Source organism: Streptomyces sp. NPDC054770 (genome assembly GCF_053611985.1).
In genome coordinates, this window is sequence record NZ_JBSHBL010000039.1 from 1 (window position 1) to 55,859 (window position 55,859).

The 55,859-nt window shown below is 71.8% G+C and carries 47 protein-coding genes, 2 pseudogenes and 2 riboswitches (1 of these 51 running past the window's edge); of the genes and pseudogenes, 23 read left to right on the forward strand and 26 right to left on the reverse strand.

Going from position 1 to position 55,859, the window contains the following annotated elements; all coding sequences use genetic code 11:
* Both ACWGKQ_RS29475 and ACWGKQ_RS29480 read right to left on the reverse strand, forming a co-directional pair.
* On the reverse strand, positions 1–848 hold an 848-nt coding region (locus ACWGKQ_RS29475; protein WP_453295022.1), incomplete at its 3' end, for a BadF/BadG/BcrA/BcrD ATPase family protein.
* 136 nt (positions 849–984) lie between these two features.
* Positions 985–2,028, reverse strand: a complete 1,044-nt coding sequence (locus ACWGKQ_RS29480; RefSeq protein WP_453295023.1) for an alpha/beta fold hydrolase — start codon at positions 2,026–2,028, stop codon at positions 985–987.
* A 276-nt stretch (positions 2,029–2,304) separates the two neighbouring features.
* Here ACWGKQ_RS29480 and ACWGKQ_RS29485 point away from each other — a divergent pair, with 276 nt between their 5' ends.
* Positions 2,305–2,967: an aggregation-promoting factor C-terminal-like domain-containing protein gene (locus ACWGKQ_RS29485; protein ID WP_453295024.1), complete on the forward strand. Its 663-nt coding sequence runs from the start codon at positions 2,305–2,307 to the stop codon at positions 2,965–2,967.
* 44 nt (positions 2,968–3,011) lie between these two features.
* On the opposite strand, the gene ACWGKQ_RS29490 is transcribed toward ACWGKQ_RS29485, so the two are convergent.
* A complete protein-coding gene (locus ACWGKQ_RS29490; RefSeq protein ID WP_453295025.1) occupies positions 3,012–3,968 on the reverse strand; it encodes a redoxin family protein in 957 nt (318 codons plus the stop codon).
* A gap of 159 nt (positions 3,969–4,127) precedes the next feature.
* Here ACWGKQ_RS29490 and ACWGKQ_RS29495 point away from each other — a divergent pair, with 159 nt between their 5' ends.
* Positions 4,128–4,706, forward strand: coding sequence for an O-methyltransferase (locus ACWGKQ_RS29495; RefSeq protein WP_453295026.1), 579 nt, complete (start codon positions 4,128–4,130; stop codon positions 4,704–4,706).
* Positions 4,707–4,716: 10 nt separating this feature from the next.
* Here ACWGKQ_RS29495 and ACWGKQ_RS29500 read toward each other — a convergent pair whose 3' ends face one another.
* Together ACWGKQ_RS29500 and ACWGKQ_RS29505 are read right to left on the reverse strand one after the other, a co-directional pair.
* On the reverse strand, positions 4,717–5,421 hold the full coding sequence (locus ACWGKQ_RS29500) for a DUF4097 family beta strand repeat-containing protein (protein WP_453295027.1): 705 nt from the start codon (positions 5,419–5,421) through the stop codon (positions 4,717–4,719).
* A gap of 239 nt (positions 5,422–5,660) precedes the next feature.
* Positions 5,661–9,836 carry a beta-galactosidase gene (locus ACWGKQ_RS29505; protein WP_453295028.1) on the reverse strand — a complete coding sequence of 1,392 codons (4,176 nt, stop codon included), beginning with the start codon at positions 9,834–9,836 and terminating at the stop codon, positions 5,661–5,663.
* 221 nt (positions 9,837–10,057) lie between these two features.
* Positions 10,058–10,167: riboswitch (SAM riboswitch) on the forward strand.
* Positions 10,168–10,426: 259 nt separating this feature from the next.
* Here ACWGKQ_RS29505 and ACWGKQ_RS29510 point away from each other — a divergent pair.
* The 7 genes from ACWGKQ_RS29510 to ACWGKQ_RS29540 all read left to right on the forward strand — a co-directional run bounded on the left by ACWGKQ_RS29510 (position 10,427) and on the right by ACWGKQ_RS29540 (position 19,960).
* Entirely contained in the window at positions 10,427–12,076 is a 1,650-nt protein-coding gene (locus tag ACWGKQ_RS29510) for an ABC transporter substrate-binding protein (RefSeq protein WP_453295029.1), read from the forward strand.
* Complete coding sequence (locus ACWGKQ_RS29515; protein ID WP_453295030.1) at positions 12,073–13,155, forward strand: ABC transporter permease; 1,083 nt, start codon at positions 12,073–12,075, stop codon at positions 13,153–13,155. Before ACWGKQ_RS29510 ends, ACWGKQ_RS29515 begins: the two co-directional genes overlap by 4 nt.
* Positions 13,156–13,158: 3 nt before the next feature.
* The gene (locus ACWGKQ_RS29520) at positions 13,159–14,106 is read left to right on the forward strand and encodes an ABC transporter permease (RefSeq protein WP_453295031.1); all 948 of its coding nucleotides are present in this window, start codon (positions 13,159–13,161) and stop codon (positions 14,104–14,106) included.
* Positions 14,099–15,766: a dipeptide ABC transporter ATP-binding protein gene (locus ACWGKQ_RS29525; protein WP_453295032.1), complete on the forward strand. Its 1,668-nt coding sequence runs from the start codon at positions 14,099–14,101 to the stop codon at positions 15,764–15,766. The genes ACWGKQ_RS29520 and ACWGKQ_RS29525 overlap by 8 nt, the downstream gene beginning before the upstream one ends.
* Positions 15,763–16,983 carry a dipeptidase gene (locus tag ACWGKQ_RS29530; protein WP_453295033.1) on the forward strand — a complete coding sequence of 407 codons (1,221 nt, stop codon included), beginning with the start codon at positions 15,763–15,765 and terminating at the stop codon, positions 16,981–16,983. The genes ACWGKQ_RS29525 and ACWGKQ_RS29530 overlap by 4 nt, the downstream gene beginning before the upstream one ends.
* Before the next feature lie 479 nt (positions 16,984–17,462).
* A complete protein-coding gene (locus ACWGKQ_RS29535; RefSeq protein WP_453295034.1) occupies positions 17,463–18,563 on the forward strand; it encodes an LLM class flavin-dependent oxidoreductase in 1,101 nt (366 codons plus the stop codon).
* Positions 18,560–19,960, forward strand: coding sequence for an NtaA/DmoA family FMN-dependent monooxygenase (locus ACWGKQ_RS29540; RefSeq protein WP_453295035.1), 1,401 nt, complete (start codon positions 18,560–18,562; stop codon positions 19,958–19,960). Before ACWGKQ_RS29535 ends, ACWGKQ_RS29540 begins: the two co-directional genes overlap by 4 nt.
* Positions 19,961–20,012: 52 nt before the next feature.
* Here the strand turns inward: ACWGKQ_RS29540 and egtA are convergent, their stop codons facing one another.
* Complete coding sequence (egtA, locus tag ACWGKQ_RS29545) at positions 20,013–21,305, reverse strand: ergothioneine biosynthesis glutamate--cysteine ligase EgtA (protein WP_453295036.1); 1,293 nt, start codon at positions 21,303–21,305, stop codon at positions 20,013–20,015.
* Positions 21,306–21,735: 430 nt separating this feature from the next.
* Between egtA and ACWGKQ_RS29550 the strand changes: the two genes are divergently transcribed.
* Together ACWGKQ_RS29550 and ACWGKQ_RS29555 are read left to right on the forward strand one after the other, a co-directional pair.
* Entirely contained in the window at positions 21,736–22,770 is a 1,035-nt protein-coding gene (locus ACWGKQ_RS29550; RefSeq protein WP_453295037.1) for an MDR family NADP-dependent oxidoreductase, read from the forward strand.
* A gap of 49 nt (positions 22,771–22,819) precedes the next feature.
* On the forward strand, positions 22,820–23,191 hold the full coding sequence (locus ACWGKQ_RS29555) for a MerR family transcriptional regulator (protein WP_453295038.1): 372 nt from the start codon (positions 22,820–22,822) through the stop codon (positions 23,189–23,191).
* A gap of 35 nt (positions 23,192–23,226) precedes the next feature.
* On the opposite strand, the gene ACWGKQ_RS29560 is transcribed toward ACWGKQ_RS29555, so the two are convergent.
* From ACWGKQ_RS29560 to ACWGKQ_RS29610, 11 genes are all read right to left on the reverse strand, one after another.
* A complete protein-coding gene (locus ACWGKQ_RS29560; RefSeq protein ID WP_453295039.1) occupies positions 23,227–23,559 on the reverse strand; it encodes a 4Fe-4S binding protein in 333 nt (110 codons plus the stop codon).
* Positions 23,556–25,160, reverse strand: a complete 1,605-nt coding sequence (locus tag ACWGKQ_RS29565; RefSeq protein WP_453295040.1) for an FAD-dependent oxidoreductase — start codon at positions 25,158–25,160, stop codon at positions 23,556–23,558. Before ACWGKQ_RS29565 ends, ACWGKQ_RS29560 begins: the two co-directional genes overlap by 4 nt.
* Positions 25,161–25,195: 35 nt before the next feature.
* Positions 25,196–26,014: an ABC transporter permease gene (locus ACWGKQ_RS29570; protein WP_453295041.1), complete on the reverse strand. Its 819-nt coding sequence runs from the start codon at positions 26,012–26,014 to the stop codon at positions 25,196–25,198.
* Positions 26,011–26,757, reverse strand: coding sequence for an ABC transporter ATP-binding protein (locus ACWGKQ_RS29575; protein ID WP_453295042.1), 747 nt, complete (start codon positions 26,755–26,757; stop codon positions 26,011–26,013). The genes ACWGKQ_RS29570 and ACWGKQ_RS29575 overlap by 4 nt, the downstream gene beginning before the upstream one ends.
* Complete coding sequence (locus ACWGKQ_RS29580; RefSeq protein WP_453295043.1) at positions 26,750–28,105, reverse strand: LLM class flavin-dependent oxidoreductase; 1,356 nt, start codon at positions 28,103–28,105, stop codon at positions 26,750–26,752. The genes ACWGKQ_RS29575 and ACWGKQ_RS29580 overlap by 8 nt, the downstream gene beginning before the upstream one ends.
* The gene (locus ACWGKQ_RS29585) at positions 28,102–29,157 is read right to left on the reverse strand and encodes an ABC transporter substrate-binding protein (protein WP_453295044.1); all 1,056 of its coding nucleotides are present in this window, start codon (positions 29,155–29,157) and stop codon (positions 28,102–28,104) included. Before ACWGKQ_RS29585 ends, ACWGKQ_RS29580 begins: the two co-directional genes overlap by 4 nt.
* 101 nt (positions 29,158–29,258) lie before the next feature.
* Positions 29,259–29,990, reverse strand: coding sequence for an ABC transporter ATP-binding protein (locus tag ACWGKQ_RS29590; RefSeq protein WP_453295045.1), 732 nt, complete (start codon positions 29,988–29,990; stop codon positions 29,259–29,261).
* Positions 29,987–30,877 (reverse strand): ABC transporter permease, encoded by an 891-nt coding sequence (locus ACWGKQ_RS29595; RefSeq protein ID WP_453295046.1) that lies wholly within the window; start codon positions 30,875–30,877, stop codon positions 29,987–29,989. Before ACWGKQ_RS29595 ends, ACWGKQ_RS29590 begins: the two co-directional genes overlap by 4 nt.
* Positions 30,874–31,770 (reverse strand): TauD/TfdA dioxygenase family protein, encoded by an 897-nt coding sequence (locus ACWGKQ_RS29600; protein WP_453295047.1) that lies wholly within the window; start codon positions 31,768–31,770, stop codon positions 30,874–30,876. Before ACWGKQ_RS29600 ends, ACWGKQ_RS29595 begins: the two co-directional genes overlap by 4 nt.
* 600 nt (positions 31,771–32,370) lie before the next feature.
* Complete coding sequence (locus ACWGKQ_RS29605) at positions 32,371–33,180, reverse strand: DUF427 domain-containing protein (protein ID WP_453295112.1); 810 nt, start codon at positions 33,178–33,180, stop codon at positions 32,371–32,373.
* 564 nt (positions 33,181–33,744) lie between these two features.
* Entirely contained in the window at positions 33,745–35,223 is a 1,479-nt protein-coding gene (locus tag ACWGKQ_RS29610) for an MFS transporter (protein ID WP_453295048.1), read from the reverse strand.
* A gap of 284 nt (positions 35,224–35,507) precedes the next feature.
* Positions 35,508–35,621, forward strand: a riboswitch (SAM riboswitch).
* 33 nt (positions 35,622–35,654) lie between these two features.
* Here ACWGKQ_RS29610 and ACWGKQ_RS29615 point away from each other — a divergent pair.
* From ACWGKQ_RS29615 to ACWGKQ_RS29640, 6 genes and pseudogenes are all read left to right on the forward strand, one after another.
* Positions 35,655–35,771 carry a putative leader peptide gene (locus ACWGKQ_RS29615; RefSeq protein ID WP_453295049.1) on the forward strand — a complete coding sequence of 39 codons (117 nt, stop codon included), beginning with the start codon at positions 35,655–35,657 and terminating at the stop codon, positions 35,769–35,771.
* 233 nt (positions 35,772–36,004) lie between these two features.
* Complete coding sequence (locus ACWGKQ_RS29620; RefSeq protein ID WP_453295050.1) at positions 36,005–37,624, forward strand: ABC transporter substrate-binding protein; 1,620 nt, start codon at positions 36,005–36,007, stop codon at positions 37,622–37,624.
* Between the two features lie 3 nt (positions 37,625–37,627).
* Positions 37,628–38,587: an ABC transporter permease gene (locus ACWGKQ_RS29625; protein WP_453295051.1), complete on the forward strand. Its 960-nt coding sequence runs from the start codon at positions 37,628–37,630 to the stop codon at positions 38,585–38,587.
* Complete coding sequence (locus tag ACWGKQ_RS29630; RefSeq protein WP_453295052.1) at positions 38,584–39,507, forward strand: ABC transporter permease; 924 nt, start codon at positions 38,584–38,586, stop codon at positions 39,505–39,507. Before ACWGKQ_RS29625 ends, ACWGKQ_RS29630 begins: the two co-directional genes overlap by 4 nt.
* Positions 39,504–41,237, forward strand: coding sequence for a dipeptide ABC transporter ATP-binding protein (locus ACWGKQ_RS29635; protein WP_453295053.1), 1,734 nt, complete (start codon positions 39,504–39,506; stop codon positions 41,235–41,237). Before ACWGKQ_RS29630 ends, ACWGKQ_RS29635 begins: the two co-directional genes overlap by 4 nt.
* Positions 41,238–41,250: 13 nt before the next feature.
* A pseudogene (locus ACWGKQ_RS29640) lies at positions 41,251–42,114 on the forward strand (LLM class flavin-dependent oxidoreductase); the annotation flags it as partial.
* Between the two features lie 183 nt (positions 42,115–42,297).
* On the opposite strand, the gene ACWGKQ_RS29645 reads toward ACWGKQ_RS29640, so the two are convergent.
* Together ACWGKQ_RS29645 and ACWGKQ_RS29650 are read right to left on the reverse strand one after the other, a co-directional pair.
* Complete coding sequence (locus tag ACWGKQ_RS29645; protein ID WP_453295054.1) at positions 42,298–42,762, reverse strand: hypothetical protein; 465 nt, start codon at positions 42,760–42,762, stop codon at positions 42,298–42,300.
* A gap of 75 nt (positions 42,763–42,837) precedes the next feature.
* On the reverse strand, positions 42,838–43,344 hold the full coding sequence (locus ACWGKQ_RS29650; RefSeq protein ID WP_453295055.1) for a cupin domain-containing protein: 507 nt from the start codon (positions 43,342–43,344) through the stop codon (positions 42,838–42,840).
* Between the two features lie 139 nt (positions 43,345–43,483).
* Here ACWGKQ_RS29650 and ACWGKQ_RS29655 point away from each other — a divergent pair, with 139 nt between their 5' ends.
* The 3 genes and pseudogenes from ACWGKQ_RS29655 to ACWGKQ_RS29665 all read left to right on the forward strand — a co-directional run bounded on the left by ACWGKQ_RS29655 (position 43,484) and on the right by ACWGKQ_RS29665 (position 45,818).
* Positions 43,484–43,918, forward strand: a complete 435-nt coding sequence (locus ACWGKQ_RS29655) for an RrF2 family transcriptional regulator (protein ID WP_453295056.1) — start codon at positions 43,484–43,486, stop codon at positions 43,916–43,918.
* 111 nt (positions 43,919–44,029) lie between these two features.
* Positions 44,030–45,042 (forward strand): annotated as a pseudogene (locus ACWGKQ_RS29660) (ABC transporter ATP-binding protein); the annotation flags it as partial.
* The gene (locus ACWGKQ_RS29665; RefSeq protein WP_453295057.1) at positions 45,039–45,818 is read left to right on the forward strand and encodes a thioesterase II family protein; all 780 of its coding nucleotides are present in this window, start codon (positions 45,039–45,041) and stop codon (positions 45,816–45,818) included. The pseudogene ACWGKQ_RS29660 and the gene ACWGKQ_RS29665, both read left to right, overlap by 4 nt.
* Positions 45,819–46,374: 556 nt before the next feature.
* Here the strand turns inward: ACWGKQ_RS29665 and ACWGKQ_RS29670 are convergent.
* The gene (locus ACWGKQ_RS29670) at positions 46,375–46,593 is read right to left on the reverse strand and encodes a hypothetical protein (RefSeq protein ID WP_453295058.1); all 219 of its coding nucleotides are present in this window, start codon (positions 46,591–46,593) and stop codon (positions 46,375–46,377) included.
* Positions 46,594–47,084: 491 nt separating this feature from the next.
* On the opposite strand from ACWGKQ_RS29670, the gene ACWGKQ_RS29675 reads away from it, so the two are divergent.
* From ACWGKQ_RS29675 to ACWGKQ_RS29685, 3 genes are all read left to right on the forward strand, one after another.
* The gene (locus ACWGKQ_RS29675; RefSeq protein WP_453295059.1) at positions 47,085–48,197 is read left to right on the forward strand and encodes a hypothetical protein; all 1,113 of its coding nucleotides are present in this window, start codon (positions 47,085–47,087) and stop codon (positions 48,195–48,197) included.
* A complete protein-coding gene (locus ACWGKQ_RS29680) occupies positions 48,194–49,237 on the forward strand; it encodes a beta-ketoacyl-ACP synthase 3 (protein WP_453295060.1) in 1,044 nt (347 codons plus the stop codon). The genes ACWGKQ_RS29675 and ACWGKQ_RS29680 overlap by 4 nt, the downstream gene beginning before the upstream one ends.
* Before the next feature lie 117 nt (positions 49,238–49,354).
* Positions 49,355–49,819: a transposase gene (locus ACWGKQ_RS29685; RefSeq protein ID WP_453295061.1), complete on the forward strand. Its 465-nt coding sequence runs from the start codon at positions 49,355–49,357 to the stop codon at positions 49,817–49,819.
* Positions 49,820–49,939: 120 nt separating this feature from the next.
* On the opposite strand, the gene ACWGKQ_RS29690 is transcribed toward ACWGKQ_RS29685, so the two are convergent.
* The 6 genes from ACWGKQ_RS29690 to ACWGKQ_RS29715 form a co-directional block, all read right to left on the reverse strand.
* Positions 49,940–50,194 carry a hypothetical protein gene (locus ACWGKQ_RS29690; protein ID WP_453295062.1) on the reverse strand — a complete coding sequence of 85 codons (255 nt, stop codon included), beginning with the start codon at positions 50,192–50,194 and terminating at the stop codon, positions 49,940–49,942.
* A gap of 87 nt (positions 50,195–50,281) precedes the next feature.
* A complete protein-coding gene (locus ACWGKQ_RS29695) occupies positions 50,282–51,118 on the reverse strand; it encodes an SGNH/GDSL hydrolase family protein (protein WP_453295113.1) in 837 nt (278 codons plus the stop codon).
* Between the two features lie 209 nt (positions 51,119–51,327).
* Positions 51,328–51,903, reverse strand: a complete 576-nt coding sequence (locus tag ACWGKQ_RS29700; protein ID WP_453295063.1) for a sigma-70 family RNA polymerase sigma factor — start codon at positions 51,901–51,903, stop codon at positions 51,328–51,330.
* Positions 51,904–52,232: 329 nt separating this feature from the next.
* A complete protein-coding gene (locus tag ACWGKQ_RS29705; RefSeq protein ID WP_453295064.1) occupies positions 52,233–53,081 on the reverse strand; it encodes a hypothetical protein in 849 nt (282 codons plus the stop codon).
* Positions 53,075–55,369 (reverse strand): BTAD domain-containing putative transcriptional regulator, encoded by a 2,295-nt coding sequence (locus ACWGKQ_RS29710; RefSeq protein WP_453295065.1) that lies wholly within the window; start codon positions 55,367–55,369, stop codon positions 53,075–53,077. The genes ACWGKQ_RS29705 and ACWGKQ_RS29710 overlap by 7 nt, the downstream gene beginning before the upstream one ends.
* A gap of 147 nt (positions 55,370–55,516) precedes the next feature.
* Positions 55,517–55,859 carry the end of a zinc-binding alcohol dehydrogenase family protein gene (locus ACWGKQ_RS29715; RefSeq protein WP_453295066.1) on the reverse strand. The gene runs 698 nt beyond the window's last position, so only the last 343 of its 1,041 coding nucleotides appear in the window; its start codon lies beyond the right edge, outside the window — the gene reads right to left on this strand; the stop codon is at positions 55,517–55,519.

Below are 55,859 nucleotides of genomic sequence, written 5' to 3' on the forward strand. Positions count from 1 at the left end.
GCACCCGGGTGCGGCTCCAACGCGGCCAGGGTCGCGGTGAGATGGGCGGCGGCCTCCTGGAGGACGGCCGCGGCGACCGCGTCCTGCTCGGCCGCCGCCCGCGGCACCAGGGGCGCGAGATCGGCCAGCCGCACCGGCGGGCGGTCCATCACGGCCGGCAGGAGACACGCCCGGTAGGCGGCCCGGAGCTCCGGCGCCCAGAGCTCGCCTTCGGCCGGGGGAAGCACGCCTGCCGGGATTCCCAGGGCCTGCCCGACCGCCGCCGTCAGTGCCGTCGGTCCGCCCCTCCCGTCAGCTGCCCGCAGGGCCGCCCGGGCCGCCTCACGTCCGATCCAGAATCCGCCGCCGTCGTCCCCCAGCAACCAGCCGTCCCCGCCGGACGTGGCGACCAGTGCGCGCCCCTCGATCCGGGCGGCGACCGCGCCGGTGCCGGCCACCAGGGCGAGTCCGTCGGCCGGCTGCCCGGGCGCGCCTGCGAAGGCCGCCTCGATGTCGCTGTAGACCTCGACCGCCTCGGTGCCGATGCCCAGCCGGGTCAACGCGGTGGTGAGAGCGGCCCGCGCCCGCACCCGCCCCGGCTCCTCCTCGGGAGCGCGGGCGGCCCCCGCGAAGCCGCCGACCACCGCGGCGACCCGCGCGCGCCCCGCCTCCGGCACGGCCGACGCGACCGCCTCGGCCAGGTGGTCGGCGAGATCCGGCGCCGACACGGCCAGCGCGTTGCCCGGCCCGGCCAAGCCCTCCCCGAGAACGCGCCCATCGGCGGCGTCCGCGAGGACGGCACGGGTCCGGGTGCCGCCTGCGTCGATCCCGACGACCCACCGGGATTCCGGATTCAGATCGCTACTCATTGTCACCCATGGTGGTCGGTACATCCGCGTCGGACATTCCCACGACGTGGACCGGAGCCTCGCCGACTTCCCCGAACTCGGTTACGCCTTGGGCCTGTTCGACTCGGCTTGCCGCCCCAACCCGTCACGTCACCCATCAGGAGGGTGACGACTTCGCGAGGTGATCCGCGTCCACGACCGCCTGCGCGAACGCCTCGGGTGCCTCCTGGGGGAGGTTGTGGCCGATGTCCGCCAGCGTGCGGTGCCGGTACGCGCCCGTGAACCTGTCCCGGTACGTGCTGCCGTCGCCCGGTGCCGTGAACGGGTCGCGTTCCGGGTCGAGGGCGATGGTGGGCACGGTGATGAACGGCCGTGCGGCGAGCCGCTTCTCGAGGTCGTCGTAGCGGCGCTCACCGTCGGCGAGGCTGAGCCGCCAGCGGTAGTTGTGGATGACGATGGCCGCGTAGTCGGGGTTGTCGAAGGCCGCGGCCGTACGGTCGAAGGTGGCGTCGTCGAAGTGCCAGGTCGGGGAGACCTCCTCCCAGACGAGCCGGGTCAGGTCACGGCGCTTGTCCCGGTCCTCCATCGCCTTTCGGCCGCGCTCGGTGGCGAAGTAGAACTGGTACCACCAGGTGTGCTCGGCCTTCGCCGCCAGCGGCTCCAGGTTGGCCTTGAGGTTGGTGATGAGGTACCCGCTCACCGACACCAGCGCCCGGCACCGCTCCGGCCAGAGCGCGGCGATGATGTCGGCGGTGCGCGATCCCCAGTCGAAGCCGGCCAGCACGGCCTTCTCGATCTTGAGGGCGTCCATCAGGGCGACGATGTCCAGGGCGACGGCCGACTGCTGGGCGTTGCGGAAGGTGCGGTCGGAGAGGAAGCGGGTCGTGCCGTGACCGCGCAGGTAGGGGACGATCACCCGGTAGCCCTGCTCGGCGAGCAGCGGGGCGACGTCGACGAAGCTGTGGATGTCGTACGGCCAGCCGTGCAGGCAGACGACCACGGGACCGTGGGCCGGACCGGCCTCCGCGTAGCCGACGTCGAGCAGTCCGGCTCTGATCCGCCTCAGCCGCGCGAAGGACGTGGCGCCCCCGGACTCCGGTGACGTGCCGCCGAAGGCGGACGGGAGCATGTGCGGACCACCCAGCGAGACAGTCGCCGCACCGGTTCCCAGAGCCGTGCCGAAGGTACGCCTGTTGATCACGTGAAGCCCTCCTCGATCCAGCGTTCACCGCCACTACCCGTCACCGGTCCAACCGGTGACGCATCGAGCATCCTGTCACAACACCCGTGGCACGCAGAGGCGTTCGGTCGACGACGCGCCGACGTCGTCGCGCGGAGGTGTGAGGATCCGCACTCCCCACGGCATTGCGCCGGCCGGGCCGGCACGCAAGAGTGTTCCAACCGCCGTACCCAGTCGAGCGAGATGCTTCCGTCGACCGCCGCACACGGTGGCCCGGGCGAAGAGGAAGAGAAGCGCGTGAGCCGCATATCGGTCCGGGGAATCGCGGTGGCGTCGGCCACCGCGGTCACCGCTGTCGGAAGTGTCGTCGGTGTCGCCTCGGGCAGCAGCGCGCAGAACAACGACGCGGAAGCGACGGCGACCGATGCCACCCTGCTCGCGGATCTGCCCGCGGGCCAGCAGGCGCAGGTGCAGACCGCGTCGCTGACGCAGCAGGCCGACGCCATGGCCGTGCAGGCGGACGTGAGCGCCACGAAGGACGCCGAGCGGGCCGCGCGCGCGGCGGCGGCCAAGGCCGCGAAGGCCAAGAAGGCCGCGGCCCAGGAGCGCGCCCAGGCCAAGGCCGCGGCCGGCGATCCCGCCGCCAGCTTCACCGTGCAGAGCTCCTACACGGTGGCGCAGATCAAGGCGATGGCCGCGGAGATCGTGGGCAGCAGCCAGTTCCAGTGCTTCAGCAACATCGTGGATCACGAGTCCACCTGGAACTACCTCGCGGTCAACCCGTCCTCCGGCGCCTACGGTCTCGTCCAGGCCCTGCCCGGCAACAAGATGGCCTCCGTCGCCTCCGACTGGCAGACCAACCCGGCCACGCAGATCAAGTGGGGCCTCAACTACATGAACACCACCTATGGCAGTCCCTGCCAGGCCTGGGCGTTCTGGCAGGTCCACCACGCGTACTGAGGACGCGGCAGGCGGCCTCGGACCACCGTTGCCCGGCGAGACGGCTAGGGGCGGTTGTCCCGAAGCCAGGCCAGGACCTGACCGGCGTGCTCGTTCGGGGGGAAGACCGGATAGAAGGCGTGCTCGATCACGCCGTCCCGGACGATCACGGTCAACCGCTTGTAGAGCGTCAGCCCGCTGGTCTCGAACGTGGGCAGGGCGAGTTCCCGTGCCAGGCTCCGTGCAGGGTCGGAGAGCATCTGGAACGGCAGATGCAGCCGCTCGACCACCTCACGCTGGTAGTCGGTCTCCTGGCTGGAGAGGCCGAACACACCGTCGGCACCCGCGGCGAGGAGTTCCTGGTAGTGATCGCGGAAACCGCATGTCTCGGGGGTGCACCCGCGCGCGCCGGGGATCGAGTCCCAGCCGTCGGGCAGGTCGACGTCCGGGCGGCCGGTGAGCGGGTAGACGTAGATCACGGTGCGTCCCGCGCCGAGCGCGTCGAGGCGGACGGCCGCGCCGTCGGTACCCGAAAGTTCCAGGCGGGGCATCTTCGTGCCGGGCAGGTGGTCGGCTGCGCCGTCGTCCTCGGGGACGGGCAGGTCTGCGGGCAGGCTGGTGTAGTCCGTCATCAGGTCCTCTCCTTCGTCGACCGGTGAGAGCCGGCTGCCCCGGTGGGCGGCCAGTTGCAGGTGCGAGACCAGTACCGCCCGACGGGCGGTGAGCCCCTCGATCCGCTGGGTGAGCTCGTCGATGGCGTCCCGGTAGGTGGCCAGCGAGGCCGGACACTCGTCGGCATGCCGGTGGCCGGCCGTGAGGCACTCCAGGAACGGGCGGGTGCGCTCGACAGGAATTCCGAGCCTGCCGAGCGCCCGGATCTCCTGCGTGAGCCGTACGTCGTGCTCGTCGTAGTCCCGGTAGCCGTTGGCCAACCGCTCGGGCGCGATCAGGCCCAGCGACTCGTAGTAGCGCACCGCCTTCGTCGTCACACCCGCCCGGCGGGCCAGCTCACTGATCTGCATGCCTCTCACCTCGAAGAACGCTAAACCTTGCCCCCAAGGGTAAGGTCAAGCCGAGCCGGAGGGACTGTTCCGGCGAGGGCCGCACAGGGCGCCGGCGCCCGCCGCCGAGGTGCGACAAACGCTGTTGCGTGGGGAGAGGGGCGCTTGCATCATCCCTTGATGGACGACACACCAAGCACATTCCCCACCGCTCTGCCCGCGCTGCGCGAAGCAGCCCACAAGGCAGGCTTCACCAGGTCGTGTGAGGAGCGAACCGGCAGCTTGCTGGCCGTACTCGCGGCTGCCCGGCCGGGTGGCCGCATTCTCGAACTCGGCACCGGCGTGGGCGAAGGCACCGCTTGGCTCCTGAGCGGGATGGACGGAGCCTGTCGTCTGGTCACGGTCGAACTCGACACTGCTGTCCAGGCGCTTGCCCGCGAGCAGTTGGGGGCTGACCCGAGGGTGACCTTTGTGGCCGGAGACGGCGGGGAATGGCTGGAGGACTATGACGGGGAGCCCTTCGACCTGGTGTTCGCGGATACCTGGCCCGGCAAATTCACCCATCTTGAACGGGCGTTGGAACTCGTGGCCCCTGGTGGCACCTACCTGATCGACGACCTGCTCCCACAGCCTGGGTGGCCGGAGGCCCATGCGGCCTCCGTGAAACGTCTCCTGGCCGAACTGGAAGGACGGCACGATTTCCGATCCGTCCGACTGGCATGGGCAAGCGGACTTGTCATGGCTGTGCGGGGGGCGTAGGAGCCACGGACTAGGCCGCCGACTTCACGGTCAGGTCGCCGCTCGTTGTGGACAGGTCCAGGCGGTACGTGCCTGACGGGTCGTTCTTGAACGCCACGTTCTTGTCGCCCTGGGAGTCGTCCGCCGAGATCCGGTACTTGGCAGGTGGTGCGGTGACTGTGAGGTTGCCGCTGGTCGTGCGAACTCTGATGTTCTGGGGTGTGGCGGCCCGGATCGTCACCTCGCCGTTCGATGTCTGTGTGTCGATGCCGCCGCCCCTGACGTCCTTGACGTCGACGTCCCCGTTGGACGTGCGTAGCTTCACGGGGCCCGTGGCGTTGGTCACCGCGATCTCACCGTTGCTTGTGTGTACATCGACGGTGCCGACACCGGTCAGTGCGAGGCCGCCGTTGGACGTGCCTCCCGTCACCGCAAGCCCGGCAGGCACCTTGACGGTGTAGTCGACGCCGCAGTGCTCGCCGCAGCCGGACAGCACCAGGACGCCGTCCCTGACGTGGAAGGACGTGCCACTCGGCTTGTCACCGCGGTAGTTGACCTTGCGGTGCACGGAGATCGTGGAGGCGTCGGCCGAAGCGTCCACCTTCACATCTCCGTTCCTGTTGTCGAGACGGATCGAGGTGATTCTCCGGGACACCTTGGCGTCGTCCTCGAAGGTCTTCTGGCTGAGCACCGAGCACGCGGACAGCCCGCTGACCGTGAGAGCAGCCAGAGCCACAACTGTAAGGACGCGCGTCTGTGGGCGTCGCATGAAAGTCCCCCCGTGTGAAGCGAGTTGAATCGCCTGATCAGTCATCGCGATCCTACGCAGCCGCTCTCCCGCCTTCACTGGGGAAAACCCCCCAATAACCAGGAGTGGGCCGTCCGGGTTCCACCGGAAGGGGGGCAGTGGCCCGCCTCGCACGGCGTGGTCTGCCGCCGCGCGAGGCCTCGTGCCGTCGTCGCTCCGCTCGCCGGCTAGCCGCACGTCAGTGTCGGTGTCCCCCAGTCGCCGTGGTCGTTGCCGTTGCCGTCGCCGGCGTCGCCGACTCTGAGGTCGAGCACCTGGGTGGCGCTGACGTCGACGTCGATGGGAACCGCGGCCTGTTTGCCGCGGATCGTCGGTGTGGTCACCAGGGTCCTGCCGTCGGCGATCACGGAGAACGTCACGGTGCCCGCGCCGCTCGTCTCGTCGTCGACGCCGACCTGCGCCGTCAGCCGCGAGCAGTTGCCGGCCAGGTAGAGCTGGACGTCGCTGACCGAGTTGGTGCCCAGGCCCTTGGCGTAGCCGACGCCCGCGATGGTGATCGGACGGCCGTCCCCGGCCGCCTGTTCGCCGACGCTGGTGTCCCGCTCCACCGGGCCCCACCCGTTGGTGGACGACAGGAACGGCAGGTCGCTCACCGCGCTCTCGCCGGCCGGCGGGGCCGGCGGGATCCCGCCGACGATGCGCTCGTCACTTCCGGTGGCGTGCCGTCCGCTCTGTATGTAGTCCACCGTGGCGGTGAGTGCCGAGGCGGAAGGGAGGGTGCCGTCGGGCGGCTGGACCTTCCAGGTGAAGGTGGCCGAGCCGCCCGGCCGTACGCGCGGGACCGTGGCGGGGCTCGTGGCGGTCGCGCTCCAGCCGTCGGGGGCGGCGAGCGAGGCTGTCAGGCGGGTGGCGGACGGCCGGTCCTTCGGCACCCGCACCGTGGCCTCGGCCGTGAAGGCCTGTGCGGGCTGCGCGGTGTCCGGCACGGCCAGGGTGACGTCCGTTCCCGGGCGCTTCGGCATCGCGTACTTCACGGGGTCGTAGCGGGGGCTGTCGTTCTGTGCGACGCGCAGGGAGGAGGCGTAGCTGCCGTAGTCGGTGAGGGAGACCTTGCCGAGTCCACCGGTGCTGCCGTCCAGGTTCCACACGGCGATGGCGATGCTGTTGTGGCCGTTGGGGTTGAGGATGCCGTTGGGCACGGGGAAGGTGTGCTGCGGGCCGAGGTAGTTGACGTAGTTGCCGACCTGCCAGCCGTTCACGAAGATCGTGGCACGGTACCTGCGGGACGGGTCGTCGGTGAACGTCAGCCCGATCGAGGTGTCCTGGCCGTGCGGCAGGTCCAGGTCGGCGTCGGTGCGGTACCAGGAGACGCCGGGGCGGGTGTCGGTGGTCGGCAGGGACACCTGGTTCCAGCTCTTGTCCGGGTAGCCGGGCAGGGACCAGCCGGCCCGCTCGCCGTACAGGCCGCCCGTGGAGAGCGGGCCGCGCACCGTGTCCTGGAGGTCCTCGCCGCCTCGTACGCCCTGCACCCGCCAGGTCACGGAGGACAGCGGCGCTCCGACGAGGGAGGCGCTGGTCAGGCCGCGTGCGGTCTTGTTGCCGTTGGTCGAGTTGTAGTCCTCCTCGTGTCCCATGTTCACGGTGAGCACGGAGATGACGTTGTCGCCCGACGACTTCAACGCGCCGGACGGGAAGGTGAAGTCGGCACTGCCGGTGGTGGAGCTGCCCAGGAAGGTGCCGTTGAGCCAGGCCGAGAACGCCTGCGCGTCTCCGCCGGAGTCCGAGACCAGGTGGACGCCGGTCTCCTTGCCGGTGGTGCGGAAGCGGCCGCGGTACCAGGTGTTGCCGGTGTGGAAGCCGTAGTCGTCCGCGTAGAGCACCGGCAGGGAGTTGGTGCCGGAGACACTGTTGGTGGTCGTCTTGTCGGCCACCTGCCAGCTTGAGTCGTCGAAACCGGCGGCCGACTCGGGGGATTCGTCGGCGTGCTTCCAGTTCGTCAGCGTCGGCAGGTCGATCGGGGCGGCCACCGGGATCGTCCCGGTGCGGCTCGCCGTGTCGGTGGCCTGGGTGCGTACCGTTCTGCCGTTCCAGGTGACGCGGTCGGCGGAGGTGAACACCTCGACGTTCTTGTCGTCGGCGTTGTCGCCGGTGAGTGCCACGGTGTGGCCGCCGTCCAGGCTGGTGGCCGTGCGCAGCAGGTGGGTGCCGCGGACGAGTACCGGGCCGGTGGCCGTGTCCTGGCGCCAGAAGGTCTCCGCCGTGGCCTTGTCGCCGACGAGCAGCAGGAGCGGGCGCTGTCCGGCGCCGCTGATGCTGATGCGGATCAGGCCCTGGTGGGTGTAGTTCAGCCGCAGGTCCCCGGTGGCCGCGTCCCAGGTGGTCGTGACCGCGCCGCCGGTGGCGGTCACGGTGGGCTCGGATGTGTAGCGCAGGACGGTTTCGCCGTCGCTGTCCTTGTCGCCGTAGAGGACGGCGACGTCCCGGTTCCCGATCGTCGCGCTGGTCATGATCTCCGACGTCGAGTACTGCAACTGGGTGTCACCGAGCCGGTAGTTGGCGACGATCACGTGCGAGTCGCGGCCGTCGAGGGTGATCGCGGTGCCGGGCTGCTGGGGCACGACCGGGTAGGTCGGCTCCGAGGCCGAGTCGCCGGTCGGTACGTCGATGGCGTCGACGGCCACGTAGTTGTCCGTCGAGGCCGAACCGTGGTTCCCGTCGACGACGATCTTCAGGGTGTGCGCGCCCGGTGTCAGGCCGGTCTTCTGGAAGAGCACCGCCTGGTTCTCGCTGCCGGAGTCGTCGACCGTGGCTTCCTTGGTGCCGTCGAGGTAGACGTCGGCGTAGCCGTGGTTGCCCGTCTTGGAGCCGATCCAGCGGATCGCGGTGCCGTCGAAGGGGACGGTGAGCGAGTCACCGGCCGTTTTCGAGAACGACTCGGTGTGCTTGTAGTCGCCGCCGGTATAGCTGGTGTTGGCCACGTGCGACCACGAACCGGTGTACTGCAGCGCGGAGTCGGGGTCGTCCCAGGTGTAGGTGGTGTCCGCGGCCGGCTGGGCGTTGAAGTCCAGGGCGATGTGTGTCCTGTCGACCGCGGTGGACGTGGAGTTGCCGTGCCGCAGGACGTGGAACTGGGTCCTGGTGTCGGGGTTCATCCGGGCGGTGTCGACGACCGCGGAGTCGTCCGGCGGGGTGGCCCTGATCGCCTCGGTCTTGGTCAGCGGGGCGACGGACTGGGTGAAGTACCCGATCAGCTTGTCCTCGTAGTACTTCGGGTCGAGCTGGCGGGTCTCCCGGATCGCGGCCCCGTAGTCGTACGACGTGTAGTTCTCCGGCATGCCCAGCCAGCCCCAGTTGGTGCCGCCGTACGTCATGTAGAAGCTCTGCGCGGTGGTGCCGACGGCGATGTTCTGTTTGTAGAAGACGTCGGCGAACTGGTCGTTGATCAGCTGGGCGCACTTGTCGTAGCCCGGTCCGCCCCAGGGATCGAAGGCGCCGCCCTGGAACTCCGGTGAGTACAGCGGTTTTCCGGCCGGGTGGTCGTAGCTGATGTCGGGGACGCCGTTCCACTTCGAGGGGTTCGAGCAGTTGAAGCCCTGCGGGTAGGAGTCCGGGCCGTCGACGTCGAGGGCGCCGGTGCCGGAGTTGAAGGTGCCGTTGTTGTTGCCGGTCAGCGGGACCGTGATGCCGTCGGCGCGGGCCTTGTCCTCCAGGTGCTGCATGTAGGAGCGGCCGGCGGCCGAGCCGTTGTAGTACTCGTTCTCGACCTGGTAGGCGATGACCGACCCGGTGCCGTTGGTCAGTTGGTGGCGGGCGATGATCCGATCGATCTGCGTCAGCCACTCGTCCGCGTACTTCAGGAACCGCGGGTCGTCGCTGCGGTTGTTGCCGGCCTTGGTGGTCAGCCAGCCGGGCAGGCCGCCGCTGTCGACCTCCGCGTTGATGTACGGCGCCGGGCGGGCGATGACGTAGAGCCCGGCCTCCTGGGCCATGTCGAGGAGCTTGTCGACGTCCCGCACCCCGGTGAAGTCGTACACACCGGGTTTCGGCGAGTGGTATCCCCAGTCGAAGTACAGCGAGGTGGAGTTGAATCCTGCGGCCTTCATCTTCTGGAAGATGTCGCGCCACAGGTCCTGGCTCGGCAGCCGGAAGTAGTGGAACTCGCCGGACCACAGGTAGGTGCGTTTGCCGTCGACGAGGAACGAGTAGCCGTCCAGACTCACCGTGTGCGTCTGCGGGGCGGCGGTGGCCGCGGCGGCGGACGCCTGCGTGCCGATGTCCTGCGCCGCGGCCGGCGCGATCACGCCCGCGGCCAGGGCGATGGTCGCCGCCGCCGCGAGAACGGGCCGCCACCACCGGCCGCCACCGGGTCTCGCAGCCTCTGAACCGATCCGATCACTCCGCACCGCGGCCTCCAGACCGACTGAGCAATCAACACCAAACAGACTCGGGCAAAGTCGAACAGTAAGGGGGTGCAAGGCTCAACACAATGGGGCGGAAGAACACCGTCGAGAAGGCAGAGGCGGCGCGTGACCCCCGCTGGACGAAACATCACTGACATAAAGTCACCTCCGTGTGCCCCTGGGCATGTTGACGCCGGGAGAACAGCCGATCTACGGTGAGCGCGAGCTACGAGTTCCGGTGATCAAGCCCTGGCTGGCCGGACGGCAACCCTCGACGCAGCGGGGTGCCCCAGGTGACGGCTCGGCGGATCTCTTCTTTCTGCAAGTGCGCTCACATCGGCCCCGAGGCGGGCCAGAACCCGGGAGGACGGCATGGCCAAGGCCCTGATGCTGTGTTCCCGGCTCCATGTCGACCTGCTGCTGGTGTCCAGCTGTCTGTGTCAGGGCTGATCCCGCCCTCCCCGGGTCGGCACATCTGCCGCTCGTCCGTGTGACCCGCTCCCCCCTGTTTCTCACGTGACCCTCGCACGCCATGGCGCAGCCTCGCGCCACGGCTGCCTCACGCACCCCTGATGCGGAAGTAGAGACTCCTGATGGCATTCCACACCGGTCCGACGCCGTCCAGACCCCTTCGCCCCGGCCTCGGCGCGATATCCCTCGGCACGGCGTTCCTGGTCGCGCTGACCGCCTGCACCAGCAGCAAGGACGGAAGCACCGCGAGCTCCGGCTCGGCGATCACCGTCGGTACCACCGACCAGGTCGCCAGCCTCGACCCGGCCGGGGCGTGGGACGCGGGCTCCGGCACCATCGAGAGCGAGGTCTACGCGACCCTGCTCAACCAGCAGAACGGCTCCGCGGACGTCTCCCCCGACCTGGCCACCGGGATCAGGCCGACCGGGCCCAAGGAGTACACGGTCACGCTGAAGAAGGGCCTGAAGTTCGCCAACGGGCATGAACTGACCTCCTCGGACGTCAAGTTCAGCTTCGACCGGGACCTGAAGATCGCCGACGAGAACGGCCCGTCGTCGCTGCTGTACAACCTCGCCTCGGTCGCCGCCCCGGACCCGACCACGGTCGTCTTCACCCTCAAGTCGGCCGACGACACGCTGTTCCCGCAGGTGCTGTCCACGGCCGCCGGCTACATCGTGGACGAGCAGGTGTTCCCCGCGGACAAGATCCTCGACGACAAGGCGATCGTCGCGGCCAAGCCGTGGAACGGGCCGTACGGCATCAAGAGCTACGACAAGAACTCACTGGTGTCCTTCACCGCCAACGCGGAGTACAAGGGGCAGCTGGGCGCGCCGAAGACCGAGAACATCCAGCTGAAGTACTACACGGACGCAAGCAATCTGAAGCTCGACGTCCAGCAGGGCACCATCGACGCCGTCTACCGCACGCTCACCACCGCCGACCTGGACGACCTCGGCAAGCAGAAGGACGTCAAGGTCCACACCGGCTCCGGCAACGGCATCCGCTACATCGTCTTCGACCTCGCCACCCAGCCCTACGGCACCAGGACGAAGAACGCCGACGCGAAGAAGGCCCTCGCCGTCCGGCAGGCGGTCGCGGACTCCGTCGACCGGTCCCAACTCGCCCAGCAGGTCTACAAGAACACCTACCAGCCGCTCTACAGCTCCGTCCCGGACGGCCTGACCGGCGCCACCCCCTCCTTCAAGTCGCTCTACGGCGACAAGAAGGGCGGCCCCGACAAGGCCGCCGCGGCGGCCCGGCTGAAGGCGGCGAAGGTGAGCACCCCGGTGACGCTCAACCTGCAGTACAACAGCGACCACTACGGGTCTTCCTCGGCCGACGAGTACGCGCTGGTCAAGACCCAGTTGGAGGCCACCGGGCTGTTCAAGGTGAACCTCCAGTCGACCGAGTGGACCCAGTACGGCAAGGACCGCGTCAAGCACCTCTACCCGCTGTACCAGCTCGGCTGGTACGCCGACTACCTCGACGCCGACAACTACCTCTCGCCCTTCTACTCGGCCAACAGCTGGGTCGCCAACGGCTACGACGACCCCGCCGTGCGTGCGCTGATCAAGAAGGAGGAGACCGAGACGGACGCCACGAAGCGGACCGGGCTCCTGAAGCAGGCGCAGGACAGGGCCGCCGCGCAGGTGCCGCTGCTGCCGCTGCTCCAGGGGTCCACCGCCATCGTCACCCGCAGCGACGTCAGCGGGGTGCCGGCCGAGCTGGACGCGAGGTACCAGTTCCGCTGGGCGGGACTCTCGAAAAAGTGAGCACTCTGACGCAGGAGACCCCCGGCGCCGTCGCCACCCCGGCCGACGGCGCCGCCGGGTACGGGTTCGCCCGATACCTGGTGGTCCGCTTCCTCCTCATCATCCCCACCGTGCTGATCCTGGTCAGTCTGGTCTTCTTCCTGATGCGGCTGACCGGCGACCCGATCAGCGCCGCCTTCGGCGACCGGCTCACCCCGGACCAGCTCCAGGCCAAGCTCCACCAGGCGGGCTACGACCGGCCGTTGCTCACCCAGTACCTGGACTACCTGCGCTCGCTGGCCACCGGCGACTTCGGCCGTACGGTCACCGACAACCAGCCGGTGACGCGTGTCCTCGGCACATACGGCGCCGCGACCGTCGAACTCGCCTGCTACGCACTCCTGGTGGCCCTGGTCATCGGCGTCCCGCTGGGCATGGTGGCGGCCGCCTACCGCGACCGGGCGCCCGACGTGGTCCTGCGCCTGTTCGCGATCCTGACCTACGCCACGCCCGTGTTCTTCGTGGGCCTGCTGCTGAAGCTGGTCTTCGCGATCTGGCTGGGCTGGCTGCCCGCGTCGGGCCGGGCGAGCACCGGTGTCCAGCTCTTCCTCCAGGACCAGACCAGCACGACCGGCGTGTACCTGGTCGACGCCCTGCGCAGCGGCGACGGCACGGCGATCACGGACGTGCTCCGGCATGCCGTGCTGCCCGGGGTGGCCCTGGGTCTGCTCGTGGCCGGCGTGCTGCTCCGGCTGGTGCGCACGAACCTGATCGGCACGCTCTCCGCCGAGTACGTCGAGGCCGCCCGCTCCCGGGGCGTGGCCCCGCTGCGCCTGGTCACCCGGCACGCCACCCGGCCCGCGCTGATCCCCGTCGTCACCGTGCTGGGGCTCCAGGTCGCCGGCCTGCTCGGCGGCGCGGTTCTCACCGAGACGACCTTCGAGTGGAAGGGCCTCGGCTACGAGCTCGCCCACTACCTGACGGTGCGTGACTTCCCGGCGGTGCAGGGCATCGTGGCCCTGTTCGCCGTCGTCGTGGCGGTGACCAACTTCCTCGTCGACGTCGTGGCCGCGCTGATCGACCCGCGAGTGAGGTACTGAGTCATGGCGCTGGTACTGGTACGACGGCTGCCGCTGCGGCTGCGGACGGGCGCGGGAGTACAGCGGGCCATGCTGCTCACCGGCCTGGTCCTGACCGTGCTGTTCGTCCTCACCGCACTGCTGGGACCGTTCCTCGCCCCGCACGGGTACGCCCAACTCCGTGACACTCACGGCCTGTTCGGCTCCCAGCAGCATCCGAGCGGCGCCCACCCGCTGGGCACGACCATCGCCGGGTACGACGTCCTGTCCCGGACGGTCTGGGGCGCGCGGACCGCGCTGCTGATCATCGTCGCCGCACTGCTGCTCTCGGTGGTGCCGGGCACCGTGCTCGGGCTGGTCTCCGGCTACCTCGGGGGCCGGCTGGACCGGCTCCTCGTGGGGCTGGCGGACGCGCTGTACGCCTTCCCGCCGCTGCTGCTCGCCATCCTCATGTCGATCGTGATCAGCGGTGGCCGGTCGAGTCTCGTCGGCGGTCTCGGGGCGGCCGCCTGCTCGGTCGCGGTGTCCTTCGTACCGCAGTACTTCCGGGTCGTACGGGCCGAGGTGATCCGGGTGAAGGCCGAGCCGTTCGTCGACGCGGCCCGGGTGATCGGCACCGGGCCGTGGCGCATCATGACCCGGCACGTGCTGCGCAACTCGGTGCGCACCCTCCCGCTGATCTTCACGATCAACGCCTCGGAGGCCATCCTCACCCTCGCCGGCCTCGGCTTCCTGGGCTTCGGCATCGAGCCCAACTCCGCCGCCGAGTGGGGTTACGACCTCAACCGCGCGGTCGCCGACGTCACTTCGGGCATCTGGTGGACGGCGATCCCGCCCGGCCTGGGCATCGTGCTCACGGTGCTGGGCACGACCCTGCTCGGCGAGGGCCTCACCGACCTGGCCGACCCGCGGCTGCGGCGCCGGACCGGCGCCCCCGCCCTTCCCGCGGACGGAGGCGGGGACGATGACTGACCTGCTGCGCATCGAGGACCTGCACGTCGGCTTCGCCACCGACACCGGCGCGGCGCCCGCCGTCCGCGGCGTCAGCCTCGCCGTCGCCCCCGGCGAGGTGCTGGCCCTGGTCGGCGAGAGCGGCAGCGGCAAGACCGTCACCGCCCGGTCCGTCCTCGGCCTGCTGCCCGGCACCGCGACCGTGCGCGGCCGGGTGCTGCTCGGTGACGGCATCTCGGATCCCGCGGAGGACGTGCTCACCGCGTCCCCGGCCCGGCTGCGCGCCCTGCGCGGCACGCACGCCGCGATGGTCTTCCAGGAACCCTCCACCGCGCTGAATCCCGTCTTCACCATCGGCTGGCAGCTCACCGAGGGCTTGCGCGCCCACGGGCGCGGCGGCTCCAGGGCCCAGCGGCGGGCGCTCGCCGTGGAATGGCTGGACAAGGTCGGCATCCCCGACCCGGCCACCCGCGTCGACCACTACCCGCACCAGTTGTCCGGCGGTCAGAAGCAGCGCGCGGTCATCGCCATGGCCCTCGCCCTGGGCACCCGGCTCATCGTCGCCGACGAACCGACCACCGCCCTGGACGTCACGGTGCAGGCGGAGATCCTGGAACTGCTGCACCGCTGCCGCACCGACTTCGGCACCGCCGTGCTGCTCATCACCCACAACATGGGCGTCGTCGCCGACCTCGCCGACCGGGTGGCGGTCATGCGGGCCGGAAAGGTGGTGGAACAGGCGCCGGTGCGCACGCTGTTCGCGGCGCCCTCGCACCCGTACACCCGGGAACTCCTCGCGGCCGTACCGGACTTCGGTAGCGGCGGACGCGCGCGGCCGTCGGTCGCTGCGGACGGGGAGGAACATCCGGTCGTACGTGCCTGCCGACTGGTCGTCGACTACCCCGGACGGCTGGGGAGCAAGGGCTTCCGGGCGGTGGACGGGGTGAGTTTCGAGATCGGGGCGGGTGAAGTGCTCGGGCTGGTCGGTGAGAGCGGCAGCGGCAAGACCACCATCGGGCGGGCCATCGCCGGGCTGACCGCGGTGACGGGCGGCCAACTGGAGCTGTTCGGCGATCCGTTGACCCGGAGGCGGAAGGGAACGGCCGGTCGGATCGGCTATGTCTTCCAGGACCCCGCCACCAGTTTCAATCCCCTGCTGACCATCGCCGAAAGCATCGCGGAACCGCTCGTCGTGCACCGCCGGGAGCTGGGTGCGAAGGAGATCCGGGCGCGGGCCGAGTCGCTGCTCGAAGCGGTGCGCCTGCCCCGCGCCTACGCGGACCGCTACCCGCACGAACTCAGCGGCGGCCAGCGTCAGCGCGCCGGCCTCGCCCGGGCGCTCGCGCTGCGGCCGAGGCTGCTGATCGCGGACGAGCCGACCTCCGCGCTGGACGTGTCCGTGCAGGCCAAGGTGCTGGACCTGTTCGGCGAGCTCCAGCGGGAACTGGGCTTCGCGGCGCTGTTCGTCAGCCACGACCTGGCCGTGGTGGAACAGGTCGCCGACCGGGTGGCGGTACTGCACCGGGGACGGATCGCCGAAGAGGGTCCCACCGGCCGGGTGCTCGGCAGCCCGCAGGACGACTACACCCGCAGGCTCGTCGCCGCCCTGCCGGTGCCCGACCCGGTCCGGCAGGCGAGACGTCAGCAGCGACCCGTGGAGGAAGGAGTGGCCGGCTCATGAGCGACGGCACACTGATCGAGGAAGTGCTGCGCAGTACACCCGTCTTCGACGGGCACAACGACCTGCCGGTGGCGCTGCGCGCGCGGGCCGGTTACAGCGTGGAAGGGCTCGACGCCGGCCGCCCGGAGTTGCACACCGACCTGCCCCGGCTGCGCGCCGGCGGGGTCGGCGCGCAGTTCTGGTCGGTGTACGTCTCCTCCGGGTTGCCCGAGCCCGAGGCCGTGGTGGCCACCCTGGAGCAGATCGACGCCGTCTACCGGCTCGCCGCCCGCTACCCCGGCACCCTGCGGATCGCCTACACGGCCGCCGACGTCGAGCGGGCGTTCACCGAGGGACGCATCGCCTCCCTGCTCGGGGTCGAGGGCGGGCACAGCCTCGCCGAGTCGTCCGGGGTGCTGCGCTCGTACGCCCGGCTGGGCGTGCGGTACGTGACCCTCACGCACAACGACAACACCTCCTGGGCCGACTCGGCCACCGACGAGCCGGTGGTCGGCGGTCTCGACGACACCGGCCGGGCGATCGTCGCGGAACTGAACCGCACCGGCGTGCTCGTGGACCTCTCCCACGTCGCCGAGTCCACGCAGCGCGCGGCCCTCGCCGTGTCCACCGCACCGGTCCTGTTCAGCCACTCCTCGGCACGCGCGCTCAACGACCACCCCCGCAACGTGAGCGACGAGGTGCTGGAGCTGCTCCCCGGCAACGGGGGCGTGATCCAGCTGACCTTCGTGCCGTACTTCGTCTCCGCCGACGTCGCCGCCTGGGGCCGGGCGCTCCAGGACGAGCGTGCCCGCCTCGGTCTGACCGCCGTGCCCTGGAGCTGGCCGCGCGCACCGCGCCCCGGCGAGGACCCGGCGCGGGTCGCCGAGGAGCACGCGGAGGCGTTCACCGTGGCTGCCGACGAGCGGTTGAAGAGCTGGCTCGATGCCCACCCCCGCCCCGAGGTGACCGTCGCCCAGGTGGCCGACCATGTGGAGCACGCCCGCGAGGTGGCCGGGGTGGACCACATCGGTCTCGGCGGCGACTACGACGGGGTGGACCATCAGCCGACCGGCCTCGCCGATGTCTCCGGTTATCCGGTCCTGCTGCGCGAACTCGCCGACCGGGGCTGGTCCCGGCCGGAGCTGGAGGCCCTGACCGGCCGGAACGTCCTGCGGGTCCTGCGTGCCGCCGAGGAACGGGCCACCGAGCCGCTGTGGCCCACGACCCCGCTGCGCTGACGCGCCGGTGGCGCCGGTGTGGGCCGCGTCGCTTGTTCTTGACATCCGCCGGGGCGTGCGACGTACGGTGAACCGATCGGTTTCTGACGGGTGGAGGCCCTTGATGCACGTATCCGGCGCGGCACCGCGAGGTGGGCGCTGTGGCGTGCGACTGATCATCCGCCGGCATGTCGACTACTGCCGCACCTGCTCCGCCGTCTGTCTGCCCGGACACCTCCTCTGACGCCTGCGGCCCGTCCCGCAAGCCAGTACCGCGCGCCGGTCGCGCAGGCGCGTCCCGCAGCTCGGGTACGCCGTGGCCGCGCCGGGTCCGCACGCCGTCGTCCCGCCCAGCACCCGTAGTCGCCACCACTCCCGCCTCGCGCGTCGTGGCTTCGCCCGGCTCTCGTCCCCTGCCTCTGCCTCTGCCCGTGGCGTCCGGCTCGCTCGTCGTGGCCGTGCGTCCGCCGAGTTCCCGTGCTTCCCGGAAGGAACGTCCATTGTCCGGCCCCGCCCTGCACCTCGCCGTCGAGATCGACGGTGACGGCGCCCACCCCGCGGCCTGGCGCCGCGCCGCCCACGCACCCGACCAGTTGCTCACCCCGCGCCGTGCGGCCGGCCTCGCCGCCGTGGCCGAGAACGCCGGCTTCACCCTGATCACCCTGGACGACGGGGTGCTGCCGCCCGGTGCCGCGCCGGATCCCGTCGGCCGGATCGGCGCGGTGGAGCGGGCGGCCTTCGTCGCGGCGTCCACGAGCACCATCGGGATCGCGCCCGTCGTACCGGTCACCTATGCCGAACCCTTCCATGTCTCCAGCCAGTTGGCGTCCCTGGACCACATCTCCGCCGGGCGCGCCGGGTGGGTGGTGGCGGAGGAGGAGCAGCCCGCGGCGGCCCGGGTCTGGGGGCGTCCGCTGGTCGGCGACGCGGCCGGACGGGCCCGGGAGTCCCGGGACGGGGTGGAGGTGGCCCGGGCCCTGTGGGACTCGTGGGAGGACGACGCGGTCATCCGGTCCGTGGCCACCAGCCGCTACCTCGACCGTGACCGGCTGCACTACATCGACTTCACCGGGGAGACCTACGCCGTGAAGGGCCCGGCGATCGTGCCGCGCCCGCCGCAGGGGCAGCTCGTCGTCCTGGGCCGCGCGGACCGGGTGCCCGCCGATCGGCTCGACGTCGCCCTGGTCGAGGGCCGCGACCCGGCGTCGGTCGCCGCGGCCGCGGCCGGCACCGGTACGCCGCGCGTCTTCGCCGAGGTCGAGGTGGCGCTGGACACGCCGGACGCGACCGGCGCCGAGCGGGTCGCCGACCTGGCGCGGTACGCGCCCTGGACTGACCGCGGACGGCTGCGGCACGTCGGCTCCGCGGACGGACTGGTCGCCGTTCTCGACGAGTTGAGCCGTCACGTGGACGGGGTACGGCTGCATCCCCTCGTCCTGGACGAGGACCTGCCGGTCGTCTCCCGCCTCGTCCTGCCGGCCCTGTCCGAGCGGCGCCTCACCGCCCGCCCGCTGCCCGGCACGTCCCTGCGCTCGGCCCTGGGGCTGGAGCGCCCCGCCAACCGTTTCGCCGCCGCGGCCGTCCAGGAGGAAGCCCGATGACCCGCACCGACCCCCTCGACGTCCCCCGGCCGCATGCCCAGCTGCACTTCGGGGTGTTCTTCCAGGGCGTGAACCACTGGACCATCTGGTCCGCCCCCAACAGCGGCTCGCAGATCGACCCCGCCTCCTTCCGGCGGGTCGCCCAGACCGCCGAACGGGGCCTGTTCGACGCGTTCTTCCTCGGTGAGGGACTCCGGCTGCGCGAGGTCGACGGCAGGATCCACGACCTCGACGTGGCCGGACGCCCGGACGCCATCACCCAGCTCGCGGCGCTGGCCGCGGTCACCCGCCGGATCGGCCTGGTCTCCACCTCCAACTCCACCTTCAACGAGCCCGCGGACCTCGCCCGCCGCCTCTCCGGCCTCGACCTGCTCTCCGAGGGCCGGGCCGGCTGGAACGTGGTGACCACCGACAACGCCTGGACCGGCGCCAACTTCCGCCGCGGCGGCTATCTCGACCACGCCGACCGCTACCGGCGCGCCGACGAGTTCCTCACCGTGGCCCGCGCCCTGTGGGACGGCTGGGACGACAAGGCGGTCGCGTCGTCCGCGGCCGCGCCGGCCTGGTCGGTGCCCGGTGCTGTACGCCGGGTGAGCCACCGGGGAGCGCAGTTCGACGTCGACCTCGCCCCCACCCTGCCGCGCAGCGCCCAGGGCCACCCGGTGATCTTCCAGGCCGGGGACTCCGGCGAGGGGCGTGACTTCGCCGCCCGCAACGCCGACGTCATCTTCTCCGCGCACGGCAACGACTTCGACGACGCGCTGGCCTTCGCCGAGGACATCCGGCGCCGCCTGCTGGCGGCCGGGCGGCCCGACGACGACCTGCGGATCCTGCCCGGCACCGAGATCATCATCGGCGCCACCGAGGAGGAGGCACAGGAGAAGAAGCGCTGGATCCGGCTCCAGCAGGTCACGCCCGCCACGGCCCTCGGAGTCGCCGGACTGCTGTGGGGCATCGACCTGTCCGACCGCGACGCCGACGGACCGCTGCCGGCGGAGGACCCGGTCGTCACCGAGAACGACGGCTCCTTCGGGGCGCGGCGGATCGCCGACCCGCGCACGGTGGTGGCCGAGTGGCGGGCGAAGGCGCAGGCGCACGGCTGGTCGCTGCGCGAGACCGTCATCGCGCTCGGCCCGCAGCGCGGACACGTCGGCACTCCGTCCGGCCTGGCCGACAGGTTCGCCCGCTTCGTGCGGCACGGCGCGGTCGACGGCTTCAACGTCACGCCGTACCTCATCCCCGCCGGGCTCGACGACATCGTCGACCTGCTCGTCCCGGAACTCCAGGAACGCGGGGTCTACCGCACCGAGTACACCGGCACCACCCTGCGCGAACACCTCGGCCTGCGCGAACCGCTCACCCACCGCGCCGCGCCCGAGCGGCGGGAGGCGGGCTGAGCACCCCACTGCCGGGACCCGGTGCCAGGACCCGGTGCCGGGACCGTCCGGGTCACCGCCGGGCCCGGCGCCGTACGGACGGCTCGTGGTCGCGCTGCCGGTCGAGTACGTCGTCGGCCGGGCAGCGGCCGCGGCGGACGTAGCGGTCGGCGTAGGCCGCGACGGCGTCCGTGACGGCTGTGCCGGCGCCCAGCCGGGGCAGGGCGTCCAGCGCCGCGGCGAAGCAGGTCACGGCGGCGCGCCGCAGTTCCGGGTCGGCGAGCCCGTGGCGCGCCGCGTCGGTCCACAGCGGGTTGTGCGGCGCCGGGGCCCCGGCGGCCCGCCGCGCCAGGGGCTGCGCCGCCCGGTGCGCGGTCTCGGCGGCACCCGGGTCGTCGAACAGGGCCGTGACCACCGCGAGGGGCACGGTCCACCCGTCGTCGCCGGGCTGTGCGTCGATCATGCGCAGTTCCAGGTGGCCGCGCGGCCTGACGGGCGGAAACAGCGTGCTGATGTGGTAGTCGAGGTCCGCACGGGTCGGCGGGCGCATGGTGTGCGAGCGGGTCCAGGCGCGGAAGCTCACTCCGTCCGGCACCTCCCAGGGGCCGTCCCGCCGTATGCACATCACCGGTGCGTCGAGGACCCGCCGGGTCCAGGCACGGCGCGGGTCGGAGGCCGGGGAGGGTCCGCCGGCCCGCCCCGGATCGAGTTGCGCCCATTTCAGTTGCCGTGTGGACAGCCAGCCCGTGGCGCGGCCCTCGGCCATGGGCGAGTTCGCGAACGCCGCGACCAGGACGGCGCCCAGGTGGTGCGCCAGCCACCAGCGGCGGGCGAATCCGGTGGCGCCGGGTTCCTCCTGTCCGGCGTCGAGGCACACCTGGACGGAGGCCGAGGTACACATCAGGGTTCGCCCGGCCGGACCCGTACGGTCGAGGCAGGCCTCCATGGCGTCGTAGCGCCGCTCCCGCAGGAACCGGCGCGGCGGCTGCCAGGGGTCGACGCCCATGCCGGCCAGGGTCAGGCCGTGCCTGCGCAGTGCGGTGCGCACCGCCGCCAGATCGGCCGAGACCTCCGAGACGCACCGGGCCAGCGACGGGGCCGGCCGGGAACTCAGCTCCACCTGACCGCCGGGCTCGACGCTCAGCCCGGACGTCAGCGGCAGGGTCCGCAGCTCATCGTGGGCCGCTGCCAGGTCCTCCCGGCGCACGGCGTCGTGCGGTGCACGCTCCCGGTGGACGAGCCACTCCACTTCGACCCCGACACTGCGCGGCGGGCCGGTCTTGAAGCAGATTCCCTCGACCAGCGCCTCCGCCTCGTGCTCGGTCAGGGCAGGGCCGTCCACGCCGCACTCCGGTGAAACCGACATCCGGGAGCCTCCTGAGCCGCCTCAGGGCCGTCGGGGATCCGACGTCCGGTACGCGTACCGCTGTGCCTGCTGCCAGAGTCCGCCGTCCCGCCCTGTCATGACAAGGGCGCACTTTCCAGACAGCCGGGCACTCGGTGACTCGCATGGCAACCCGGAAGCCCGGGCCGCCCTCAGCCGTCGGCGACCCGCCGCCGGTGTCCCGGCGCACCTCCTGCCGGATGCGCGTGTCCCGGTCGTGTGCGTGGTGCTCCAGCATGCGCAGCCGGGCCGTCTCGGCTGTAGCGGAGTTGCTCCGTGATGCCGTCGAAGGCATCAGGGCCGACTTGCCCTTGACGTGCGCGTCAGGGGTTAGCTTCTGCGCTCCGGCAGCCCGGCCGAATCCGGCTGCCCCAGCCCTCGCACACCCCCGCACCCGTTCAGGAGCCCCGACATGGCCGTCGACCTGCCCTCCACATCCCGCGAGATCCTGCTGGCCGGCACACCCGGCGGGCTGCCCGGGCCCGAACACCTCACGATCACGCCAAGGCCGGTCCCCCACCCCGGGCCGGGGCAGGTCCTGGTCCGGAACCAGTACTTCCTCGTCTTTCCCGGACTGCGCACGCTGATCGGCGACGAGGCCGACGGCATGCCGCTCCCCCGCATCCACCCCGGAGACACGCTGTACGGTCCCGCGGTGGGTGAGGTCGTCGCGGCCGGCCCCGGCAGTCCGTTGCGTCCGGGGGACACGGTCACGCATCTGCTCGGGTGGCGCGAGTACGCACTCGTCGCGGCGACGGACTGCACTCCGCTCGGCGACCTCCTGCCCGACCCGGTGGCCCACCTCTCGTCCGGATCGGCCGCCTACGGGGCGTTGACCCGGCTCACCGAAGTCCGCCCCGGCGACACGGTGTTCGTCACCGGAGCGGCCGGAGCCGTGGGCACGCTGGCGGGCCAGATCGCCCGGCTGCTGGGCGCCGGGAGGATCATCGGGAGCACCCGGTCGCCGGCCAAGGCCGAGCGGCTGCGGGCCGAACTGGGCTACGACGCGGTCGTGGTGCCCGGGACCGGGCCCGTCGACGACCAACTGGCCGTGGCGGCACCGGACGGGATCGACGTGCTCCTGGACAACGTCGGCGGTGAGCAGCTGACCGCGGCCGTACGCGCCGCGCGCCGGGGCGCCCGCTTCGCCCTGGTGGGCGCGCTGTCAGGACAGTTGTCGCCGAGCCGCGGCGGTGGCAGTTCGCCCGCGGAGATCGACACCTTCCGCCTCGTCTGCCAGGGCATCTCGCTGCACGGCTACAGCGGACAGGACCATCCCGACGTCGGGGCGGAGTGGACCAGGCGCTTCGGGGACTGGCTGCGCTCCGGCGAGATCACCTTCCCTCACGTACGGATCCTGGGCATGGATCGGGCCCCTCGGGCGTTGCAGGAACTGTTCGAGGGGCGGCACTTGGGAACCGTCGTCGTGGAGTTGCCGCCGCGGTGACACGTCGGCGCGCGGTCGCGGCGACGGAGGCTGAGGCTCGGGGGAGGACATGCGGATCGGGGATGCGGCGGCAGCGGCGGGGACGACCCCGCGGGCACTGCGGTTCTACGAGGAACGGGGGCTGCTGCCACCACCGCGGCGCACGGCCTCCGGGCAACGCGAGTACGGACCGGACGAGGTGGCCAGAGTCCGTGTCATCCGTGAACTGCTGGCGCTCGGTCTCACCGTCCAGGACCTGCGCAGTCTCGCCGACCGGCTCGCGCTGCTCGGCGAGCTCCCTCCGGGGCGATGCGGGCACCCCGACAGCGACCGACCCGGCTTCGGGGTGATCGCCCGCAGGCTCGCGGCCCTGGACGCCGAGATCGACCGGCTGACCCGGCTGCGCGAAGGACTGGCCCAGCGCACCTTCGGTCAGCCGTGACGACACGTCATCGTCGGCGGGGTCGGCGCCGGTTCTCAGTCGGGGTACAGGGGCCCGACCGCCGTACGGGCGCCGAGCGCCCTGCCCTTGCCCCAGCCGAGTTCGCGTCGGTATCCGCCGAGCAGGCCGGACTGCTCCAGCTCGGCCACGTCGCGGAAACGCGAACCGGGAGCGACCGCGCTCACCAGCGGTGCGACGAACAGGGCGTCGGTGGGGCAGTACGCCTCGCACTGGAAGCAGGTCTGGCAGCTGTCCTGTCTGGCGATCACGGGGACGCCGTCCGGACCGCGGTCGAAGACACGCGTCGGGCAGACGTCGATGCACAGGTCGCATCCGATGCAGCGGTCCGGTTCGACGATCTCGATCATGCGGCTCGGCCTCCTGCGACGGCCGCCGCCCGGGGCGCGGACTCCGGACGGCTCCAGACCTCGTCGAGCCCGCCCGTGAGCAGCCGGTAGTGCTGGGCGGGGTCCTGACCCGGCCGGTCGATGCGCTTGTGCATGCCGCGCGACTCGGTCCGCTGCAGGGCCGCGTGGTACATCCAGCGGCCGTGCGCCACCATCGCGGCCGCTTCCCTGGCCCGGAACAGGTCCTCGCCACGGGCGCCCAGACCTTCGCGCACCGCGGACCACGTTCCGTGCAGGGAACGCAGGGCCGGTCCCAGACGGTCCGCGTGCCGCAGGTAGTTGCGGTCGTACGGCAGCACCTGGCGCTGTACGTCGGCGACGACCTCGCGGTGGCCGACCGGCACGGCACCGGTCGGCCGCAGACCGGCCGTGCCGACCGCCCGCAGCCCGCGGCCGGGACGACCCCGGCGGGTGGCGAACGCGGCGGCGCCCCGGCCCGCCCAGCTGCCCGAGGAGGCGGCCCACGCGGCGTTGTGGCTGCCGCCCCCGGTAAAGCCACCGCAGATCAGCTCGCGTGTCGCGGTGTCGCCGGCCGCGTAGAGGCCTGGCACGTCGGTCGAGCAGTCGGCGCCGGCGATGCGTACCCCGCCGGTCCCCCGTACGGTGCCCTCGGCCAGCAGGGTGATCTCGAAGAGGTCGGTGAACGGGTCGATGCCCAGCCGGTCGAAGACCAGGAAGGTGTTCGGCTGCCCCTTGCGCATGGCTCGCCGGTCGTCGGGCGTCGCCCGGTCGAAGCGGGCGTACACCGGCTCCTTGAGAAGCGCCCGCGCGATCGCCGACCTGCCGCCCTTGCTGGCCGCGCCTTCGAGCACCGAACCGTCGGCGCGGTAGAAGCTCGCCCAGGAGTAGTAGGCCGTCTTGGTCAGTGACGTGCCCTTGGGGGCGATGGCGTAGGCGTTGGAGAACTCCATCCCGGACAGCTGTGCTCCCGCCTCCACGGCCAGCAGTGCGCCGTCCCCGGTGTTGACGTCACAGCCGAGGGTCTTGGACTGGAAGGCGCACCCGCCGGCGGCGAGCACCACCGCGGCCGCCTCGATGCGGACGGTCTCACCGGTCGTACGGTCCACCGCCCGTGCACCCGACACGACCGAGTCGGAATCGACCAGCAGCTCCAGCACGGGTGTGTGGTCGAGGATGCGTACGCCCAGGCGCTGTACGCGGGTCCGCTGCCGGCGCATGTACTCCGGGCCTTGGAGGTCGCTGCGGATCTGACGGCCGTGAGCGTCCACGGGGAAGGGGTAGCGCTGCACCCGGGCGAGCTCGTCCATGCGGGCGTGGGTCTCGTCGAGGACCCGGGCCATCCAGTCCCGGTCGGCGAGGTGGCCCCCGAGGCCCTCCCGGCTCGCCATGGCGGCCTCGCGCAGTTCGGGGACGTCGTCGACGTACCAGATGCCGGTGCCGACCGACGCGGTCGCTCCGCTCGCACCCGTGTAGCCCTTGTCGGCCAGGACGACGTCGGCGCCGGCCTCGGCGGCCTTGATCGCCGCCCAGGTGCCGGCGGGGCCGCCGCCGACCACCAACACGTCGGTACGGAGGGTCTGTTCGGAATCGGTGCTCGTCATGGCATGCGTTCCTTCCCGCGCCGGGGATCAGGGGATCAGGGCTTGAGGCGGCCCGTGGCGAACATGGCGGCGGACCACACCGAGAGCACGGCGGCGAGGGCCCAGACCACGAGCAGGGCCCAGCCCGCGCCGACGTCGCCCCGGCCGAGGAAGCCGATCCGCTCCACCTGGACCAGCCAGAAGACCGGGTCGAGGTGGCTCAGGACGTCCCAGACCGGCGGGAGCCGGCGGACCGAGTAGAAGACGCCGCCGAGGAAGCCCAGCGGCAGCAGGACGATCGACTCGATGGAGTAGACGTGGTCGAGGGACTTGGCGAGGCTGCCCGCGATCACGCCCACCTGCGCGGCGACCAGGAGCACGCCGAGAGTGCCGAAGAGCAGGACGAAGGGGCGGGCGACGCTGCCGCTCCCAGTGAGCGGGAGGGCCACGGCCAGAACTCCCCCGCCCACGACGGCGCCTCGGGCGATGCCGCCGCTCACCAGTGCCGCGTTGATCTCCCACCAACGCAGCGGGCTGGCGAACACGTCGTGGATGTACCGGTCGCGCCGGGCCTCGAACAGGCTCGTCGTCCCGTTGAAGAAGCCGACGTTGACGATCGCCTGCGCGAGGAGACCGGGCACGATGAAACGGCCGTAGGAGACACCGTCGATCGTGTCGACGTGGCCGCCGAGGGCGGAGCCGAAGACGACGACGAACAGCACGGTCGACAGCACCGGGCCGACGACGCTGTAGCGCCAGATGGTCAGGAAGCGCAGGATCTCCCGCTCCAACAGCCACAGGAACGGGGACCGTTCGGGCTTGAAGGGCTGGTCGTACGACGGGAGGGCAGCCGCGTCCGCCGGGGTTCCGGTCACGCCGCCCCCTCCCCCGTGATCACCCGGTCGTAGACCTCCGAGATGTCCCGCGCCGCGTAACGGCTGCGCAGGGACGCCGCGGAGCCGCGGTCGACGATCCGGCCGGCCCGCAGCAGGGCGATCTCGTCGCACAACGTCTCCGCCTCCTCCAGGTAGTGCGTGGTCAACAGGACGGTGGTGCCGGCCGCGTTCAGGCCCTTGACCAGCCGCCAGATCTCCGAGCGCAGCTCCACGTCGACACCGGCCGTCGGCTCGTCGAGGATGAGCAGCCGGGGGCGGTGCATGAGCGCCCGCGCGATGACGAGCCGGCGCTGCATGCCGCCGGAGAGCTCGTAGGCGCGGGCGTCGGCCTTGCCGTCGAGACGGAACACCGCGAGCAGTTCGTCCGCGCGCCGAACCGCCGCCCGCCGGCCGATGCCGTGGTATCCGGCGTGGTAGATCAGCATCTGACGGATCGACAGGAACCGGTCGACGTTGATCTCCTGCTCGGCAAGACCGAGCAGCCGCCGGGCCTCGCGCGTCCGGTGGTCGTGACCGAAGACGGTGAGCGTGCCGGTGGTGGGACGGACGATGTTGCACACCGAGCCGATCAGCGTGGTCTTGCCGGCGCCGTTCGGGCCGAGCAGACCGAAGAAGGCCCCGTCGGGGATCTCCAGGTCCAGCCCGGCCACCGCGGTGAAGCCGTCCTCGTACGTCTTGCTGAGCCCCTTCACGCGCAGGGCGGGAGGCCCGGTGTCAGCCATCGGAGCGGTGGAACTGGTTGGCCGGTACCGGCAGTCCGTAGTGCTCGCGCAGCGTCGTGCCCTCGTACTCCTCCCGGAACAGGCCCTTGCCGCGCAGGATGGGCAGCACGTGCTCGACGAAGGCCGCCAGGCCGGACGGCAGGGCCGGCGCCATGATGTTGAATCCGTCGGCGGCACCGCCCTCGAACCACGCGATGATCGTGTCCGCCACCTGCTCGGGCGTGCCGATGAACTCGAAGTGGCCGCGGCCGCCGCCGAGTCGCGAGATGATCTGCCGGACCGTCAGCTTCTCGCGCACGGCGAGCTCGATGATGAGGTCGGAGCGGCTCTGCGAGCCCTCCAGCTTCGGCCGGGCGAGGACGAAGTCCGGCAGCGGGGCGTCGAGTTCGAACGCCGACGGTTCGGTCTCGAAGATCGATGCCAGCTGACGCAGCCCGTACTCGGGTACTCGCAGGTCGTCGAACTCCTTCGCCAGCGCCCGGGCCTCCGCCACGGTCGACCCGATGTACGGGACGATGCCCGGCAGCACGATCACGCCGTCCGGGTCACGTCCCGCGGCGCGGGTCCTGGCCTTGATGTCGGCGTAGAAGGCGGCCGCGCGCTCGTACGTCCGGTGCGCGGTGAAGATCGCCTCGGCGTGCCGGGCCGCGAAGTCCTTGCCGTCCTCGGAGGAGCCGGCCTGGACGAGCAGCGGGTAACCCTGCGGCGGGCGCTCGACGTTGAGCGGACCGGCCACCGAGAAGTGCGTACCCCGGTGGTCGAGCCTGTGCAGCCGCGCCGGGTCCGCGTAGCGCCCCGTGGCCTTGTCCGCCACGACGGCCTCGGACTCCCAGCTGTCCCAGAGCGCCTTGGCGACCTGGAGGAACTCGTCGGCCCTGGCGTAGCGCAGGGCATGGTCGGGACGGTTGACGAGGCCGAAGTTGGCCGCCTCGTCGGCGCCCGCCGAGGTGACGATGTTCCAGCCGGCCCGGCCGCCGCTGACGTGGTCGACCGAGGCGAGGCGACGGGCGAGGTTGTAGGGCTCGTTGTACGTCGACGACACGGTCGCGATGAGGCCGATCCTGCTGGTCGCCTGGGACAGGACGGTCAGCAGCGTCAGTGGTTCGAGCTGGCCCGGCGGCCGGAACTCGCCGGTGCCGTTCAGGGCCGGGCCGTCGGCGAGGAACAGCGAGTCGAACTTGGCGCTTTCGGCCAGCCGGGCCAGTTCGATCCAGTGCCGCAGGTCGAAGTCCGCCCGCGGGTCGCTGTGCGGGAGCCGCCAGGCGGCCTCGTGGTGGCCGGCCTCCATGAGGAAGGCGTTGAGGTGGAGCCGGCGTGGTCTCTCGCGCACGGGGTTCACGAGGCTCATGACGTGACCTCCAGCTTCGAGCTGTCGTACCCGGCCGGGAGGAGGTTGTCGGTGATCGACCCGACGTCGACCGTCTTGGTGATCTGGCCCGCGTCCAGGAAGGCGTCGGCGAGCTTCTGTTCCGCCGCGATGTCCGACTTCTCGACCGGGGTGACCCGGGTCTCGAAGGTCTTCAGGGAGGCCTTCGCGTCGTCCAGGGGGATGCCTTCCTCCTTGGATATCGCCTCCGCGTACCTGTCCTCGTGCTTGATGGCCCAGGCGAACTCGTGGGCCAGTCGCTTGAGGACGTCCGTGAGGGCCGCCCGCTTCGTCCTGTCGTTCAGCGACTTCTCGCTCGCGACGTAGTAACTGCTCGTCTGGTCGATGGGCGGGAGGCCCTTCGCCAGGATCCGCGCACCGTTCTTGACCGCGATGGCCGACTGCGGGTTCCAGATGGACCAGGCGTCCACCTTGCCGGTGTTGAACGCGGTGGCACCGGCCGCCGGATCCAGGAAGACCAGCTTCACGTCCTTGGGGCCGAGACCGGCGCTGCTCAGCGCGTTCAGGGCCAGGCCGTGGGCCGAACTGCCCTGCGGGACGGCGAGTTTCTTGCCCTTGAGGTCCGCGAGCGTCTTCAGGGTCGAGCCCTTCGGCACGATGATGTTCTCGTTCGCCTGGTCGGGCCTCAGGGAACGGTTGACGGCGACGACCTTGAAGCCGTACTCCTTCGCGGCGCCGGTGATCGGCGGCACGTCGCCGACGCTGCCCAGGTCGATGTCGCCCGACGCGGCGGCCTGGACGAGCGGCGGGCCGTAGGTGAAGCGGGCGAACTTCACCTTGTACGGCGCGTTGTCGAAGACGCCGGTGATCTTCGCCAGCTCCTGGCTGCCGTCGCCGCCGTTGTCCCCGATGGTGAACGTGTACTTCTTCCACTCGGGATGGCTGTCGGCGCTCGATCCGCTCACGTTGCTCAGCGGTGCCGCCGCCTCCGACTCCGATCCGCAGGCGGCGAGGGGGCCCGCGAGGGCGAGCAGGCCGAGGGCTCCGACGATACGGGAGGATCTTGTGGGCATGGATCTCACGTGCTTTCTGTGCAGGGGACGGGAGCAAGCGGGGGTGGATGACTCGCTTGGATGCGGTCGGATCGGCGGGATCCGGTGGGATTCAGCGGGATTCAGTGCTGGTTGGCGAGACCGAGGTCTTCCAGGAGCGCGGACCGGAGTTCCTCACGGGCGACACTCGCCTCGCGGTCCGCGGCGGACAGCTCGACCAGGTGCGAGGTGCCGATGCGCCCGTTGCTCATGACGACGACGCGGTCGGCCAGCGCGATCGCCTCGTCGACGTCGTGGGTGACGAGCAGCATGGCCGCGTGGTGCTTGCTGCGCAGCGCCCGCACGAGGTCGTGCATGCGCAGCCGGGTGATCGCGTCGAGTGCCGCGAACGGCTCGTCGAGCAGCACGAGTTCCGGCTCCGAGACCAACGCCCTTGCCAGGGAGACCCGTTGGGCCTCGCCACCGGAGAGCTCCTTGGGCCATGCCTTCTCGCGGCCCGCGAGTCCGACCTCGGCGAGCACGTCGAGGGCCCGCTGGTCGGCGTCTGGCCCGTGCAGGCCGAGGGTGACGTTGCGCAGTACCCGCTGCCACGGCAGCAGCCGGTCGGCCTGGAAGACGATCGCGCGCCTGGCCGGGACCTCCACCCGCCCGCCGTCGGGCCGGTCGAGACCGGCGAGCAGGCGCAGGAGGGTGCTCTTGCCGCAGCCGGAGGGGCCCAGCAGGACGACCAGCTCCTCGTCGGCGATGGTGAGGTCCAGCTGGTCCAGGACGACCCGGTCGCCGAACCGCCGGACGACCTTCTCCACGACGGCGCCGGACTGCTGCCGGAGCCGTGTCTGGGCGGTGGTGCTCATGACGCCTCATAACTGGGACGCCACCGCAGCAGCACCCGCTCGAGAACCCGGACGAACTGGTCGGCGAGCAGACCGAGCAGCGAGTAGATCACCAGCCCCACGAAGACCTGGTCGGTCTGCAGGTACGTCTGCCCTTGCGTGATGAGGAACCCGAGGCCCTTGTCGGCGTTGACCGTCTCGGCCGCGACCAGGCCCAGGACGCTGTAGGCGAGCGAGAACCGGAGGCCCACCAGGAATCCCGGCAGGGCGCCGGGGACCAGCACCCGTGTCACCAGCCGCCAGGTGCCCGCTCCCGTCGTCCGCGCCATCTCGATGAGTCGCTGGTCGACACCGCGGATCGCCGCGAAGAGGTTGACGTACATCGGGACACCGGCACCGAAGGAGATCAGCAGCACCTTCGTGAGCTCGTCGATGCCGAACCACACGATCATCAGCGGCAGCACCGCCAGCAGCGGGATCGTGTTCAGGATCTGCACGACGCCGTTGAACAGGTACTCGCCGCTGCGCAGCAGCCCGCCCAGTACCCCGCTGCCGATGCCCACCGTCAGTCCGATGGCCAGGCCGATGCCGGCGCGCTGCAGCGAGATGGCCAAGTCGGGTCCGAGCACGCCCTGTTGCCACAGGTCGACGGCGGACCTGACGATGGAGGTCGGCGCCGGAGCATACGTCTTCTGCAGCACTCCGGCCCTGGCGAGGATCTCCCAGGCGAGGAGGACCACGACCGGAGTGGTGTAGATGCCCAGCGGCCAGCGCAGCCGCTCGCGCAGCGTGCGCAGTGGGGTCCGGCGGCGGGCGTCGCCCGGCAGGAACACCTCGCGTCCGGACGCGTTCGTCGACTCGGCGACCGCCGGGACGACGGCCGGCGCCTTGAGACCGACCTCGGTCATGCCGCCACCTCCAGCACCTTGCTGTAGTGCGAGGCGTCGCCGACGAGTTGCTCGCTGCGCCGGCCGTCGACGCCGACCGGCACGTCTCCGGCGACCGTCACCCGGTTGAGGCGGCGCGGGTGGTCGTCGTAGTTGTCGACCCCGTAGTGCTGGGTGATCCTGTTGTCGAAGATCAGCAACTGGCCTGGGCCCCAGGTCCAGCGCAGGATGTTCTCGGGGCGGGTCACGTACGACTGGAAGATGCGCAGCAGATCGGCCGAGTCACTGTTCGACAGGCCGGCGATGCGCTTGGCGAACCCGCCGATGAACAGGCCTCGTTCGCCCGTCAGCGGATGCACGCGCACGAGAGGGTGCTCCGTCTCGTACGGCGTCGAGACGAAGACCCGGTCGTACTCCTGCCGTTCGGCGGTCGTGGCGGCGGGGCGCGCGTAGTCGTACTGGTTGGTGTGCACGACCCGCAGCGAGTCGGCGAGGGCGCGCAGCGGTTCGGGCAGGTCGCGGTAGGCCGCGGCGGAGTTCGCGATGAGCGTCTCGCCGCCGTAGGGCGTGGTCACGACGGACCGGAGCGTCGTGAGCTGCGGCGGGTTGAGCACGAAGGTGACGTCCGTGTGCCATTCGTTCGCCTTCGACGTCTCGCTGTCGACGGCGAGCACGTTCGTCGTCCCGTCGGTGGCCGGCACGTTCGGGTGGGCGGTCGTCAGGTCGCCGAACCAGCCGGCCACCCTCTCCTGACCGGCGTTGTCGAGGTCCACGCCGTCGAACACGATCGCCTTCTGCTCGTTGAGGGCATGACGGAGCGCCGTGACGGTCGAGGGATCGGGGGGCGCGGCGAGGTCGACGCCGTCGACGAGCGCGCCGATGCGGCCCGTGAGCTTGCGGATGGTCGGAGGCATGAGGAGGTCCCTCTCCAGGATGGGGCGCACTGCCGGTTGCTGGGAGTCGGGGTGAACGGGTGACCAACGGCGATGAAGTGCCGGACGAAGGTCAGACGGGGGCACGGTTCGAGGTGCCTCGGGGAAGTCCCGCCCAGCCCGTGCCACTGGTACGGGAGGTCCTCACCCGCAGCTGACGGCACATGAGGACAGCAGGAGCGGGGCGAGGGCGGCCGTGCGGCGGATGCCGCGGTTCCTCGGGGAGGACACCGCTGCGGCCGAGGCTTCGCCCCGCCCCTTCCGGAAGTACGCCTTCGGCGCACAGCAGTCGCTGCCGAGAGCCGCTTGGGCGGATCGGCGAGACGCCTACCGGATCAACGACAACAGAACGCGCTGGAGACGTGCGCCAGGTCGATGTGGCGCCTCCGGGTCAGATCCATGCGCGGTGTCATGGAAAGTGAGTTGAGCAGACGCCCACCCCACCGGTCAATGAATTCCGGCCAGGTCTCACATTGCCGAAACACCGGAACTCGTAGCTCGCGCCGATCGGCTTGCTTCCGCCGTGCCGCCTCCCCGATCCCGGACGCCGTGCCCGTGATCAGGACCGCCGCCGGCACGGCCTCACCGTTGCCCCGTGAGCGCGCTGCTGAAGTGGGTGACCGGGCGCTGAAGGCGTTCGCCGTCGAGGGTGATGTCGACGGCCTCGTTGTAGAAGGCGAGGAGCCCCTGGACGGCGCCGACCGCGGGCAGCGGGTCCGGGTAGCTCCAGACGATGTTGGGCGGGACGTCGGCCTCTCCGCGCCACGACCAGTACTCGGCGGTGCCCTTGTAGGGGCAGCCGGTGTGATGGTCGGCGGCTTCGAGCAGGTCGAGGCGGACGTCCTCGCGCGGGATGTAGTAGCGGGTGGGCAGCCCGGTCTCGAAGAGCAGGACCGGCCGGCGGGTGTCCGCGACGACCGTGCCGTCGATCTCGACCACGAGGTGGCGGCTGCTGGGGATGGCGTCCACCCGCTTGTGCGGGTCACGGGGGTGGACGAAGATCTCTTCCTCCTCCTCGTACCAATGGTCCAGGCCCCGTCCGACGCGCCGGAACCACTCGAAGGCGATGTGGTCGGCCAGGTCGGCGGCCGGGAAGGTCCAGGCGGCGTTCTCCAGCAGCTCGCCGTCGACCTCGACGTCGTAGAAGATCCGCGAGCCGGTGTGGGTACCGGTCGGCGGGTTCTTCGCGGGCCGCAGGAGTTCCTCGCGTACCTCCGCGCGGGGGAACGCGTACAGCGGTACGGGAACACCCGGCTCCCAGACGAGGACGGGGTGGTGGCTGTCGACGACCGTGACGTCACCCTTGCGGCCGCGCACCCAGCGCTCGCTCGGCTCCCACAGGAGCCCCTCCGGGGTGGTCCGCACGGCCTGTGCGGTGGGGAACGTGGTCATGGGCGGCTCTCCTTCGGCTGGTTCACGCGGTGACTTCGGCGACGTAGGGGCGGTTCTCCCGCCGGGCCGCGAGCTGCTCGGGGCGCCCGAAGACCCGCAGGTACTCCTCGACGTTGCCACTGGCACGCTCCCACACCGACACGGGTTCGAAGTCGGAGCGCCATCCGGGTCGGCGGAGGCCGGCAGGTGTTCCAGCACCGTGTCCAGGCCCGGGTGGACGAACACCGCGGAGGAACGGCGTGTCACCGTGCCGCCGGTCACCACGCGGTGCCGTCCGGGGCGCAGCCTGCCGTCCGGGGTACCGTCGGGACGCCGGCTCTGCAGGCCCGCGTAGTCGCCCTCCTGGTGGAGCACGGTGAGCGCGGAGCTGTCGGCGTGTTCCAGGAGGAGAAGCTTCTCGTCGTCGGAGACGCCGTCGTACGGCCACTTGGGGTAGTTGTTGACGACCGTTGTCGTGTAGACGTCGTCGCCGAGCGGGAAGGTCTCCGCGGGCACGTCCAGCACGCGTGCGTACAGGCCGAGGACGCGGCGGGCGACGTCCACGAACGCGTCCTGGTGTGACGGTCAGTCATGGGGCCTTCCGTCGGTGGACGGTTCGCGTGACGGCTGGTGATCGGTGGCGGGCGGGCAGCCGGCCGGCGCCGCCGCGGACGTCGACGCGGACCGGAAGCCGGGCGGTACGGGAGGCAGGGTCGACACGGGCGGTACGACCGACACGGGCGGTACGACCGACACGGGCGGTACGACCGACACGGGCGGTACGACCGACGCGGCCGCCACGGGCGACGCGGCAGACGCAGCCGGGGCCGGCGTCGAGCGTGATCTCCGCGTCAGCCACAGCGTCACGCCGAGCGCGGCCAGCACGGCGGTGGCCGCGCCCACGGCCAGCCCCCAGCGCACCCCCGCGTGCTGGGAGACCCAGCCGATGACGGGGGCACCGACCGGACTGCCGCCCATGGAGATCACCGTGTAGACCGCCATCACCCGGCCCCGCATGGCGTCACTCACCTCCGACTGGACGAAGGCGCTCACCGCCGTGTTCAGCGTCATCAGCGTGAAGCCGGCGGGCAGCAGCAGGGCGAGGAAGGCGGGGTACGTGGGCATGACCGCCGCCAGTGCCTCGAAGCCGCCGAACAGCAGCGCGCCGGCCACGACCGTCCGTACCCGGGGCGAGACACCGCGGGTCGCGGCGACCGTCCCGGCGACGGTGCCGACGGCCAGTGCGGTGTTCATGAGACCGAGTCCCCGGGAACCGACGTCGAAGACGCGCCCGGCGAACAGGGTCAGCGTGGTGGGGAAGTTGACCGCGAAGGTGGCGGTCAGGCCGAAGACGGTGAACACGCCGACGAGTTCGGGCCGGGCCGCCACATAGCGCAGCCCCTCCGCGCCCGCCCCGGTCCACGGCGGCCGGGAGACGGCGCGCGTCTCCCGGGCCGCCCGCGCCCGTGGCCGGATCGAAAGCAGACCCGCGAGGACGACGGTGAAGGACACCGCGTTGAGGGCGAAGACCCAGCCGGTGCCGATCGCCCCGATCAGCACACCGGCGATCGCCGGACCGATCAGGCGGGCGGCGTTCAGGGACAGGATGTTCAGACCCGCGGCCTTCGGGATCAGTGCCCGTCCGACCAGCTCGGTGACGAAGGACAGGCGTGCCGGGTTCTCCACCGTGAACACGCAGCCCAGTCCGAAGGACAGGACGTACAGCAGCCACAGCGCGGCATGGCCGGAGAACACGATGACCGTCAGGAGCAGTGCCTGGCCCGCGTACAGCGTCTGCGTCCACAGCAGCAGGGTCCGGCGGTCGTGGCGGTCGGCAAGGACCCCACCCCACAGGCCGAACAGCAGCACGGGGGCGAACTGCAGCCCGGCGACCCAGCCGAGCGCGGTTCCGCTGTGGGTGAGCGTCAGGACGAACCAGTCCAGCGCGACGCCCTGCATGGCGCTGCCGATGTTGGACACCAGGCCGGTGCTCCAGTAGATCCGGTAGTCACGGACCCGCAGCGCGGCGAACGCCCCTGTCGGAGCGGTGCTGTTGACGGCCATGCCTCTCTTTCCGGCAAGTCACGACGAGTTGGGACGCACAGGGGCGGGAACGGCCGCACGGCGACGGCGTGTGCGCGGCTGGAGAAGGGTGAAGGGAGCGCGAGTGGTCAGCGACAGGTCTGGTCGAACTGATCGGCGCGGCGGCCCGCCCAGAACGGGTCCAGCCGCACGGTGCGTGCCTGACCTGCGGTCTCCATGGCCGGATCAAAGCACACGGCACAAGGTGCGTCCACCATGCGTCCCGGCATTGACGTACGACAAAACCGGTCCGTACGATCGCCAACGGCATTGAGTGTCAGCGTCAAGCCCTGGCTCGTTGACCGGCAACCCTCCCACGCGGTGGGGTGCTCCAGGTGAAAGCCCGGCGGGGTCAGCGACGACTCCCGCAAGCGCGTGGCCCCGTGACCGGGGCCGGAGAAGGGAGGACCGGTATGCGGCACAGCGACGATCCGGCTGTCTCCCTCGCCGACGCCTCGGCGTACTCCCGGCTCTCGCGTCGGCGCCACATCGATCTGAAGCGCTCGACCAGCTGCCTCTGTCGGGTCTGACCGGCCCGGCTGCCGCCGGTTGACCCCCTGTCACCGGCCACGGCCCCTTCGCGCCGCCCTTCCCCCGCGCCACCGGTTCCCGGTGCCGTCTGCCTGCCACCCCCTTGTCTCTGCACAGCGCCACCCCGGCCGGTTCCGATCCGGCCGGGGCCGCACGCCCCTGCACGGCCGTGCCTCGCTGCCCCGTAGCCCGGCACCCCGTGCCGGGTGACACGAGTAGGAGAACTCCCTCCGTGACTGCACTCCCGGATTTCAGACCCTCCCGATGGGCGCCCCTGGCCGCGCTCCTGACCACCAGCGTCCTGCTGACCGCGTGCGGTTCGGGCGACGACGGCTCCGGCGGCAAAAGCGGCCCGGCGAAGTCCGGCGGCACCCTGACCTTCGCGGTGGGCTCCGACTCCGGCTGCGTGGATCCGCAGCAGGTCGCCAGCAACGAGACCATCTACTCGGTGCGCCAGATCGTGGACTCCCTGACCGACCAGGACCCGAAGACCGGCAAGATCGTGCCGTGGCTCGCCAAGAGCTGGGACATCAGCGCCGACGCGACGACGTTCACTTTCCACCTGCGCCCGGGGGTCACCTTCAGCGACGGGTCGAAGCTGACCGCGCAGGTGGTCAAGGACAACTTCGACGCGGTGCCGAACCTCGGCGCCCTGGGCACCCTCGCCGAGGGCTATCTGAGCGGCGTCAAGAGCACCACCGTGGTCGACCCGCTCACCGTCAAGGTGACCTTCAAGCAGCCCAACGCCCAGTTCCTGCAGGCGACTTCGACCCACTCGCTGGGCATCGAGTCCTCGGCGAGCGTCAAGAAGACCCCGCAGCAGAAGTGCAGCGACGGGGTGGTCGGGTCCGGGCCGTTCGTGCTCAAGCAGTACGTGCAGAACCAGTCGATCACCCTGGACAAGCGCACCGGATACGACTGGGGCTCCTCGCTGTGGTCGAAGAAGGGCGAGGCCTACCTGGACAAGCTGGTGTTCAAGGTCGTGCCCGAGGCCGGGGTGCGGGCCGGCAGCCTCCAGTCCGGGCAGGTGGACGTGATCAGCAGCGTCGGCAAGGCCAACGAGGCGGCGCTCAAGGGCGGCCAGGTCGCCCTGCAGAACCGGGCCAACCCCGGTGTGGTGTTCGGTCTGGGGCTGAACAACTCGCGGCCCCTGCTGAAGGACGCGAAGGTGCGCCAGGCGATCCTGGCCGCCGTCGACCGCAAGCAGATCGCCGACACCGTCTTCCCCACCGGCACCCAGCCGGCGACCAGCGTCCTGGCGCACACCACGCCCGACTACACCGACCTCTCCACTGACCTCGCCTTCGACGCGGCCAAGGCCAAGTCCCTGCTGGACGAGGCCGGTTGGCAGGCGAGCGGCGACGGCATCCGCACCAAAGCCGGCAAGAAGCTGAGCCTGACCATCACCTGGTTCCCCAACGCGGCCACCAACCAGCCCGCGCTGGAGCTGGTCCAGCAGCAGCTCAAGGCCGTCGGGATCGACGTGGTGCTCAAGCAGCTCCCGGTCACCCAGTTCGCCACCACGCTCCAGTCGGGTGACTTCGACGTGGTGTGGGGGAACGCGACCCGCGCCGACCCGGACATCCTGCGCAGCTCCTTCTCCACCCGGCTGGCCAACTTCTACCGCTTTCCCGCCAGTTCGCTGGACACGGCCCTTGCCGCGCAGGCCGCGACCCCGGACACCGCGAAGCGCAGACAACTGGTCGCCGAGGCACAGCGGTTGATCGTGCGGAACGCGTACAACGTGCCGGTGGTGGAGCTCCAGACCCAGCTCGGCGTCTCGAACAAGGTGCACGACCTGACATTCGACTCCGGCAGCCGCGTCCAGCTGCACGACACCTGGATCGGCTAGCGGATGCGCCGCTATGTGATCAAAAGGCTGGCGCAGGCGGTCGGAGTGCTGTGGGCGGCCTACACCGTGTCGTTCCTGGTCCTGGACTTCCTGCCCGGTGACCCGGTCTCCGCGATGGCCGGGGCCGGAATGGACTCGGGTCAGACGGATCCGGCCCAACTCGCCAGGCTGCGGCACGAGTACGGCTTCGACAAGCCGGTGCTGGTCCAGTACGCCGAGTATCTGGGCCGGGCGGTGCGCGGGGACTTCGGCGACGCCGTCTCCACGGGCCGCCCGGTGACCGCCACGCTGGCCGACGCGCTGCCGCAGACACTCCAGCTGACCGGTGCGGCGCTGCTGCTGGCGGTGCTCCTCGGCGGCGGGCTCGCGGTGGCGGCGACGTACACCTCGCGGCGGTGGCTGCGGCAACTGCTGCTGTCGCTGCCCCCGTTGGGGGTGTCGGTCCCGACGTTCTGGGTGGGACTGCTGCTGGTCGAGGCGTTCTCGTTCAAGCTGCACTGGTTCCCGGCGTTCGGCAACGACGGGCTGCGCGGCCTGGTGCTGCCGGCCCTGACACTGGCGGTGCCGACCGGCGCGCAGGTCGCCCAGGTGCTGGCCAAGAGCCTGCTGACCGCGCTGGACCAGGCCTATGTGGAGACCGCGCGGGCCAAGGGCGCCGGCCGGTGGCGGGTGCATCTGCGGCACGCGCTGCGGAACGCCTCGCTGCCCGCGCTGACGGTCGTCGGCCTGCTGGTCGGGCAGCTGATCGCCGGTTCGGTGGTGGTGGAGACGGTGTTCTCCCGCGACGGTCTGGGCCGGGTGACCGCGGAGGCGGTCACCACCCAGGACATCCCGCTGGTCCAGGGGGTGGTGGTGTTCGGCGCGCTGATCTTCGTGGCGACGAACCTGCTCGTCGACCTGGTCTATCCGCTGCTGGACCCGCGGATCGTGGTGGCCTCGGAGAGAAGGGCGAGCCTCGCATGAGTCAGAGCCTTGTCGACGACCAGGCCGAGGCCGCCCTCGGCCTCGCCCGGCCGGTCGGGGACGGAACGCCCGCGGAACCCGGCCGCCCCGCCGGGATCCGCCGGGTGCTCCGCTTCCTGCTGCGCCGCCCCGGTCTGCTGCTGTCCGCCGCCGTCATCGTGCTGGTGGTGCTGGCCGCCTTCTGGCCGGATCTGTTCACCTCGCAGGATCCGCTGAAGGGGGTGCCCTCCCAGAACTTCCGCGGCCCGAGCGGCAGTCACTGGTTCGGCACCGACGAACTGGGCCGCGATGTCTTCTCCCGCGTGGTCCACGGCGCCCAGCTCTCCCTCAAGGCCACGCTGATCGCGGTCCTGGTCGCGTTCGTGGTCGGCGGTCTGCTCGGCGTGGTCGCCGGGTTCGTGGGCCGCTGGGTGGACGACGTGCTGATGCGCTTCGTCGACGTGCTGCTGTCCATCCCCGCGCTGTTCCTGTCGCTGGCCCTGGTCACCGCGCTCGGGTACGGGACGGTGAAGGTGGCCGTCGCGGTCGGCATCGCCAGCGTCGCCTCCTTCGCCCGGGTGGCGCGGGCCGAGGTGCTGCGGGTGCGGCAGGCGGTGTTCGTCGAGGCGTCCCGCTCCTGCGGGGCCCGCTGGTACTCGGTGCTCGGCCGGCACGTCCTGCCCAACGCCGCGGGGCCGGTGATCGTGCTGGCCACCCTGGACTTCGGCTCCTCGATCCTGGCCGTGTCGGCGCTGAGCTTCCTCGGCTACGGCGCACCGCCGCCCGCCCCGGAGTGGGGCACGCTGATCTCCGACGGCCGCAACTACCTGGCCAACGCCTGGTGGCTGACCGCACTGCCCGGACTGGCGATCGCCGCGACCGTACTGGCCGCCAACCGCGTCGCGCGGGCGCTGGACGGCGAATGGGCGCGGCAGCGATGACCGACGACGCGCATGAGACCGGTGACGCACGCGGGAAACGCGACGCACGCGAGAACGGTGAGAACGTGACCACACCACTCCTGGAGATCCGCGGCCTGTCCGTGTCGTACCGCACCCGGGGCGGCACGGTGTCGGCCGTACGGGGCGTGGACCTCGACGTATGGCCCGGGCAGGTGACCGCCGTGGTCGGCGAGTCCGGCTCCGGCAAGAGCACCACCGCACACGCCGTCACCCGGCTGCTGGCGGCGAACGGGACCATCGACGCGGGCACGGTCCGCTTCGGCCGGCACGATCTGGCCACCCTCTCCGAGGCGGAGCTGCGTACCGTGCGCGGCGCGCGGATCGGGCTGGTGCCGCAGGATCCGACGGTGTCGCTCAACCCGGTCAAGCGGATCGGCGAGCAGGTCGCCGAGGTGCTGCGCATCCACGGCCTGGCGACCCGGCGTACGGCGGCGGCCGAGGCGGTCGCCGTCCTCGACCGGGCCGGACTGCCCGACGCGGCCGTCCGGGCCCGGCAGTACCCGCACGAGCTGTCCGGCGGTATGCGGCAGCGGGCCCTGATCGCCGTCGCGATCGCCGCGAAGCCCGAGCTGATCATCGCCGACGAGCCGACCAGCGCCCTCGACGTCACCGTGCAGCGGGTCATCCTCGACCATCTCCAGCACCTCACCGAGGAGTCGGGCACCGCGATCCTGCTCGTCACCCACGACCTCGGGGTGGCCGCCGACCGGGCGCAGCGCCTGGTGGTCATGGAACAGGGCAAGGTCGTCGAGGCGGGCGAGACCCGTACCGTGCTGGCCGATCCCCGACACGAGTACACCCGGCGGCTGTTGGCCAGCGCCCCGAGCCTGGCCACGGCCCGCCCCCGTACCCCGGTCTCCGCCACCCCGGTCTCCGCCGGGCCGGCCGGCCCGACGGCTCCCCTGGTCGAAGCGCGCAACCTGGTCAAGGAGTTCAGGCTGCCGCGGGCCGGCGGCGGGGCCCGGACCCTGCGCGCGGTCGACGACGTCAGTCTCAGCCTGCGGCGCGGGCAGACCCTCGCCCTGGTCGGGGAGTCGGGCTCGGGCAAGTCCACCACCGCCCGCCTGCTGCTCCGCCTGGCCGACGCGACCTCGGGACACGTCCTGTTCGACGGCACCGACGTCACCACCGCCAGGGGCGCCGAGGTGAGGCAGCTGCGCCGGCGTGCCCAGCTGGTCTACCAGAACCCGTACGCCTCACTGGACCCGCGCTTCTCCGTCGGCGAGGTGATCACCGAGCCGCTGCGGGCGTTCAGGGTCGGCGACCGCGCCTCCCGGCTCGACCGCGCCCGCGAACTCCTCGACCGGGTCGCGCTGCCCGCCGCGACCCTGGAACGCCGCCCGGCGGAGCTGTCCGGCGGACAGCGCCAGCGGGTGGCCATCGCGCGTGCCCTCGCCCTCTCCCCCGACCTCGTGGTGTGCGACGAGCCCGTCTCCGCGCTCGATGTGTCGGTCCAGGCCCAAGTGCTCGGCCTGCTCGCCGAGTTGCAGGCGGACACCGGGGTGGCGTACCTGTTCATCTCCCATGACCTGGCCGTCGTACGGCAGATCGCGCACCAGGTCGCCGTCATGCGGGGCGGACGGGTCGTCGAGACGGGGCCGCCCGAGGACCTCTTCTCCGAACCCCGTCACGAGTACACCCGCGAGCTGCTGGCGGCGATCCCGGGCGGGCGTGTCCCCGCCCCCGCCGCCGAGACCACCACGAGCTGAGGACAGGCGACCCATGAGCACTCCGCGCATCACCTCACTGGCCTTCCTGACCCCCGGCAACTTCGCGGACGACGACCCCTACCCGGGCCTGGAGGAGACCCTCCGGCTGTTCGAGTACGGCGAGCGGCTCGGCTACGACGGCGCCTGGATCCGGCAGCGCCACCTCGAACACGGGGTCGGCTCGGCCGCCGTGTTCCTCGCCGCGGCCGGCCAGCGCACCGAGCGGATCGAGCTCGGTACCGCGGTCATCCCCATCGGTTACGAGAGCCCGTTCCGGCTCGCCGAGGACCTGGCGCTGGCCGACGTGCTGTCCCGGGGCCGGCTCCAGATCGGTTTCAGCACCGGCATGCCGCACGCCGACCTGCTCGGCGACCTCGTGTACGACGGCGACTGGCGCGGCTTCGACCTGTCGTACGGCAGGATCGCCCGGGTCGTCGAGAACCTGCGCGGCGACTACCTCGGCGGCCCGGACACGGTCATCCACTCGCCGGGCAACGTGCAGCGTCCCCGGCTGCAACCGCACAACCCCGGCCTTGCACGCCGTATCTGGTACGGCGGCGGAAGCCTGCGCTCGGTCCGCTGGGCCGCCGGGCAGGGTCTAGGTCTGCTGTCCGGCAACATCGTCACCGGTGAGGACAGCGACGACTTCACCACGGCCCAGCTGGGTCTCCTGTCCGCGTACCGCCGCGCACTCCCCGAGGACCGTACGGCACGCGTGGCCCTGGGCCGGGTGATCGTGCCCCTGGACAGCGCCGACGCGGCCACCCGCGCCCGCTACCGGGCCTACGCGGCGAGCCGCCACGAGCGCACCCTCGCGCCCCAGGGCCCGAAGCGCATCCTGTTCGCCCCGGACGTGGTGGGCACCGCCGAGCAGATCCTGGAACAGCTGACAGCCGACCCGGTGCTCGCCGGAGTCTCCGAACTGCGCCTGGAGTTGCCGTACGAGTTCCACCGGGAGGAGTACGAGCAGATCCTGCACGACGTACGGCACCTCGTCGCACCCGAGTTGGGCTGGCGGCCGGTCGTTCCGGCGGTTCAGGGGGCGGCGGCCCGGGACGGCTCAGTGCCCGGGCGACTGCTCGGACCGGCGGCGCACCGCCGAGAGGAGGCGCCGCATGCCGACCACGTGTCCGCCCGTCCCGATGACGAGCCGTCGGTAGAGGCCACCGGCCAGGCCGGGGAAGGCCGCCCGGCTTTCCGCGCGTAGCCGTGTTCGTCCCGGGCCGATGTCTTCGAGGCGGAAGACCAGGGCGTAGGACGAGAACCGGTGGCGGCCCCGGAGGGTCAGTTCCCGCTCCGGGAGCGCGGTGACCACCCGCCAGCCGGTGAGCGTCGAGCCTTCGGCGAGGGGCCGCGGCCCGGACGCCGTGCGGTCGGCGCAGCCCACCAGTCTCGTGTAACGGGCCCATGCAGGGCCCGCGAACGAGCGGTCCAGGGTCTCGGCCAGACCGCGCCAGACGTCGGCGGTCCCCGCCGCGACGACCGTCGCGTGTTCATCGAGGTACGGCAACGCAGCGATCGGCATCTAGGACTCCGCGAGGTCCGTCCGTGGGTTCTCCTCTTCCGGGACCCGCCCAGGGAGAAGCGCCCTTCCAGGGTGTCACACGCTGTCGGCCGGAAGGGCATACAAACCAGGCAGGTTGACCACGATCGCTTCCTGGGTGCTGCGGGCGATGACGACCACGGCCTCCTCGGCGGGGTCCGGGTTCTCCTCGCGGTGCGGGACGAACGGGGGTACGAAGATGTAGTCGCCGGGCGAGGTGCGCAGCCGTACCTCCTCGGGCTGCTCGCCCGTGTCGTCCAGGAAGACGAACTCGGGGTGCCCGCTCACCACGTAGATCGCGGTCTCGGACTCGCCGTGGTGGTGGTCGGAGCTGGCGGTCGCGGGGGCGACATGGGTCTGGCCCATCCAGAGCTTCTCGGAGCCGACGGTCCGTCCGCTGACGGCGGCGAACCGCCGCATGCCGCCGGACTGTGCGGTGTCGCCGTCCAGGGCGTCGGCGCGGATGTGGTGCAGCCGGGTGCGCAGGGGCGTCGCCGGGCGGTCCGGGGTGTCGTGGAGATGGGGGTGGAAGCCTTCACCGGGGTTCGTCAGCGACTCGCTCATGGCGGGGACGCTAGGACCGCCCCGGAAAGGATGTCAAGAGGTGTCCTTTGGGCTTCACCTGCGGCAACGTTGCCGCAATGAACGGACCTGGCGCGACGAGAACCTCCGTGCGGCGACCCGGGTCCGGCATGATGGACGTATGTACATCTCCGCGAAGGCGGACTACGCCGCCCGCGCTCTGCTGGAGCTCGCCCGACAGCCGGACCGCCCGTTGACCTGTGAGGCGGTCGCGTCGTCGCAGGACATCCCGTTCCGGTTCCTCAAGTCCGTGGTGGGCGAGTTGCGCCGGGCCGGTCTCGTCCGCAGTCAGCGCGGCTGCGAGGGCGGGTACTGGCTGGGCCGCCCCGCCGCCGAGATCACCCTGCTGGACGTCGCCCGGGCGGTCGACGGCGAGGTGATCACCCTGCGCGGGGAGGCGCTGGCCGGGCTGGACTACCCGGGGCCCGCCGCCGGCCTGCCGGAGGTGTGGCGACGGATCGAGGAGGAGGCCACGGCCGTGCTGGCCGGGGTGACCATCGCCGGTCTGCTGCTGCCGGAGACCGCCGGGCGGGCGCAGGTCAAGGGCGCCGCGTGACGGGCGACTCCGGCTTCGAAGTCGTCGAGTACACCGACCCGTTGTGCCCCTGGGCGTGGGGATCGGAGCCCGTCTTCCGTGCGCTGGGAACCGCGCTGGACGGCGGGTCCGCTGGTGGCCGACGAGCCGACGACCGCCCTGGACGTGACCGCGCAGGCGCAGATCCCCGACCCGCTGGGCGGTCTGGTCGCCGACGGTACGGCCCTGCTGCTGATCAGCCACGACCTGGCCGTGGTGAGCCGGCTCGCCGACCGGATCGCGGCGTACACGGCCCGGTGCGCGGCGACGGACACCCGCTGCCGTACCGCCCTGCCGGAGCCCACGGCCGGTGCGGACGGGCGTCTGACGCTGTGCTGGCACCCCGGCACCCCGCTGCCGACACCGGCCGTGCGCCGGACGGGCCCCGCCGCGGTCGACCGGGGCCGCGAAGTCTCCCGCGAACAGCCGCTGCTGGAGGTCCGGGAGACCTCCAAGCGGTTCCGGGCGCCGGGCGGCGGCTCCCGTACGGCGGTGAGCGGGGTGTCGTTCCGGATCGCGGCCGGCGAGACGTTCGGCCTGGTCGGCGAGTCCGGGTCGGGCAAGACGCCCACGGCGCGGATCGTGCTGGGCCTGGTGGAACCCGACGAGGGGACCGTGCGGTTCGACGGCAAGGCCCGCAGCGGGCTGCCCGAGCGGGCGCGCCGGGCCCAGCGGCCGCGCCGCCAGGTCGTACACCAGGACCCGCTCGGTTCCTTCGACCCCCGGCACAGTGTGCGGCGCGCCGTCGGGGAGACGGCGGGCAGCGGCAGCGCGTCGCGACCGCCCGGGCCCTGGCCACCCGGCCCCGGCTGATCGTCTGCGACGAACCCGTGTCCGCGCTGGACGTGTCGGTCCAGGCCCAGGTGCTCGACCTGCTGGCCGAACTCCGGCGCGAACTGGGCGTCGCCCTGCTGTTCATCTCGCACGACCTCGGCGTCGTCCACCATGTCAGTGACCGGGTGACGGTGATGAAGGACGGACGGCTCGTCGAGACCGGGCCGGTGGAGCGGATCTTCGGCCGTCCGTCCCATCCGTACACGCGGGAACTGCCGGCCGCGCTGCAGCGGCCGGACCGCGACCAGGAAGGACAGGGATCACGGGCATGACGACCGACCTCGACACCGAGCTGTGGATCCGGCGTTTCCATCCCGCCCCGGAGGCGGCTGTCCGGCTGGTGTGCTTCCCGCACGCCGGCGGGTCGGCCGGGTTCTACTTCGGGCTCTCGGCACTGCTGCACCCGCGGGTGGAGGTACGGGCCGTGCAGTATCCGGGGCGGCAGGAACGCCTGGCGGAGCCGCAGATCGCCGGCATCGAGAGCGTGGCCGCGACGATCGCCGGTGTGCTGGCGCCCTCCTGGGATGCGCCGACCGCGTTCTTCGGTCACAGCATGGGGGCCGTGGTCGCCTACGAGACGGCCCGGCTGCTGGAGCGTACGACGGGCTCCGGGCCGGTCGCCCTCTTCGCCTCCGGGCGGCGGGCGCCGTCCACCGTGCGTCCCGCCGAGCAGCTCCATCTCGCCGGCGACCGGGAGCTGGTCGCGGAGATCGTCCGCCAGGGCGGCACCCCGGCCGCGCTGCTCGACGACCCCGAGCTGGCCGCGATGTTCCTGCCGGCGCTGCGCGGCGACTACCGGGCCATAGAGCGCTACCAGCACCGGGCGGGCCCGCCGCTCACGGCCCCGGTCACCGTCCTGACCGGCCGTGCCGACGCCAAGGTGACGGCGGCGGAGGCACAGGCCTGGGAACGGCACACCACCGGTCGCACCGAGGTGCTGGCCTTCGGCGGCGGGCACTTCTTCCTCCTCGAACACCAGGAGCGGATCGCCGAGTCGATCCTGGCCCGGCTGTTCCCGCCCGCCCCGGCCGCCCCCGGACCGGCCTGACGTCCGGGCCGCCGCCCCGACCTCCATGGATGTCACCGACGGCGTTGACGTCCCCGGCACAGACAACGCCACCGCGACGTGGGAGATGTGGAGCCTGCTGTGGTCCTACTGGAACGTGAGAGCCAGGTGACGCGACTGCGAGAGATGCTGGCCGGCTGTCTGGCGGGCAGAGGCGGCGTGGCCGCGGTCAGCGGGCCGGTCGCCGGCGGCAAGACGGAGCTCCTGCACGTCCTCGGTGAAACGCGGACGCGGCCGGTGCCGTGGTGCTGCACGCGACGGCCCGGTGCTCGGAACAGCAGGTCGCGCTGGGGGTGGTCGGCCAGCTCTTCCGCCACCAGCACTTCTCGCCCGCCGACCGGGAGCGGGCGCTGCGCCTGCGCGCCGAGACGACCGCGATCGCGCCGTGCGACGCCGACCTCCAGACCCACGGTCCCACCCCCGCGCAGGTCTGCCAGACCCAGTGGCAGCTGCTGCGCGGCCTGTCGTTGCGCCGGCCGGTGGTGGTGCTCGTCGACGATCTGCACTTCGCCGACGCGGCGTCCCTGGACACCCTGACCTATGTCGGGCGCCTGCTGCGCACCGACCGGCTGCTGCTCGTGGTGGCCGAGCGGGACACCGTGTCCGGGTCGACGACCAGGGAGCTGTCCTGGCGCACGTCCCTGGTCCGGCAACGGCACTTCACCCAGCTCCGGGTGCCGCCGCTGTCCCCCGCGGGCACCCGGGAACTGCTGACGCAGCTGATCGGACCGGCCCCCGCGAGCGGCACCGCGGCCATGGCGTGGCACCGGCTGAGCGGCGGCAATCCCCTGCTGCTGCGGGCGCTCGCGGAGGACCATCACGAGCACGCCGCCCGCCGCCCGGCCGGGGCCCGGCCCGACCTCTCGGAACCGGTCGCGGGCGAGGAGTACGGCCGGGCGGCGGACGCCTGCGTCCGCCGCGCCGGAGAGGGCTGCCGGGACACCGCCCGCGCGCTCGCGGTGCTGGAGGCCTCGGGCTCGCACCACCGGCTGGCCCAGCCGCTGGGCCGGCCGCGGGCAGCCGTCGACGGGACGCTGGCCGCGATGGACGTGTTCGGCGTCCTGGACGGCGGGCGCTTCCGGCATCCGGCCGCCCGCGCGGCCGTGCTGGCCGGCATACCGGCCGCCGAGCGGGCGGAGCTGCACCGCACCGCGGCCCGGCTGCTGCACACGGTCCGGCGAGTCCGACTCGGCGATCGCCGTCCACCTGGCGGCGGCCCGGCACGGCCGGGAACCGTGGGCGTTCGCCGTGGCGCTGGAGGCGGCACAGGACGCGCTGCGCCGCGACGACACCTCGTTCGCCGAGTCCTGCCTGGACGTGGCCGAGGCGTCCTGCGCGAACGACGACCAGCGGGTGACGGTGACCATGCTGCGCAGCCTCGTCGACTTCCGCACCGATCCCGACACCGCCTGCCGACGGCTGCGTCCGCTGGTCGCGGCGCTGCGGGAGGGCCGGCTGTCGGGCTGCCAGATCGTGGCGCTGCTGGGCCGGCTGCTGTGGCACGGCGGCGGCGACGAGATCGCCCTCGCGCTGCGCAGCCTGGAGCGCTCCGCGGAGGCACTGGACTCGCGCTTCACCGCGGACTACCACGCGGCCCGGCAGTGGCTGCACGCCTCCCGGCCGCCGCTGCTGCCCCGGCCCACCGCCCGGGTCCGCCCGCGCCGGCCGGCCGCGTGGGGCACCGACGCGCCCCGGCGGATGGCCGACGCCCTGAACCGGCTGCTGCGGTCGGGGCCCGACGCGGAGACCTTGCGCGGCGCCGAACTGACCTTGCAGACGACCCTGTTGGACGACACCAGCTTCGACACGATCCACCAGGCGCTGTCCGTGCTGATCTACGTCGACCGCTGCGATCTCGCGGTGACCTGGTGCGATCTGCTGCTGCGTGAGGCCACCCGGCGCGATGTGCCCACGTGGCAGGCGCTGTTCGCCGCGCTACGGGCCGAGATCGCCGTCCGCCAGGGTGACGCCCGGCTCGCCGAACAGCGGTCCCGGCAGGCCATGGGGCTGCTGTCGCTGCGTGGCCGGGGCGTCCTGATCGGGTCCCCGCTGGCCAGTCTCCAGCTGGCCGCCACCGCGACGGGCACGGTCACGGACACCGGGAGCCCCGCGGTGTCGGCCCTGCCCGAGCAGCTGTTCCAGCGGGCGCTGCGCGACGGCGGCGCCGAGGGGCTGCGCGAGCGGGTCCGGGAGGCGGTGCTGGACGGGCAGCGGCTGACGGCCGACGAGATCCTGGTGGTCAGGAGGGGCGCGCTGCCCAAGACCTCCAGCGGGAAGGTGCAGCGGCGGGAGACGCGCCGGCGCTATCTGGCCGGCGAGTTCGGGACTCCCCAGGCGACCGGCTCGGGAGTTCGGCGATGACCGGCGTGCCGGCTCGGGCAAGGGCTCTGGAGCGGACGGAGGCGCGGGGGCTGACCGGTCCCACCGCGGTCCCGGGTGCGAGGATCCTCGGTCTCGGGGCCCACCGGCCCGCGCGGGTGGTGTCCAACGCCGAGGTCGCGGTGGCGATCGATTCCAGCGACGAATGGTTCCGGCGCAGGTCGGGCATCGCCGCCCGGCGCTTCGCCGCGCCGGACGAGTCGGTCGTCGAGATGGCCACGGCCGCCTCGCTCAAGGCGCTCGCCCAGGCGGGCGTCGCGCCCGACGCGGTCGACACCGTGCTGCTCGCCTCCATGTCCCAGCTGGAGCAGTCGCCCCCGGCCGCTCCCCGGGTCGCCCACCGGATCGGGGCCCGTGCGGCCGGTGCGCTGGACGTGGGCGCCGCCTGCGCGGGTTTCGTGCACGCGCTGGCCACGGCGGACTCCCTGATCCGGTCGGGCAACAGCCGGCACGTCGTGGTGGTCGGAGCGGAGCGGATGACCTACATCGTGGATCCCACGGACCGCGGCACGGCCTTCCTCTTCGGTGACGGTGCCGGCGCGGTGGTCGTCGGTCCGGCGGCGGAACCGGGGATGGGCCCGGTGGTCTGGGGTTCCGCCGGCGACCGTCACGAAGCCATCGCCCATTCCCGGCCCTGGCCCGTCCCGGGCACCCCGGCCGCCGCGGTGCCCACGCTGCGCATGGACGGGCCCGCCGTGTTCCGGTGGGCGGTGGCCACGGTGCCGGCGGCGGCCCGCGCGGCCCTCGGCGCGGCGGGCGTGGCCGCCGCCGACCTGGCCGCGTTCGTCCCGCACCAGGCCAACCTCCGCATCGTCGACGCGGCGGCGGCCGCACTGCGGCTGCCGCCCCATGTGGTGGTGGCCCGGGACATCGTCCGTACGGCCAACACGTCGGCGGCGTCGATTCCGCTGGCCATGGAGGAACTGCTCGCCCGGGGAGCGGTCCCGCGACGCGGCCTCGCCCTCCTGGTCGGCTTCGGCGCGGGCCTCGGCCACGCGGCCCAGGTGGTGGCGCTGCCTTGAGGAGGACCGGCGGGCGCGGAGCCCGTAGGCGCGAAACCGGCGAGCGTGGCACCGGCGTTGACGGAACCGGCCCGCCGGGTCGAGTACCCGGGCCTCCCACCGGCTCCCCCGATCCGGATGAGCGCCCATGCCCGGCCGGGCACCGACCCGGCGATGGCCATGAACATCGTCGGAACGGTCCGCTCGCTCCTGGCCGAACTGGCCGCGTCCGGACCGGACACCGTCGCCCCCGCTACGGCAGCCGGGCAGGACGGTCTGACCGACGACCAGTGGCAGGCGGTCGTGCCGCTGCTCCCGCTCGGCGAGCGCGGGCCCTATCCGGAGGGGCTGCGCGATCAGTTCGACGGAGTCATGTGGCGCTTCCGCACCGGCAGTTCATGGCGGAACATGCCCGCCCGCTACGGCGCCTGGCAGACCGTCCACCACCGCTTCCAGCAGTGGGCCCGGGCCGGCACCTTCGAGTCGCTGGTACGCGCCTCCGGGACGACGGTGACACGCCCTCAGCTCCTCGACCCCTTGCGCAAGGCGGCCGAGGAGGAGCGCAGACTCCGCACCCACTCCGAGGCGTCTCCGCCCGCATGACCGGTACTTCTATCACCGTCCGCCCGCCCGGCGGCAGCCTTCCGCAGCATCGGCCCGACTTCTCTCATTCGTATGCAGTTCTGTACACGGTTCGTGTGCTGGTTCACGCTCCCGCGCTTGTCAGCTTTCCGCCGCCCCGCCTGCCCAATCCCGTGCGGCCCGCTCCCGCGCCGCCCGGATCAGGCTTTTCTCCTCCTGGGTGAGCAGCCGGAGCAGCTTCTCGTTCTTGACCCAGTCGTTCATGAGGGCATGGGATCCGCCCAGACTCAGGGAATAGGCCCACATGCTCCGCCCTCTGCGTTCCCCGTGCCATTCCGCGGCCCAGGTGACCAGGTGGTGGATTTTCTGCTCTGACGTGAACTTCGAGATCGACATACGTGCCATCCGTCTACCTGTCGTACCGCGAAGGCAGGGGCGCCGGCTCTCCGTGAGGCCGGCCGGCGCCCCGTCTTCGCACCGGAGTCAGCGGCGGTGCGCTCCGCAGCGGAGAGCGTGCTCCACCGCTGCGGCCATGGCCTGCTGGCCCTGGGCATTGGGGTGGGCGGGGGCGGTCGGAGCCGCCGCCACCAGGGGTTCGATCCAGCGTTCGCCGGCCGGCCGGCACATGTCGTGTCCTGTGGTCGGGGTGTAGGTGTCGACGTAGCGGGCGCCGTTCGCCGACGCCTGCCGGGCGAGCATGGCGTTGAGCTTCTTCTCGGTGTCCCGCAGATAGCCGAAGTCACCGGCGGCCAGGGGCATCACGGAGCTGGTGCAGCCGACCCCGTCGTCCGGGAACAGGTCGGGATAGCCGACCACCAGGACCCTGGCACGGGGCGCCCGCTGCCGGACGGCGTCCAGCGCCGCGGCGATCTTCGGGGCGGTGTCCTCGACGCGCTGCTCCAGCTGGTCGGTGCCGTCGCTCGTGAAGAAGGTCTGGCACGGGTTGCCCGTCGGGTCCTTGGCCGCGAGCCCCGCGCAGGTGGCCAGGTCGCTGGAGAAACCGATGTCGTTGCCGCCGATGGTCAGGGTGACCACGTCCGTGTCCGCGCCCAGCGCGTCCAACTGCGGCAGCTGCGCGCCCTGGGGACCGGCCAGCGCGGTCGTCGTGGCGCCCGCACAGCTGACGTCGGTCAGCCGCGCGTGCGTGGCCGCCGCGAGGAGTGCGGGATAGTTCCGGTCGGACCGCGCGCACGCGGAGTCGACCTGGGTCGGGATGCCGGGGCCGGAGGCGTACGAGTCGCCGAGCGCGACGTAGCCCACGGTGTGCGCGGCGGGTGTCGCGGCGCTCGCCGGTATCGCCCCCGCGGTGGACAGCGCCATCGCGCAACACGCCACCGCGGCGCCTCGCAGCAGGCCCCGCCGCCCGGGGGATCTCTTGGTCTGCTTGTTGTTCAAGTCCGTCCATTCGTCAGGCCCCGGGAGAGCTCGTCGAGCCGCTCCGACGACAGTCGTCAGATGTGGGGCGATGTACTGACGTGAGATCAAACGAAACCCGGGCCAGGGAGGTTCACTCGCTCCGGAGGTTCCGCTCAGGACTGGGGGTAGCCGCGCTCGGCCAATGCGGTCCGCAGGGCCCTGAGGGCCAGGTGGGTGCGGGATTTGACGGTGCCGCGGGGTATGCCGAGGAGCTGGGCGGTCCGTGCCTCGGACTGGTCCAGGAAATGGGCGTGGACGAGGATCTCGCGGTGCTGGAGGGAGAGGTCCGCCAGGGCCTCGCGGACGATCTTCTTGCTGAGGGCGCGCTCGACGTGTTCGGGGCCGGGCAGGTCGGCGAGGGTGGCGTCGTCGGTCTCCGGGGGACGGGCCTGGCGGGCACGGTGGCCGTCGATGACGAGGTTGCGCAGGACGGTGACGAGCCAGGGCCGCACCCCCTCCGCGCCGGGGTCCAGGGAACCTGCATGCCGCCAGGCCCGCAGGACGGTCTCCTGCACCATGTCCTGGGCCTGGTGGGTGTCGCCGCACAGCAGCCCCGTCGCCACTCTCACCATGAACATCCCGTGCTTGTCGTAGAGAGCACGCACGAACGCCTCGTCGCCCGCCCTGTGCCGGCCACGGCCGCTCGGTCGCTGCTGGTCCGTGCCCCGGTCGCCTGTGCTGTGTTTCATGCCCGCGTTCCCCGCGCGCCGGTACCCGACGGAAGACGCGCAAACTCGTTGAAAGCTGAACGGGCCAACCCTTGGGGGGACTACTTGCCAACCACTTGCTGTCCGCTTAACGGGCACTCAGCTGCGAGGACAGCCGCGCGAAAGGGGAACCACGGCCCATGACAGGACCACGTGCCGCGCCGCTCGGAAAGCGCGCCGTCGGGGTCGTATGCCGTCGCCGTCGTATGCCGTCCACTGCTGTTACGGGGCGCACCGAGAAGGGGTTCACGGCCGGAGTTCGGTGAAGGCGGGACTCTTACGGTCTGTCCGCCCCGGTCTGCGTGCTCCGCTCAGCGGTGCCGGCCCGGGCCGTTCAGCACTCCGCTGAAGCAGACCATGACGAAGGGGTTGCCGGAGAGCCATTCGTGGGCCCGGTCCGCGGCGGTCTCCTGGCTGGGACCGGTCCGGTGGCAGGCGTCCAGCTTCTCCAGCAGAGCGCCCACCGCGCGGTGGGCCAGCGGTTCGAGCACCTGGGCGTGGGCCCGGTGCGCGCGCTCCAGCCACACCCGGACGTCGTCGGACGCGCCGGGGCCGGGTACGCCGAACGTCGCCACGACGGCCAGGCCGACGGCGGAGACGGCTCTGCGGTCGAGCGGCGCCATGGGGCTGTTCCAGACGGTGCTGAAGATCGTCCGCGCGTCGGAGAGACGACGCTCGTGGAGTGCGAGCACCGCGCGCAGGATGGCCGTCGCGGCCCGCAGATCGTCCGCACTCAGTTCGTCCGCGAGTCGGTCCAGCTCCGCCAGCCGTGCTTCGGCCGCGTCGAACGCCCCTTCCGCGATGTCCAGGCAGGCGATCCTGAGGGCGATGTACGCGTAGAGGGCTCGCGCGCCGATGCGGCGCAGGATGCGCGCGGCTTCGTTCCAGTGCTCCCGGGCCCGGTCCCGCAGGCCGCCGCTCTCCTCCGCGTCGCCGCAGGAGATGAGGGAGTACGCCCGCGCGAAGTCGTCGGACGCGGCGCGGGCCGCCGAGACGGCGGCCAGCCCGTGGCCGCGGGCGCCTTCGACGTCCCCGCGCTGGAGGCAGTGGATCGACCAGTTCACGTGGAGGACCGTGCGGTCCCAGTGGAACTCCGTGCCCGCGACGCCCTTCTCCGCGAGTATGAAGAGCTCGTCCACGTCGTCCTGCCCGTTCAGCATCGCGTGCATCGGCTCGAAGCAGGGCCCCAGGACGGCGAGGTCGGGGTTCTTCGCCTGCCGCCACTCCGTTCTGAACCGGTCGATGAACGCGCGGGCCTCGGCGTGCCGGCCGACCACATGGCTGAGCCAGACGAGCCAGGCGAGGGTGTAGAAGAGTGCCCGTTCGTCCTCCGCGGTGGGCGCCGCGGCCCGCTGCCCCTGTACCGCCGCGTCGTAGGCCTGAAGGCTGCGCTGGAGCCGCTCGATTCCCTCTTCCTCGCGGCCGCTGATGTTCCAGTAGTAGCCGAGCCGTGCCTCCAGCGACAGGACCTGAGTGTCCTGGACCTGTCCAGCATCAGGTCCGACGCCGTCCTGATGGTGGCGGACTCCGCGGTGAGCCGCCTGACCCATTCCCCCTGGTCACCGGACGCGATTCCGTCGCCGGCCTCGCGCACGAAGTCCAGGGCCCATGCCATGAGGCGCTCCTCCGCCTCGGCCGCCCTCCCCTCGTCCCGGAGCCGGGCCAGCGCGTACTCACGGACCGTCTCCAGCATGCGCAGCCGGTTGCCGTGCGGTGTCGGCACGGAGAAGACGAGGGACTTGTCGACCAGTTGCGCCAGCACGTGCAACAACTGGTGCCTGCACTCCTCGTCCAGTGCGACCGCCGTCTCCGCGACCTCGACGGAGCACCCGCCGACGTACAGGGCGAGTTCCGTCAGCACCCGCTGCTCGGTCCCGTCGAGCAGCGCGTAGCTCCAGTCCAGCACCGCACGCAGGGTCCGGTGACGGGCCGGTGCCGTCCGCTCCCCCTTCGTCAGCAGCACGAAACGGTTGTCCAGACGGTCCTCGATCTCCCGCACCGACAGCAACCGCACATGGGCGGCGGCCAGTTCCACCGCCAACGGCAGGCCGTCCAGCCGGCGGCACAGCGACCGGATGTCCCGCGCCGCCGCCTCGTCCCCCCGGAACGACGGATCGATCATCACGGCGCGTGCCGCGAACAGGTCCGCGGCCTCCGTGTCCGGCATCGGCGCCAGCTGGTACAGCACCTCGCCCCGTGCCCCCAGCGGCGCCCGGCTCGTGGTGACGACCGTCAGCGAGGGGCAGCTGCCCAGCAACGTCCCCACCAGCGGGGCGACCGTGTCCAGCACATGTTCACAGTTGTCGAGGGCGAGCACCGCGTCCCGGCCCGCGAAGAACGAGATCAGCCGGTGTGTGTAGTCGTGCGGCGGCTGATCCGGCCGTACCGACGCGTCGGACAGCCCCAGGGCACCGGCTACGGCGAGCAGCACACCCGCGTCGTCGGTCGAGGCCAGGTCCACCCACCACACGCCGTCGCAGGAGGACTCCAGCACCGCGCCGGCCTCCAGCGCCAGCCGCGTCTTGCCCACGCCCCCGGGCCCCACCACAGTGACCAGCCGCGCCCCGCCGACCGCCTCGCAGAGCCCTTCCAGGTCTCCCCTCCGGCCCACGAACGGGCCCAGCGGACGGCTCAGGTTCCCCTTCCGCGCGGGCGACGCGCCGCCGTCCACGCGCACCGCGTCCGCCGCTCCCGCGGCCCGGACCGACGGATCGTGCCGGACGAGCGCCGCGTGCAACGACCGCAGCTCCAGCGACGGAACGACCCCCAGCTCCGCCTTGAGCAGCCGGCACCCCTCCTCGTACACCTCCAACGCGTCGGCCAGCCGCCCCGAGCGGTAGAGCGCCAGCATCAGCCGCTCACGCAGCCGTTCCCGCAAGGGCCAGCCGGCCACCAGCGCCTTCAGCTCCGGCACCAGCTGTTCCGCACGTCCCAACTCCAGCCCCGCCGCCGCGGCATCCTCCAGCGCACCGAGCCGCAGATCCTCCAGACGCGACCGCTCCGAGCCGAACACCCGGCCTTCGAGATCGTCCAGAGCCCGGCCGCGCCACAGCGCCAGCCCTTCCCGCAAGGCTGTCTCCGCCTCGTGGTGGGCGCCTGCCTTGAGGTAGTCGTGTCCCCGTCGGACCGCGGCCTCGAACCGGACCGTGTCGAGCGCGTCCTCCGGCCTCAGGTCGACCTGGTAGCCCCCGTGCCGTGACAGCAGCCGCTCGTCCTCGCCCTGCGCCGCGAAGGCCGCGCGGAGCTTGGTCACCTGGACCTGAAGGGCGTTGACCGGATCCTTCGCCTCGCGCTCCGCCCACAGGTCGTCGATGAGCGTGTCACGCTGGACGACCGCTCCCCCGGCGAGGAGCAGCCGCGTGACGATCGCGCGGGAGAGGGCGCCGGGAAGCACGACGGCACCATGATCGGAAACCAGTTCAAGGGGTCCGAGGAGCCGGAAGTGCATGACGTCCTCTTTCACGTTTCGGCCTGCGGGCCGGGGTCTCCCACGGAGCTGACACCGCGGGCGGTCAGGCTAGTCGCTCCGGGGGATGTCCCGGAGACGGCTCGCGGCCCGGGCCCGCGGCGGGACGGAGCCTCCTGCCCCGGCCGATCAGAATCCGGTGAGAGTCGTCTTCCCGATGGCGGCGCCGCTCTCCTGGACGCGGTGGGCCTCACGGAGGTTCGCGGCGTTGACCGGGCCGAGGTCGCGGGTGGCCGTGCCGGTGAGAATTCCGGCGTCGACGAGGCGGGCGACCTGGGTGAGGATGTGGTGCTGCATGTTCTGGTCCTTCGTGCGGAACATCGACCGCGTGTACATGAACTCCTGGTGGAAGGAGATGCTCTTCGCCTTGAGCACTCCGACGGGCAGCGAGTCGAAGTCGTCGATGGCGACGATCTGGCCGAAGGGGGTGAGCGCCTCGGCGTAGTCGGCCAGGTTGTGACCGGTGGCCGTG

What these genes read in the sequence shown, in the direction of transcription:
- ACWGKQ_RS29610 (WP_453295048.1), bottom strand. Translation starts at nt 35,223, where the DNA reads ATGGCCGTCAACAGCACCGCTCCGACAGGGGCGTTCGCCGCGCTGCGG.
- ACWGKQ_RS29615 (WP_453295049.1), top strand. Translation starts at nt 35,655, where the DNA reads ATGCGGCACAGCGACGATCCGGCTGTCTCCCTCGCCGACGCCTCGGCG.
- ACWGKQ_RS29590 (WP_453295045.1), bottom strand. Translation starts at nt 29,990, where the DNA reads ATGAGCACCACCGCCCAGACACGGCTCCGGCAGCAGTCCGGCGCCGTC.
- ACWGKQ_RS29510 (WP_453295029.1), top strand. Translation starts at nt 10,427, where the DNA reads ATGGCATTCCACACCGGTCCGACGCCGTCCAGACCCCTTCGCCCCGGC.
- ACWGKQ_RS29680 (WP_453295060.1), top strand. Translation starts at nt 48,194, where the DNA reads ATGACCGGCGTGCCGGCTCGGGCAAGGGCTCTGGAGCGGACGGAGGCG.
- ACWGKQ_RS29600 (WP_453295047.1), bottom strand. Translation starts at nt 31,770, where the DNA reads ATGCCTCCGACCATCCGCAAGCTCACGGGCCGCATCGGCGCGCTCGTC.
- ACWGKQ_RS29550 (WP_453295037.1), top strand. Translation starts at nt 21,736, where the DNA reads ATGGCCGTCGACCTGCCCTCCACATCCCGCGAGATCCTGCTGGCCGGC.
- ACWGKQ_RS29685 (WP_453295061.1), top strand. Translation starts at nt 49,355, where the DNA reads ATGAGCGCCCATGCCCGGCCGGGCACCGACCCGGCGATGGCCATGAAC.
- ACWGKQ_RS29595 (WP_453295046.1), bottom strand. Translation starts at nt 30,877, where the DNA reads ATGACCGAGGTCGGTCTCAAGGCGCCGGCCGTCGTCCCGGCGGTCGCC.
- ACWGKQ_RS29650 (WP_453295055.1), bottom strand. Translation starts at nt 43,344, where the DNA reads ATGAGCGAGTCGCTGACGAACCCCGGTGAAGGCTTCCACCCCCATCTC.
- ACWGKQ_RS29530 (WP_453295033.1), top strand. Translation starts at nt 15,763, where the DNA reads ATGAGCGACGGCACACTGATCGAGGAAGTGCTGCGCAGTACACCCGTC.
- ACWGKQ_RS29630 (WP_453295052.1), top strand. Translation starts at nt 38,584, where the DNA reads ATGAGTCAGAGCCTTGTCGACGACCAGGCCGAGGCCGCCCTCGGCCTC.
- ACWGKQ_RS29565 (WP_453295040.1), bottom strand. Translation starts at nt 25,160, where the DNA reads ATGACGAGCACCGATTCCGAACAGACCCTCCGTACCGACGTGTTGGTG.
- ACWGKQ_RS29670 (WP_453295058.1), bottom strand. Translation starts at nt 46,593, where the DNA reads ATGGCCGCGGTGCCGCTCGCGGGGGCCGGTCCGATCAGCTGCGTCAGC.
- ACWGKQ_RS29695 (WP_453295113.1), bottom strand. Translation starts at nt 51,118, where the DNA reads ATGGCGCTGTCCACCGCGGGGGCGATACCGGCGAGCGCCGCGACACCC.
- ACWGKQ_RS29540 (WP_453295035.1), top strand. Translation starts at nt 18,560, where the DNA reads ATGACCCGCACCGACCCCCTCGACGTCCCCCGGCCGCATGCCCAGCTG.
- ACWGKQ_RS29525 (WP_453295032.1), top strand. Translation starts at nt 14,099, where the DNA reads ATGACTGACCTGCTGCGCATCGAGGACCTGCACGTCGGCTTCGCCACC.
- ACWGKQ_RS29665 (WP_453295057.1), top strand. Translation starts at nt 45,039, where the DNA reads ATGACGACCGACCTCGACACCGAGCTGTGGATCCGGCGTTTCCATCCC.
- ACWGKQ_RS29700 (WP_453295063.1), bottom strand. Translation starts at nt 51,903, where the DNA reads ATGAAACACAGCACAGGCGACCGGGGCACGGACCAGCAGCGACCGAGC.
- egtA (WP_453295036.1), bottom strand. Translation starts at nt 21,305, where the DNA reads ATGTCGGTTTCACCGGAGTGCGGCGTGGACGGCCCTGCCCTGACCGAG.
- ACWGKQ_RS29495 (WP_453295026.1), top strand. Translation starts at nt 4,128, where the DNA reads ATGGACGACACACCAAGCACATTCCCCACCGCTCTGCCCGCGCTGCGC.
- ACWGKQ_RS29710 (WP_453295065.1), bottom strand. Translation starts at nt 55,369, where the DNA reads ATGCACTTCCGGCTCCTCGGACCCCTTGAACTGGTTTCCGATCATGGT.
- ACWGKQ_RS29705 (WP_453295064.1), bottom strand. Translation starts at nt 53,081, where the DNA reads ATGCTGAACGGGCAGGACGACGTGGACGAGCTCTTCATACTCGCGGAG.
- ACWGKQ_RS29655 (WP_453295056.1), top strand. Translation starts at nt 43,484, where the DNA reads ATGTACATCTCCGCGAAGGCGGACTACGCCGCCCGCGCTCTGCTGGAG.
- ACWGKQ_RS29635 (WP_453295053.1), top strand. Translation starts at nt 39,504, where the DNA reads ATGACCGACGACGCGCATGAGACCGGTGACGCACGCGGGAAACGCGAC.
- ACWGKQ_RS29490 (WP_453295025.1), bottom strand. Translation starts at nt 3,968, where the DNA reads ATGCAGATCAGTGAGCTGGCCCGCCGGGCGGGTGTGACGACGAAGGCG.
- ACWGKQ_RS29605 (WP_453295112.1), bottom strand. Translation starts at nt 33,180, where the DNA reads ATGACCACGTTCCCCACCGCACAGGCCGTGCGGACCACCCCGGAGGGG.
- ACWGKQ_RS29625 (WP_453295051.1), top strand. Translation starts at nt 37,628, where the DNA reads ATGCGCCGCTATGTGATCAAAAGGCTGGCGCAGGCGGTCGGAGTGCTG.
- ACWGKQ_RS29585 (WP_453295044.1), bottom strand. Translation starts at nt 29,157, where the DNA reads ATGCCCACAAGATCCTCCCGTATCGTCGGAGCCCTCGGCCTGCTCGCC.
- ACWGKQ_RS29690 (WP_453295062.1), bottom strand. Translation starts at nt 50,194, where the DNA reads ATGTCGATCTCGAAGTTCACGTCAGAGCAGAAAATCCACCACCTGGTC.
- ACWGKQ_RS29580 (WP_453295043.1), bottom strand. Translation starts at nt 28,105, where the DNA reads ATGAGCCTCGTGAACCCCGTGCGCGAGAGACCACGCCGGCTCCACCTC.
- ACWGKQ_RS29575 (WP_453295042.1), bottom strand. Translation starts at nt 26,757, where the DNA reads ATGGCTGACACCGGGCCTCCCGCCCTGCGCGTGAAGGGGCTCAGCAAG.
- ACWGKQ_RS29645 (WP_453295054.1), bottom strand. Translation starts at nt 42,762, where the DNA reads ATGCCGATCGCTGCGTTGCCGTACCTCGATGAACACGCGACGGTCGTC.
- ACWGKQ_RS29520 (WP_453295031.1), top strand. Translation starts at nt 13,159, where the DNA reads ATGGCGCTGGTACTGGTACGACGGCTGCCGCTGCGGCTGCGGACGGGC.
- ACWGKQ_RS29555 (WP_453295038.1), top strand. Translation starts at nt 22,820, where the DNA reads ATGCGGATCGGGGATGCGGCGGCAGCGGCGGGGACGACCCCGCGGGCA.
- ACWGKQ_RS29560 (WP_453295039.1), bottom strand. Translation starts at nt 23,559, where the DNA reads ATGATCGAGATCGTCGAACCGGACCGCTGCATCGGATGCGACCTGTGC.